The 55,947-nt window shown below is 74.0% G+C and carries 54 protein-coding genes (1 of these 54 running past the window's edge); 17 read left to right on the top strand and 37 right to left on the bottom strand.

Translation table 11 applies throughout. The features are described from left to right. Both SM577_RS16775 and SM577_RS16770 read left to right on the top strand, forming a co-directional pair. Positions 1-1,092: the 3' portion of an amylo-alpha-1,6-glucosidase gene (locus SM577_RS16775; protein ID WP_474587295.1), read on the top strand. 840 nt of this gene lie to the left of the window's left edge; only the last 1,092 of its 1,932 coding nucleotides appear in the window; the start codon falls outside the window, past its left edge; the stop codon is at positions 1,090-1,092. A gap of 137 nt (positions 1,093-1,229) precedes the next feature. After that, complete coding sequence (locus SM577_RS16770; protein WP_302920294.1) at positions 1,230-2,549, top strand: glycosyltransferase family 4 protein; 1,320 nt, start codon at positions 1,230-1,232, stop codon at positions 2,547-2,549. A gap of 22 nt (positions 2,550-2,571) precedes the next feature. Here the strand turns inward: SM577_RS16770 and SM577_RS16765 are convergent, their stop codons facing one another. Next, positions 2,572-3,417, bottom strand: coding sequence for a rod shape-determining protein (locus tag SM577_RS16765; RefSeq protein WP_474587294.1), 846 nt, complete (start codon positions 3,415-3,417; stop codon positions 2,572-2,574). Between the two features lie 169 nt (positions 3,418-3,586). Between SM577_RS16765 and SM577_RS16760 the strand changes: the two genes are divergently transcribed. The 6 genes from SM577_RS16760 to SM577_RS16735 all read left to right on the top strand — a co-directional run bounded on the left by SM577_RS16760 (position 3,587) and on the right by SM577_RS16735 (position 8,604). Next, on the top strand, positions 3,587-3,793 hold the full coding sequence (locus tag SM577_RS16760; protein ID WP_302920296.1) for a hypothetical protein: 207 nt from the start codon (positions 3,587-3,589) through the stop codon (positions 3,791-3,793). A gap of 151 nt (positions 3,794-3,944) precedes the next feature. Then, a complete protein-coding gene (locus tag SM577_RS16755; protein ID WP_474587293.1) occupies positions 3,945-4,754 on the top strand; it encodes a rod shape-determining protein in 810 nt (269 codons plus the stop codon). 26 nt (positions 4,755-4,780) lie between these two features. Beyond that, entirely contained in the window at positions 4,781-5,017 is a 237-nt protein-coding gene (locus SM577_RS16750; RefSeq protein WP_302920298.1) for a cation:proton antiporter regulatory subunit, read from the top strand. A gap of 110 nt (positions 5,018-5,127) precedes the next feature. Further along, positions 5,128-6,777, top strand: a complete 1,650-nt coding sequence (locus SM577_RS16745; protein WP_474587292.1) for a serine/threonine-protein kinase — start codon at positions 5,128-5,130, stop codon at positions 6,775-6,777. Positions 6,778-6,880: 103 nt separating this feature from the next. Continuing rightward, positions 6,881-7,690 (top strand): metal-dependent hydrolase, encoded by an 810-nt coding sequence (locus SM577_RS16740; RefSeq protein ID WP_474582602.1) that lies wholly within the window; start codon positions 6,881-6,883, stop codon positions 7,688-7,690. Further along, positions 7,687-8,604, top strand: coding sequence for an amidohydrolase family protein (locus SM577_RS16735; RefSeq protein WP_474587291.1), 918 nt, complete (start codon positions 7,687-7,689; stop codon positions 8,602-8,604). Before SM577_RS16740 ends, SM577_RS16735 begins: the two co-directional genes overlap by 4 nt. Before the next feature lie 8 nt (positions 8,605-8,612). Here the strand turns inward: SM577_RS16735 and SM577_RS16730 are convergent, their stop codons facing one another. The 12 genes from SM577_RS16730 to SM577_RS16675 form a co-directional block, all read right to left on the bottom strand. Next, positions 8,613-9,662: a phosphotransferase gene (locus tag SM577_RS16730; protein ID WP_474587290.1), complete on the bottom strand. Its 1,050-nt coding sequence runs from the start codon at positions 9,660-9,662 to the stop codon at positions 8,613-8,615. Positions 9,663-9,672: 10 nt separating this feature from the next. Continuing rightward, on the bottom strand, positions 9,673-10,176 hold the full coding sequence (locus SM577_RS16725) for a hypothetical protein (protein WP_474587289.1): 504 nt from the start codon (positions 10,174-10,176) through the stop codon (positions 9,673-9,675). A 108-nt stretch (positions 10,177-10,284) separates the two neighbouring features. Continuing rightward, the gene (locus tag SM577_RS16720) at positions 10,285-10,431 is read right to left on the bottom strand and encodes a hypothetical protein (RefSeq protein ID WP_474587288.1); all 147 of its coding nucleotides are present in this window, start codon (positions 10,429-10,431) and stop codon (positions 10,285-10,287) included. A gap of 60 nt (positions 10,432-10,491) precedes the next feature. Beyond that, entirely contained in the window at positions 10,492-12,117 is a 1,626-nt protein-coding gene (locus tag SM577_RS16715) for a hypothetical protein (protein WP_474587287.1), read from the bottom strand. Next, on the bottom strand, positions 12,114-12,839 hold the full coding sequence (locus tag SM577_RS16710; protein WP_474587437.1) for an ABC transporter ATP-binding protein: 726 nt from the start codon (positions 12,837-12,839) through the stop codon (positions 12,114-12,116). The genes SM577_RS16715 and SM577_RS16710 overlap by 4 nt, the downstream gene beginning before the upstream one ends. A 313-nt stretch (positions 12,840-13,152) precedes the next feature. After that, positions 13,153-13,746: a nucleotidyltransferase family protein gene (locus SM577_RS16705; RefSeq protein WP_088992997.1), complete on the bottom strand. Its 594-nt coding sequence runs from the start codon at positions 13,744-13,746 to the stop codon at positions 13,153-13,155. A gap of 244 nt (positions 13,747-13,990) precedes the next feature. Continuing rightward, positions 13,991-15,664, bottom strand: a complete 1,674-nt coding sequence (locus SM577_RS16700) for a bifunctional 3'-5' exonuclease/DNA polymerase (RefSeq protein ID WP_474582597.1) — start codon at positions 15,662-15,664, stop codon at positions 13,991-13,993. A gap of 125 nt (positions 15,665-15,789) precedes the next feature. Further along, a complete protein-coding gene (locus SM577_RS16695; protein WP_302920309.1) occupies positions 15,790-16,725 on the bottom strand; it encodes a carbohydrate ABC transporter permease in 936 nt (311 codons plus the stop codon). 13 nt (positions 16,726-16,738) lie between these two features. Continuing rightward, positions 16,739-17,650 (bottom strand): carbohydrate ABC transporter permease, encoded by a 912-nt coding sequence (locus SM577_RS16690; protein WP_302920310.1) that lies wholly within the window; start codon positions 17,648-17,650, stop codon positions 16,739-16,741. A gap of 32 nt (positions 17,651-17,682) precedes the next feature. Beyond that, a complete protein-coding gene (gene ngcE, locus SM577_RS16685; RefSeq protein ID WP_302920311.1) occupies positions 17,683-19,116 on the bottom strand; it encodes an N-acetylglucosamine/diacetylchitobiose ABC transporter substrate-binding protein in 1,434 nt (477 codons plus the stop codon). Positions 19,117-19,142: 26 nt separating this feature from the next. Beyond that, positions 19,143-19,892, bottom strand: a complete 750-nt coding sequence (locus tag SM577_RS16680) for a sugar isomerase domain-containing protein (RefSeq protein WP_302920312.1) — start codon at positions 19,890-19,892, stop codon at positions 19,143-19,145. Continuing rightward, a complete protein-coding gene (locus tag SM577_RS16675; protein ID WP_302920313.1) occupies positions 19,889-20,845 on the bottom strand; it encodes a MurR/RpiR family transcriptional regulator in 957 nt (318 codons plus the stop codon). The genes SM577_RS16680 and SM577_RS16675 overlap by 4 nt, the downstream gene beginning before the upstream one ends. Positions 20,846-21,043: 198 nt before the next feature. On the opposite strand from SM577_RS16675, the gene SM577_RS16670 reads away from it, so the two are divergent. After that, complete coding sequence (locus tag SM577_RS16670) at positions 21,044-22,033, top strand: N-acetylglucosamine kinase (RefSeq protein ID WP_474587286.1); 990 nt, start codon at positions 21,044-21,046, stop codon at positions 22,031-22,033. Between the two features lie 126 nt (positions 22,034-22,159). Here SM577_RS16670 and SM577_RS16665 read toward each other — a convergent pair whose 3' ends face one another. The 6 genes from SM577_RS16665 to ngcE (SM577_RS16640) form a co-directional block, all read right to left on the bottom strand. Further along, complete coding sequence (locus SM577_RS16665; protein WP_474587285.1) at positions 22,160-22,582, bottom strand: SRPBCC family protein; 423 nt, start codon at positions 22,580-22,582, stop codon at positions 22,160-22,162. After that, complete coding sequence (locus tag SM577_RS16660; RefSeq protein WP_302920316.1) at positions 22,575-22,895, bottom strand: ArsR/SmtB family transcription factor; 321 nt, start codon at positions 22,893-22,895, stop codon at positions 22,575-22,577. Before SM577_RS16660 ends, SM577_RS16665 begins: the two co-directional genes overlap by 8 nt. Beyond that, complete coding sequence (locus SM577_RS16655) at positions 22,888-23,262, bottom strand: VOC family protein (protein WP_474582596.1); 375 nt, start codon at positions 23,260-23,262, stop codon at positions 22,888-22,890. The genes SM577_RS16660 and SM577_RS16655 overlap by 8 nt, the downstream gene beginning before the upstream one ends. Before the next feature lie 77 nt (positions 23,263-23,339). Further along, on the bottom strand, positions 23,340-24,248 hold the full coding sequence (locus tag SM577_RS16650) for a carbohydrate ABC transporter permease (RefSeq protein ID WP_302920318.1): 909 nt from the start codon (positions 24,246-24,248) through the stop codon (positions 23,340-23,342). After that, complete coding sequence (locus SM577_RS16645; protein ID WP_302920319.1) at positions 24,245-25,153, bottom strand: carbohydrate ABC transporter permease; 909 nt, start codon at positions 25,151-25,153, stop codon at positions 24,245-24,247. The genes SM577_RS16650 and SM577_RS16645 overlap by 4 nt, the downstream gene beginning before the upstream one ends. A gap of 64 nt (positions 25,154-25,217) precedes the next feature. Continuing rightward, positions 25,218-26,633, bottom strand: coding sequence for an N-acetylglucosamine/diacetylchitobiose ABC transporter substrate-binding protein (ngcE, locus tag SM577_RS16640; protein WP_302920320.1), 1,416 nt, complete (start codon positions 26,631-26,633; stop codon positions 25,218-25,220). A 209-nt stretch (positions 26,634-26,842) separates the two neighbouring features. Between ngcE (SM577_RS16640) and SM577_RS16635 the strand changes: the two genes are divergently transcribed. Beyond that, positions 26,843-28,315, top strand: a complete 1,473-nt coding sequence (locus SM577_RS16635) for an acyltransferase family protein (protein WP_474587284.1) — start codon at positions 26,843-26,845, stop codon at positions 28,313-28,315. Here the strand turns inward: SM577_RS16635 and SM577_RS16630 are convergent. From SM577_RS16630 to SM577_RS16615, 4 genes are all read right to left on the bottom strand, one after another. Beyond that, a complete protein-coding gene (locus tag SM577_RS16630) occupies positions 28,287-29,786 on the bottom strand; it encodes a CoA-acylating methylmalonate-semialdehyde dehydrogenase (RefSeq protein ID WP_302920322.1) in 1,500 nt (499 codons plus the stop codon). The genes SM577_RS16635 and SM577_RS16630 overlap by 29 nt on opposite strands. Further along, positions 29,783-31,090: an aspartate aminotransferase family protein gene (locus SM577_RS16625; RefSeq protein ID WP_302920324.1), complete on the bottom strand. Its 1,308-nt coding sequence runs from the start codon at positions 31,088-31,090 to the stop codon at positions 29,783-29,785. Before SM577_RS16625 ends, SM577_RS16630 begins: the two co-directional genes overlap by 4 nt. A 113-nt stretch (positions 31,091-31,203) precedes the next feature. Continuing rightward, entirely contained in the window at positions 31,204-32,001 is a 798-nt protein-coding gene (locus SM577_RS16620; RefSeq protein WP_474587283.1) for a hypothetical protein, read from the bottom strand. A 6-nt stretch (positions 32,002-32,007) separates the two neighbouring features. Further along, positions 32,008-32,877 carry a hypothetical protein gene (locus SM577_RS16615; protein ID WP_302920326.1) on the bottom strand — a complete coding sequence of 290 codons (870 nt, stop codon included), beginning with the start codon at positions 32,875-32,877 and terminating at the stop codon, positions 32,008-32,010. 288 nt (positions 32,878-33,165) lie between these two features. On the opposite strand from SM577_RS16615, the gene SM577_RS16610 reads away from it, so the two are divergent. Continuing rightward, complete coding sequence (locus SM577_RS16610; RefSeq protein WP_302920328.1) at positions 33,166-34,203, top strand: hypothetical protein; 1,038 nt, start codon at positions 33,166-33,168, stop codon at positions 34,201-34,203. 64 nt (positions 34,204-34,267) lie between these two features. Here SM577_RS16610 and murD read toward each other — a convergent pair whose 3' ends face one another. Next, positions 34,268-35,614: a UDP-N-acetylmuramoyl-L-alanine--D-glutamate ligase gene (gene murD / locus SM577_RS16605; protein WP_474582589.1), complete on the bottom strand. Its 1,347-nt coding sequence runs from the start codon at positions 35,612-35,614 to the stop codon at positions 34,268-34,270. 88 nt (positions 35,615-35,702) lie between these two features. On the opposite strand from murD, the gene SM577_RS16600 reads away from it, so the two are divergent. Next, complete coding sequence (locus tag SM577_RS16600) at positions 35,703-37,052, top strand: MurL-like N-terminal domain-containing (RefSeq protein ID WP_474587282.1); 1,350 nt, start codon at positions 35,703-35,705, stop codon at positions 37,050-37,052. Between the two features lie 118 nt (positions 37,053-37,170). Here the strand turns inward: SM577_RS16600 and SM577_RS16595 are convergent, their stop codons facing one another. Further along, a complete protein-coding gene (locus SM577_RS16595) occupies positions 37,171-39,021 on the bottom strand; it encodes a PucR family transcriptional regulator (protein WP_474587281.1) in 1,851 nt (616 codons plus the stop codon). Between the two features lie 19 nt (positions 39,022-39,040). Between SM577_RS16595 and SM577_RS16590 the strand changes: the two genes are divergently transcribed. Next, complete coding sequence (locus SM577_RS16590; RefSeq protein WP_474587280.1) at positions 39,041-39,217, top strand: hypothetical protein; 177 nt, start codon at positions 39,041-39,043, stop codon at positions 39,215-39,217. An 18-nt stretch (positions 39,218-39,235) separates the two neighbouring features. Here SM577_RS16590 and SM577_RS16585 read toward each other — a convergent pair whose 3' ends face one another. After that, positions 39,236-40,129, bottom strand: coding sequence for a TrmH family RNA methyltransferase (locus SM577_RS16585; RefSeq protein ID WP_474587436.1), 894 nt, complete (start codon positions 40,127-40,129; stop codon positions 39,236-39,238). Positions 40,130-40,217: 88 nt separating this feature from the next. Here SM577_RS16585 and SM577_RS16580 point away from each other — a divergent pair, with 88 nt between their 5' ends. Beyond that, positions 40,218-42,041: a thiamine pyrophosphate-requiring protein gene (locus SM577_RS16580; protein ID WP_474587435.1), complete on the top strand. Its 1,824-nt coding sequence runs from the start codon at positions 40,218-40,220 to the stop codon at positions 42,039-42,041. A gap of 87 nt (positions 42,042-42,128) precedes the next feature. Here the strand turns inward: SM577_RS16580 and SM577_RS16575 are convergent, their stop codons facing one another. The 4 genes from SM577_RS16575 to SM577_RS16560 all read right to left on the bottom strand — a co-directional run bounded on the left by SM577_RS16575 (position 42,129) and on the right by SM577_RS16560 (position 44,453). Next, entirely contained in the window at positions 42,129-42,518 is a 390-nt protein-coding gene (locus SM577_RS16575) for a DMT family transporter (protein ID WP_302920334.1), read from the bottom strand. A gap of 65 nt (positions 42,519-42,583) precedes the next feature. Continuing rightward, positions 42,584-42,904 carry a DMT family transporter gene (locus SM577_RS16570; protein WP_302920335.1) on the bottom strand — a complete coding sequence of 107 codons (321 nt, stop codon included), beginning with the start codon at positions 42,902-42,904 and terminating at the stop codon, positions 42,584-42,586. A gap of 175 nt (positions 42,905-43,079) precedes the next feature. Further along, complete coding sequence (locus SM577_RS16565; protein ID WP_474587279.1) at positions 43,080-43,487, bottom strand: MarR family winged helix-turn-helix transcriptional regulator; 408 nt, start codon at positions 43,485-43,487, stop codon at positions 43,080-43,082. A gap of 534 nt (positions 43,488-44,021) precedes the next feature. Next, entirely contained in the window at positions 44,022-44,453 is a 432-nt protein-coding gene (locus tag SM577_RS16560) for a MarR family winged helix-turn-helix transcriptional regulator (protein ID WP_474582364.1), read from the bottom strand. 156 nt (positions 44,454-44,609) lie between these two features. Here SM577_RS16560 and SM577_RS16555 point away from each other — a divergent pair, with 156 nt between their 5' ends. Further along, the gene (locus SM577_RS16555; protein WP_474587278.1) at positions 44,610-45,098 is read left to right on the top strand and encodes a GNAT family N-acetyltransferase; all 489 of its coding nucleotides are present in this window, start codon (positions 44,610-44,612) and stop codon (positions 45,096-45,098) included. Between the two features lie 23 nt (positions 45,099-45,121). Here the strand turns inward: SM577_RS16555 and SM577_RS16550 are convergent, their stop codons facing one another. The 4 genes from SM577_RS16550 to SM577_RS16535 form a co-directional block, all read right to left on the bottom strand. Continuing rightward, on the bottom strand, positions 45,122-47,332 hold the full coding sequence (locus SM577_RS16550; protein ID WP_474587277.1) for a transglycosylase domain-containing protein: 2,211 nt from the start codon (positions 47,330-47,332) through the stop codon (positions 45,122-45,124). 246 nt (positions 47,333-47,578) lie between these two features. Beyond that, on the bottom strand, positions 47,579-48,376 hold the full coding sequence (locus SM577_RS16545; protein WP_474587276.1) for a hypothetical protein: 798 nt from the start codon (positions 48,374-48,376) through the stop codon (positions 47,579-47,581). Between the two features lie 246 nt (positions 48,377-48,622). Beyond that, positions 48,623-49,729, bottom strand: coding sequence for an SPFH domain-containing protein (locus tag SM577_RS16540; protein ID WP_474582366.1), 1,107 nt, complete (start codon positions 49,727-49,729; stop codon positions 48,623-48,625). A 4-nt stretch (positions 49,730-49,733) separates the two neighbouring features. Continuing rightward, positions 49,734-50,207, bottom strand: coding sequence for an NfeD family protein (locus tag SM577_RS16535; protein ID WP_474582367.1), 474 nt, complete (start codon positions 50,205-50,207; stop codon positions 49,734-49,736). A gap of 94 nt (positions 50,208-50,301) precedes the next feature. On the opposite strand from SM577_RS16535, the gene SM577_RS16530 reads away from it, so the two are divergent. Then, complete coding sequence (locus SM577_RS16530) at positions 50,302-51,618, top strand: serine hydrolase domain-containing protein (RefSeq protein WP_474582368.1); 1,317 nt, start codon at positions 50,302-50,304, stop codon at positions 51,616-51,618. Between the two features lie 377 nt (positions 51,619-51,995). Here SM577_RS16530 and SM577_RS16525 read toward each other — a convergent pair whose 3' ends face one another. Next, entirely contained in the window at positions 51,996-52,808 is an 813-nt protein-coding gene (locus SM577_RS16525; protein WP_474587275.1) for a DUF3097 domain-containing protein, read from the bottom strand. Between the two features lie 197 nt (positions 52,809-53,005). On the opposite strand from SM577_RS16525, the gene SM577_RS16520 reads away from it, so the two are divergent. Next, on the top strand, positions 53,006-53,800 hold the full coding sequence (locus SM577_RS16520; protein WP_474582370.1) for a hypothetical protein: 795 nt from the start codon (positions 53,006-53,008) through the stop codon (positions 53,798-53,800). Positions 53,801-53,934: 134 nt separating this feature from the next. Here the strand turns inward: SM577_RS16520 and SM577_RS16515 are convergent, their stop codons facing one another. Then, positions 53,935-54,714 carry an HAD-IIA family hydrolase gene (locus SM577_RS16515; protein WP_109898943.1) on the bottom strand — a complete coding sequence of 260 codons (780 nt, stop codon included), beginning with the start codon at positions 54,712-54,714 and terminating at the stop codon, positions 53,935-53,937. A gap of 45 nt (positions 54,715-54,759) precedes the next feature. Further along, positions 54,760-55,794, bottom strand: coding sequence for a ferrochelatase (locus tag SM577_RS16510; RefSeq protein ID WP_474587274.1), 1,035 nt, complete (start codon positions 55,792-55,794; stop codon positions 54,760-54,762). Positions 55,795-55,947: the final 153 nt, after the last annotated feature.

Here is a 55,947-nt window from a genome sequence, read left to right as displayed (position 1 = left end):
GACGCGTTCGTCGTGCGCACCGGCCGGGGGCCGGACGTGGTCGCCGGCTACCCCTGGTTCGGTGCCTGGTCGCGGGACACGATGATCTCCTACGAGGGCCTGTTCCCGCGTACCGGCCGGGCCGACGAGGGGCGCGAACTGCTGCGGTCGTACGCGGCGACGCTGTCGGAGGGGATGCTCGCCAACACCGCCGACACCGGGCGGGTGGAGTACAACACGGTCGACGCCACGCTGTGGTTCCTGCACGCGGTACGCCGGCACGTCGCCGTCACCGGCGACAGCGACCTGGCCGCCGAGCTGCTGCCGGCGCTGCGCGCGGTGGTCGACGCGCACCTGACCGGCACCCGGTACGGCATCGCCGTCGACCCGACCGACGGGCTGCTCACCTCCGGCGCCCCGGGCGCCGCGCTGACCTGGATGGACGCCCGGGTGCACGGGGTGCCGGTCACGCCGCGGGCGGGCAAGCCGGTGGAGGTCAACGCGCTCTGGATCAACGGGCTGGCCGGCCTGGCCGAGCTGACCGAGCTGGCCGGCCGGGACGCCGGCGAGCTGCGCCGGTTGCACGAGCGGGCGGCCGACGCGTTCCGGGCCCGCTTCCCGGCTCCGACCGGCTGGCTGTACGACGTGGTCGACGCGCCCGCGCCGGCGTACCCGCTGGGCGCGGCGGAGCGGCACGACGACGACCTGCTCCGCCCCAACCAGCTGCTCGCCTGGTCGCTGCCGGACGCGCCGCTGGAGCCGGACGCGGCGGCGCTGCGCCGGGTGGCCGCCGGGCTGCTCACCCCGCTCGGCCCGCGCAGCCTCGCCCCGGGCTCCCCCGGGTTCGTCGAGCGGCACCGGGGCGGGCCGGCGGAGCGGGACGGGGCGTACCACCAGGGCACCGTGTGGCCGTGGCTGCTCGGCCCGTACGCCGACGCCTGCCGGCGCGCGGGCCTGCCGGTCGACGACCTGTTCGTCGGCGTCGAAGCCCACCTGACCGAGTACGGGCTGGGTTCGGTGAGCGAGACGGCCGACGCCCTCGCCCCGCACCGGGCCACCGGCTGCCCGTTCCAGGCCTGGTCGGTGGCCGAGGTGCTGCGCGTTCGCCGGTAGCGGTTTACACCTCTGCAACGACGGCGTCTCCGCTGGTTAGCCGGCTGCCCGCAGGATTGGTGGCGATCCAGCCGCGACGACGGGCACCGCGCGGGTGCCGGCCGGCGCGCGCCCGGGGACAACTCCAAGGGGGCCGCATGTCACCTGACGCCGACGTGATCGACATCCACCCCGCCCGGCACCAGCGGGTGCTGATGCTCTCCTGGGAGTACCCGCCGGTGCTCGTCGGCGGCCTCGGCCGCCACGTCCACGCCCTCTCCGTCGCCCTCGCCGCCGCCGGCCACCAGGTCACCGTCGTCACCCGCCACGCCGACGGCGCGCCCCTTGAGGAATACGCCGACGGCGTCCGCGTCATCCGCGCCGCCGAAGACCCCGTCACCTTCCCCCTGGCCACCAACAGCCTGCTGGCCTGGACCATGGCCTTCAACCACACCCTCACCCGCGCCGCCCTGCGCGCCACCGACACCGCCGACCACGACGTCATCCACGCCCACGACTGGCTCGTCGCACACACCGCTGTCACCCTCGCCGAGCACCTCGACCTGCCCCTGGTGACCACCATGCACGCCACCGAGGCGGGCCGGCACCAGGGCTGGCTGCCGGAGGAGATGAACCGCACCATCCACGGCGTCGAGCACTGGCTCAGCAACGCCTCGACCCGGGTGATCGCCTGCTCCGGCTACATGCGCGACCAGGTCACCACGCTCTTCGAGGTGCCGGCCGGGCAGGTCGACGTGGTGCCCAACGGGGTCGACGACCGGGCCTGGCGGGCCCGTCCCCGCGCGGTGGCGTCGGCCCGGGCCCGGTTCGCCGGGGACGGGCCGCTGGTCGGGTACGCCGGCCGGCTGGTCTACGAGAAGGGCGTGCAGCACCTGGTGCACGCGGTGCCGTACCTGCGCCAGCGGCACCCCGGGCTGCGGGTGGTGATCGCCGGGGACGGGCCGTACCGGGCCGAACTGGAGGAGGAGGCGCGCCGGCTCACGCTCGGGCCGACCGTACGCTTCACCGGCTTCCTGGACACCACCCAGTTGCCGGCGATGCTGGGGGCCACCGACGCGACGGTGGTGCCCAGCCTCTACGAGCCGTTCGGGATGGTGGCGCTGGAGGCGGCGGCGGCCGGCGCGCCGCTCGCGGTGGCCCGTACCGGCGGGCTCGCCGAGATCGTCGAGCCGGGCGTCACCGGGGTGACCTTCCCGCACAGCGATCCGGATGCCCTGGCCGGCGCGGTCGACCAGCTCCTCGGCGACGAGGTGTTCGCCCGCCGGGTCGCCCGGCGGGCCCGCACCATGGTCGGCCGGCGCTACGGCTGGGCGAGCATCGCCGACCGGACCGCCGGCACGTACGCGACCGCCCGGCGGGAGCAGGGCGCGTGGCGGGCCCGGCGCGCGGCCCGGCCGGCCGGCGGTCAGCGGATCGTCATCCCGGAGGGGAACCTGCTCGGCCACGCCGCCTGCTGAGCCCGGCCGAAACGCCGAGGAGTCACGGCGCGCCGGTCGGCGTCGCGGCCAGCGGGGCGGCGCGGCCGTCGCGCGGGTGGCGGGCGGCGGCCATCGCGGCCAGACCGGCGCCGGTGAGCGCGGCGGTGTACGGCGCGGCGGCCGGCTGCACCGCGATCCGCAGGGTCTGGGACAGGGCGGCGATCAGGTCCGGTCGGGCCGCGCCGTCACCGGCCAGCACCATGCCCCGGGCCAGGGCCGCCAGGGCGGTCGGCCGGACGGCCGGCTGCTGGTAGATCTCGCGGACCAGCCGGGCGGCGACGGTGGCCAGCACGTGTACGGCGGCGCCGTCGGTGATGTCGCGGGTGCCGAAGTCGGTGCGGCGGGCGGCGACCAGCTGCCCGTCGTCGAGGAGACCGATCTCGGTGACCTGCGCGCCGATGTCGGCGAGCAGCAGGGCGCCGGCGGCCGCGCCGGCGCCGATGGCGGCGGCGCGGAGGGTGTCGATGAACAGCAGCCGCCGCGGCGCGAGCGCGGCGGTGAGCACCTCCCGCATGGCGTACTCGTCGGCCGGCGTCGCGGACACCGGGCGGCAGGCCACCACGAACGGCTCCGCCTCGACCGGGGGACGGAACCGGTGCAGCAGTTGGCGCAGCGCGCTGGTGCAGGCCGGGGCGTCGACGAGGCGTCCGCGCCGCACCAGGGGCGCCCCCTGGCCGGGGCCGCCTCCGGTGGAGACGCTGACGGTGCCCCGGCCCAGGCCCCACAGCCGCAGGTGGGAACTGCCGGCGTCGACCGCCAGCAGCGCGGGGCCCGTACCGCGGTCGGCGGTGACCGGGCCGCGGCGGGCTCCCGGCTGCGGTCGGTCGACGGTGGTCCTGGCCGGCATGCCGCCCTCACTTTCCGCGAAACGACCTCCAGCTTGGGCCGGCGGCCCGGCGGCGACAGCGGAGCCGACGGGCCAACAACCGCGCCGCAGCTTGCCGGCCACCGGCAAGGCGGCGGGCGCGGCGGCGACGGTTGGCCGGTCCGCGTGCGGCGCGGCTATGGTGTGCCGCATGCGAGTCCCCCAGCAGCGACGCACCGTCGAGCAGCCCGCCGGGCTGCCGATGCTGGTCGTCGCCGCCGTACTCGCGGTGATCTTCTCGCCCGGTCGCGCGGTGGGGCTGTGCATCGTCTACCGGCTGGCGAAGCGGGCGGTTCCGGGTTGCGTCCCGGCGTGGTCGGCGGACCGGGCTCCGCCGGCCCGGCTCGGCATCGCCTGACGTCCACCACCGCCACGGCCCGCCCGGCCGTCGGTCCTCCTCCGCTGTCCCGAGCCGTCCCCGTCCGCGTACCGGCCCGTTCGGGCAGCGCCCCGCCGCCGGTCGCGACCAGCTCCGGCCGGCGGCACGACCCGCCCGGAAGGGTGCTGACATGCTCAACCCCGGCGCCTACGCCCGTGACGGGCTGCGGCAGATACTCACCATCGACCTGGGCACGGCCCACGTACGGATCTGGTCGCCCGCCCTCGGCCGGGTGGTCGAGGAACCGACGGTCGTCGCCTGGGGACCGCCCGGTTCCCGGTGCGCCGTCGGCCGGGCCGCCGTCGAGCTGGCCGACCGCACCGGCGCTCCGCTGGTGTGGCCGCTGCGGCACGGCGTGGTGGACCACTTCGCCGCCTGTGTGCACCTGCTGCGGGTGCTGACCGTCGCCCACGCCGGCTCCGGCGCGCCGCACACCCCCGTCCTGGTCGGGGTGCCCGCCACCGCCACCCTGCGCCAGCAGCAGCGGCTCACCGCCGCCGTACGGCGGGCGACCGGTGGCCGGGTCAGCACCGTGGAGGAGCCGCTCGCCGCGGCGCTGGCCTGCCGGGCCGGCCTGGACACCGAGGACCTGATGGTGGTCGACATCGGACAGGGCCGCACCGAGGTCGCCCGGATCACCGACGGCACGGTCACCGCCGCGGCCCGGGCCGACGGCTCGAACGACGTCGACCAGGTGCCCGCCATCGCCGCGGCGGTCCGGCGACTCGGCGAGCACACCCACCGGCCCGGCCCGCGACGGCTCCTGGTGACCGGCGGCGGGGCGGCCACCATCGGCGTCGCCGCCCGGCTCGCCGCGCTCACCAGCCGCGCCGTCACCATGCCACCCGACGTCCGGCTCGCCACCATCCAGGGGCTCGCCCTGCTGGCCCAGGCCCGGCCGCCGCACGCCGACGGCCGTCCGGGCCAGCCCGGCACCTGACCCAGCGAGAGGAGCGGGAACACGCCATGCAGATCGAGGTCGTGCCGCTGCCCGGGATCGGGCTGCGCCACACGTTCACCACCGAGCAGGGGCGCCGGGTCGGGGTGGTCACCCACCACGCCGGCGGGCTGCGCCGCCTGGTCCACGACGATCCCACCGATCCGGACCGCAGCTGCGACCTGCGGTTGACCCGGACCGAGGCGCTCGCCCTCGCCAACCTGCTCGGCATCCTCGACGTCGTGCAGCCCGACGCCACCGGCTGACCGCGGTGGCCGCGTCCGCCGTCGGATCGACCCTCCGGCCGGCGGTGGATGAGAAACCCCGCTGCGCTGACTATCGTGTGACCCAGGGTGACCGGGAGGGATCGCGGACCGTGCGGCAGCGGCTGATCGCGGGGCGGTACCGGCTGCTGGACCTGGTCGGGACCGGGGGGATGGGCCGGGTCTGGCTGGCCCGGGACGAGATGCTGCACCGGGATGTCGCGGTCAAGGAGATCCGGCCGCCGGCCTGGCTGACCGAGTCCGAACGGGACGAGGTGCGGCTGCGGACGCTGCGCGAGGCGCGCACCGCGGCCCGGCTCAACCACCCGAACGTGGTCCGGATCTACGACGTGGTGCACGACGGGGACAGCCCGTGGATCGTGATGGAGTACGTGCGCTCCCGCTCGGTGCACCAGATCCTCGCCGCCGACGGGCCGCTGAGCCCGCGACGTACCGCCCGGATCGGGCTGGCGGTGCTCGCCGCGTTGCGCGCCGCGCACGCCGCCGGCGTGCTGCACCGCGACGTGAAGCCGCACAACGTACTGGTCGCCGACGACGGCCGGGTGGTGCTGACCGACTTCGGCCTGGCCACCTTCGACGGCGGGGACGGCGCGATGACCGGGCCGGGCATGGTGCTCGGCTCGCCGCAGTTCGTCGCCCCGGAACGGGCCCGGGACGGGATCTCCGATCCGCGCACCGACCTGTGGTCGCTCGGCGCGACCCTCTACGCGGCCGTCGAGGGGCGGGCCCCGTACGCCCGGCCCAGCGCGATGGCGACGCTGAGCGCGCTGGCCACCGAGCCGCCGGATCCGATGCGCCGGGCCGGCGTGCTCCGGCCGGTCCTCACCGGACTGCTGCAACGCGACCCGTGGCGGCGGCTGACCGCCCTCGAGGCCGAACCGCTGCTGCGCGCCGCCGCCGACCCGGACCGGCCGGCCGCCGCCCGGCCACCGACGGCGGAGCCGGCGCCACCCCCGGCGGCCGGCCCGACCCGGCCGCGGCCCGCTGCCGGCGCGACCGGCCCGGTCCCCGACGGCACGCCGCCACCGTCGCGGGCGGAGCCGGCCGGGCGTGCGGTGCGGCGCGCGCGGTCGACGCGGCTGCGGCGCCTCGTGGCGGCGGGCCTGGCCGCCACCCTGCTCGCCTCGGTCGGGGTCGCGCTCAGCCTCGCCGGACGGACCGGCGAGCCGCTGACCGCCCCGTCCGGCTCCGGTGCCGGTGCCACCGACCGGCCCCGGCCCGCCGCGTTCGCCTGTGCGGCGACGCCGCCGCCCGGTGCCGCACCGGTGCCGTCGGTGCCCGCGCCGGCGGGCGCGTTCCGGCTGGTGGACAACTGGACCTGGCACGTGGACCCGGCCGGCTACCGGATCGCCGCCCCGGTGGCCTGGCTGCGCTGGACCGACGGCGCGGCGACCTGCTTCCGGGAGCCGGACGGGGCCCGCGTGCTGAGCGTGGAGGCCGGTCCCCGGCGGGCCGACCCGGTCGCCTGGTGGCGGGCCGAGGAGCGGCGGCTCACCGGGGGCGGTGCGCTCCCCGGCTACCAGCGCTACGACCTCGCGGCGCTGGACATGTTCCGGGGCGCCGCGATCTGGGAGTGCGCCTGGATCAGTGCGGCCGGGGACCGGGTGCACACCGGCCGGCTGCTGGCGAACGTCTCCGCCGACCGGGCGTACACCGTCTCATGGCTGACAAAAGAGTTCGACTGGCAGGTCAACACGGCATACTTCGCGATGATCCGGCAGAGCTTCACCCCCCTGCCCTGACACCGTCCCCTGTGGAGCCGTCCGGGCGATGCCCGCGCGGCACGGCTCTGAACTACAGTGGCGTAGTTTTGGCGCTCAAGATCCCTGGGGAGGGTGAGCCGAGATGATGGGACCGTCCCACGCGCTGTCCGGCGCTGCGGTGTGGCTGGCCGGGTCGTGGGCGCTGGACCACTTCGCCGACTACCACCAGTCCCCGCTCGCGCTCGCCGTCGGCACGGCGGTCTGCGCGGGCGGCGCGCTCTTCCCCGACCTCGACCTGTCCGGCAAGGTCACCCGCAACCAGGGCGGTGCCACGGTGGCCCGCACCTTCGGGGTGTTCTCGCTGTTCATCGCCGAGGTGATGGAGAAGATCTCGCTCGGCGTCTACTACGCCACCAAACTCAGCCGCGACCCGCGCCGCAGCAACGGGCACCGCACCCTGACCCACACCATCCCGTTCACCCTGCTGGTCGGCTGGGGCACCACCGCGCTCTGCGCCGCGTACGGCAAGTGGGCGGTGATCGGCATCCTGTTCTTCATGATCGGGCTGGCGCTGCGCGGGCTGTTCGACGAGTGGGCCGAGCGGGCCGGCTGGGTGATCGTGACCCTGGTGTCCGCCGGCGCGGCCTGGTTCGTCGCCGCCAACCTGCCCGGCGGCCGGGGCTATCCGCTGATCGGCACCGCCGTCGGCGTGGGCTGCTTCGTGCACATCCTCGGCGACATGATCACCAAGGCCGGGGTGCCGATCCTCTGGCCGATCCCGATCAAGCGTCGAATGTGGACGATGATCGGCCTGCCGAACAGCATCGCGCTGCGGGCCGGCAGCAAGACCGAGGTGGTCGTGGTGCGCGCCGCGCTGACCGTGATCGCGGTGCTGGCCGCCGCCGGGCTGGTCGCCCCGTCGGTGCTGCAACGCTTCAACATTCAGGTATGACCGACCGGCCCGCCCCCGCGGCACCGCTGTCCGGGGCCGACGACGCCGAGGTGCCGGCGTTCTGGCGCGGGCTCGGCCTGCCCGGGCTGGCCGACGTGCACGTGCACTTCCTGCCGCCCCGGCTGCTGCGCCGGGTGTGGGCGTACTTCGACGCGGCCGGACCGCTGGTCGGCACCGAGTGGCCGATCCGCTACCGGTGGAGCGACGCGGAACGGGTGGCGCACCTGCGCCGGCTCGGCGTCCGGGCGTTCAGCGCGCTGGCGTACGCCCACAAGCCCGGCATGGCCGCGGAGCTGAACCGGTGGACGCTCGACTTCGCCCGGTCCACCCCGGGCTGCCTCCCCTCGGCCACCTTCTTCCCGGAGCCGACGGCCGCCCGGTACGTCGCCGACGCGCTGGCCGCCGGCGCCCGGGTGTTCAAGGTGCACGTGCAGGTCGGCGGGTTCGCACCGACCGATCCCGCGCTGGACCCGGTCTGGGGGCTGCTGGCCGAGGCCGGGGTGCCGGTCGTGGTGCACGCGGGGCACGCCCCGGTCGGCACCGCGCACACCGGGCCGGAGCCGTTCGCCGCGGTGCTCGCCCGCCACCCGCGGCTGCCCGCGGTGGTGGCCCACCTGGGCGCGCCGGACTACCGGGCCTTCCTGGACCTGGCGGAGGCGTACGAGCGGGTCCGGCTGGACACCACGATGGCCTTCACCTCGTTCTTCGACCGGTTCGTGCCCTTCCCCACCGACGAGCTGCCCCGGCTGCGGGCCCTCGGGCTGGCCGGCAAGGTGCTGCTGGGCAGCGACTTCCCGAACCTCCCCTACCCGTACGCCGAGCAGGTGGCCGGGCTGGCCCGGCTCGACCTCGGCGACGACTGGCTGCGCGCGGTCTGCTGGCACAACGCGGCCGCCCTGTTCCGGTTGGACTGACCTGCCACTCAGTCCAGCGCCGTCGCCGCCCAGCCGACCAGCAGTTCCAGCACCGGGCGGCGGCCGGCCATGATCTCGGCCTCGTCGCGCCGGTCGTACGTCTGCCCGGTCGGGCCGCCCAGCCGGGTGAGCATCAACGGGGCCAGCCAGACGTACTTGGCCGCCCCGGTGAGCCGGACCGCGCGGGTGACCGTCGCCGGGTCGACCGCGCGGCCGAGGCCGGCCCGGTACCCGTCGAGCACGGTGGCCGCCACCTCGTCGAGCAGCGCGACGTCGACCAGCCCGTCCAGGAAGGTGTCCAGCACCAGGTTGGCCGCGTCCTCGCCGACCGGGCCCGGCCCCACGCCGGACCAGTCCAGCAGCACCGGACCGGCGTCGGCGAAGACCAGGTTCATCGGCCACACATCGTGGTGGCACAGGGTGCGCGGCAGCCGGTCGGTGGCGGCCACCACGTCGTGCCGCCGCTCCCAGAGCCGGCGCAGGGCCGCCCGCAGCGGCGCCGGCCAGGCGGCGACGGCCACCGGGTGCTCCCAGGGCACCGCCTCGGGCACCGGCCGGCTCAGGGTGTAGTCGCGCAGCCAGTCCCGGGCCAGCCAGTCCGGCGCCCGGTCCGGCCCGGGCCGGGCCCGGCCGGGCGGGTCGGCGAGCCAGCGGGCGTGCCCGGCGCCGAGCCGGCCGGCCACCTCGCCGAGGTCGGCGGCCGAGCAGGCGGTGCCGGGCCGGCCGGGCGCGTCGGTCAGCCAGAGCGCCACCGTCCCGTCCGGGCGGTCCTCGACCGCGAGCGGCGCCGGTGCGGCCAGTCCGGGGTACGCGGTGGTGGCCAGGCCGCTGCGGTATGCCTCGACCTCGCGTCGCCAGTAGTTCCAGTGACCCGGGTCGGCGCTGCCCGCCCAGTGCGTCGGGCCGGGCCGGCCGGGCGGGGCGAGCAGCTTCAGCACGGCCGGCCGCCCGTCGCGGCGGGTACGCCAGATGCCGCCGGTCACCCCGTTGAGGGTGTTGTGCGTCAGCGACTCGGCCGGCGCGTCGGCGGGCACCAGGTCGACCGGGGGACGTGCCATCGCGCCCGGTCTAGGAGGTCGCGCCCGTGCGGTGGACCGGCGCGGACGCCGGGAACCGGGCCGGCCGGCGGCGGAGCGACCGTTCGGCCCACCGGCCGCCCTGGACGGTCAGCGCGTAGGCCGACACCGGGGCCACCACGGCGAGCGCGGCGAGCACGCCGGCCAGCCCGACGCCGGCCGGAGACCCGCCGGTGGCCAGCCCGACGGCGGCGGCGTACAGGGCCGCCAGCACCATCGCCGCCGTGGTGCCGGCCAGCGTCCGGGCCAGCGGGCCGCGCCGCCGGCCGGCCGCCTCGCCGAGCAGCACCGCCGGGGCGAAGAGCAACGGCACCAGGACGGCCCCGAGCAGGGCGGCGATCAGCAGCAGTAGCGGCCCGGCCAGCGGACCGCCGGCGTCGGCGCCGGTGGCCAGCCCGTACCCGAGCAGGGCGAGACAGCCGAGCAGGCCCTCGGCGGTGAACACCAGCCAGGCGGCCACCGCCCCGGCGACGTGCCGGCCCATCGCGACGAACATCGGACCCCCCGTGTGCGGCACGGACGCCGCCTGGGGAGACGATATCCCGCCCGACGACTCGTTGCCGGGCACCCGCTCCGCGACGAGCAGCCAGCCGGCGCCGACCACCTACCCGTCGATCTCGGTGACGAACGGCAGGTGCGTCTCCGCGTGGGCGGCCACCCAGCCGGCATACGCCCCGAGCCTGTCCCCGCCGATGCCGCGCAGTTCCGCGAGCACCGCCACATCCGCCGCGCTGGCCCTCCGCACGATCACTCGGCGGAGTCTGGGCGGGTCGGTCCCCGGCGGCGCCCGCACCGGCCCGGCTGGTGGTCGCTACCGGGCTGGCACGTCAGCCTTCGTTCCGGCGGACGGGCGTAGTGCGGCGGCGTCACGGGAGGCCATCGCCCCGAGCAGGCGCGTACCGCGCTGGTGGAGCAGGCGCACGACGAGACCGGGGACCGTGGACAGGATGCCGGTGGCCAGGATGAGGGCGGAGAGTCCGGTCGCCCACCACCGGCCCGCGACGACCGCGCCGATGACGCCCGGGACGACGGACGCCAGCACGACGAGCGGGAAGATCGTCATCTGCCCGCCGGTCGGATCGCCAGCTCGCTGGCCAGGGTAGACGCGATCGCGAGCGTCGGCACCCACGGCAGGCATCATGACCGCGAGGAGCGGTGCCACGGTGCAACCGACAGCGGCCGCGACGACGGCGCCGCCGACCGCGACCCCACCCACGGGCGAGGCGGTCAGTGCCCACAACACGGCCGCCAACGCGACGGATGGCGCGCCGAACAGCAGTGCCCACGCCAGCATCCGCCCGTGCACGTCGGCCTTGACGGCACCTGGCGTGGTGAGGACCTGCCACAGCGCCGTGCCGTCCAGGGCATAGGTGTTGATCGCCACCATCGCGCCGAACACCGCTACCGCCGGACCGACGAACGGCAACGCCCAGTTCCAGCCGGCGACCGCGATGATCGGGGCCATGAGCAACGGGGTCAACCAGGCACTGCGCAACTCCACGCCGCGCGCCGGATCACGTAGCCAGGTGGCCAACTCTCGGGCAGCGACCGCCCTCACCTGCGGCGCCACACCCGACCCGGGCAGTCCGCGTCCGGGCGCGGCGGGCCGGTTCGGGGTCGCCCGGCGAGGCGGCCGACGCAGGGCGTGCGCCGTCAACGCGATCCAGCCCAGCTGCAGTAGGACGCCCACGGCCAGCAGGACGGCCAGCGGCATCACCACCCCGCCCCACCCGGCGCCGTCGCGGGCGCTGATCGCCGCGCGGTATCCCCACCCGGTGGGCAGCAGCGTGAGCAGGTCGACCAGGGAAGCCGGCAGCTGCCCCGGGGTGAGGGCGGTCAGGGCGATGTCACCGTCGCGGAGACGCGGCAGCAGCCACGCCGCGACCGGTACCCATCCGGCGAACGACAGCGCCAGCATGATCGCGGTCTGGACGGCGGCCAGTGTCATTCCGGCCCGGGTCTGCAGCAGCCAGGCCGCCAGCGCCGCCACCGTCTTGCCCGACCAGACCAGCAGATACAGCTGGGTCAGCGCGGCTGCCCCGGCGGTCGCGACCGCCGCAGGGCCGGCCGGCGCGGCCAGGACCAACAGAGACAACAGGCACGCCAGGGTGATCAGCGGGCCGACCCCCAGCAACTCGGTCCACGACAGGGCTCGCGCCAGCCGCCACGACGGGACAGGGTAGCCGCGTAGCCACTCCCGCGAGAGGACCGACGGTTCGTGGCGAGGCTGGGCCAGCGGCCCGAGCACCCACATGCCACCCCACCCGGTCAGCGCCGCCGCGATCCAGCCCTCGTGCAGCACGCCGCGGGCGACCCCCGAAGCGCCCGCGACCACCAGTGCCGCCAGGACCAGCCCGGCGACCAGACCGAACCCGCGCTCGTCGTGCGGGCCGTTGCGGAACAGCCGCAGCTTGAGCGCGAACAGCGTCCGGGTCACGCCAACCACTCCAGCGGGCGCACCGGGTCGGCGCCCACCAGCGCGACGAACCGCTCATTGAGCGTCGAGCCGGCGGCCACCTCCTCCACCGGACCCTCGACGAGTACCCGCCCACCGGCCACGACCGCCACCCGGCGGCAGTTGCGCTCGACGAAGTCCATGATGTGGCTCGACAGCAGCACGGTGCCGCCGGCGTCGACGTACTGCTTGAGTACCTGCTCGATGGAGCGGGCGGAGACCGGGTCGATCGCCTCGAACGGCTCGTCCAGCACGAGCACCCGCGGACGGTGCAGCATCGCCAGCGCGAGGTTCATCTTCTTCCGCATGCCCGTGGAGTACTCCACGATCAGCGTGCGCGGAACCGCGTCCAGGCCGAGGATCTCCAGCAGGTCACCCGCCCGCGTCTGCCAGCCGTCATCCAGGCCACGCAGGCCGGCGCTGTAGCGCAGCAGCTCCGTGGCGGTCAACCGCTCGGGCAGCGACAGCCCGTCCATCATGATGCCCAGTTGGGTGAGTGCCGCGTCCCGAGCGGTACGCAGGTCGTGACCGGCGATCCTGATCGTCCCCGAGGTCGGCTCCCGTAGCCCGCAAACGGCCGTGAGGGTGGTCGTCTTACCTGCCCCGTTGGGCCCGACAATGCCGTAGAACATCCCCGACGGGACGCTCAGGCTCAGCCTGTCGACAGCAAGTACGTCGCCGAAACGTTGGGTGAGATCTACCACTTCGATGGCGGGGCTGGCTGGATCAGGCACGATGCGGCGACGTCCTCACCTGAGTCGGAGCTGGTTACCGACAGCCTTCCGCGCCGCGCCGCCGGAGATCAACGGCACGTTTTGCTCCGCGCCATTACCCCGGACTTATAGATCGGCAGATACGAATGGAGTGGCGCACTGGAACATCGTGCGCGGCTACCGCCGCGCCGCCCGCACATTGACCCACACCGCTTCCGGCATCGCCCACCCGCACGACATCACCCTGGCTCGGTGAGCACCAACCGGCCACGGGCAACGCCTTCACCGAGTTACGAGACGTCCCTCAGACGCCGACCCGCTGGGGCGGGACGGTGAGACCGTAGAGCGCCATCAGCTCCGGGGTGTCCACCCGGCTGCCGTCGGCCACCGAGTCGCACGAGATGTCGACGATCTGGTCCTTGTGCGCCAGCAGGTACGGCCGGGCGCCGACGTCGGCGCTGGCCAGGGTGGCGATGCCGGACCAGTGCCGGCGGCCGAACAGCATCGGGTAGCCGCGCAGCCCGCCGTAGGTGGCGCAGACCAGCACGTCCGGGTACGGCAGGGCGACCACCCGGCGCACCGCGGCGGCGGTCAGGCCGGGCATGTCGACCGGCACCACCACTACCGCCTCGATCGCCTCGTCGTCCAGCGCGGCCAGGCCGGCCCGGATGGACGAACCGACGCCGGTCCCCCAGGCCCGGTTGACCACCACGGTCGCCCCGGTCAGGTCCGCCGTCTCGCGGACCTGGTCGGCCGCGGCGCCCAGCACGACCACGAGCGGTGCGCAGCCCGCCTCGGCCATCGTGTCGATCATCCGGCTGACCAGCGGCTTCTCCCCCTGGTGCAGCAGGGCCTCCGGGCCGCCGATACGGCGGCCGCCGCCCGCGGCGATGATCATTCCTGCGATCCGGTTCAGCTGCGCCCCCTCCACCGTGGAGCGGACCGCGCCGCGAAGGCACGATCCACCCCGTCGTACGGACATCGGGAGCAACGAGGAGGGGGCGGATCGGGTAGCGGGGCGAAAAGGGAAAATAGTGCAACCGTTATTCACCGGACCGATCGCCAGGAGCTGAGCCGACGGTCAGACCGGACGCGACCGGCCGGCGTGCGCCGCGAGGGGTCCGGCCGGCGCCGGCCGACCGTCAGGCCGCGTCGGCGTAGCAGTCGACGATGGACAGGTCGAGCGGGAACCGCACCGGCGTCGCGCCGAACAGCAGCGCGGTGGCCCGCTCGCCGGCCCGGCGCACCGCCTCGGCCACCGCGCCGGCCAGCTCCGCCGGGCAGTGCACGATCACCTCGTCGTGCTGGAAGAAGACCAGCTCCGCGTCGCTGCCGGCCAGCTCGCCGCGGAGGGTGGCCAGCAGCGTGGCGGCCCACTCGGCGGCGGTGGCCTGGATGACGAAGTTGCGGGTGAAGCGGCCCCGGGACCGCGCCGCCCGAGCGCGCGACGACTGCGGGTCGGCCCCGGCGTCCGGGTCGCCCTCCTCGCCGTCGGCGAACCCGGCCGTCCCCGGTGGGCAGGTGCGCCCGAGCCAGGAGCGGACCAGCCCACCGGCCTCGCCGGTGCGGGCGGCCGCCTCGACGTAGCCGAACGCCGTCGGGTAGCTGCGGCGCAGCACCGCCAGCGCCGGCACCGCGGCGCCGCCGGTCTGCCCGTACATCGCGCCGAGCAGGGCCACCTTGGCCCGGGCCCGGTCGCCACCGAACGCGTCCTGGGCGAGCGCGGCGTAGAGGTCGCCGGCCCCGCCGGCCGCGGCGAGCCGGGCGTCGCCGGAGACCGCGGCGAGCACCCGGGGCTCCAACTGGCCGGCGTCGGCGACCACGAACCGCCAGCCCGGATCGGCCACCACCGCCCGCCGGATCACCTTCGGGATCTGCAACGCGCCGCCGCCCCGGGTGGCCCACCGGCCGGAGACCACGCCGCCGGGCACGTACTCCGGCTGGAACCGGCCGTCGCGCACCCAGGCGTCGCGCCAGGCCCAGCCGTGCGCCGTCCAGATCCGGTAGAGCTCCTTGTATTCCAGGACCAGCGGCACCGCCGGGTGGTCCACCCCGCGCAGCACCCAGGCCCGGGTGTTGGGCAGCTCCACGCCGGCCCGGGCGAAGGCCCGCAACAGCTCCGCCGGGGAGTCGGCGTGCAGTTGCCGTACGCCGAACGCGTCGGCGATCCGGGCGGCCAGCTCGGCCAGCCGGCGGGGTGGGCCGCCGACCGGGGACGGCTCCCCGAGCAGCTCGGCGAGGATCTCGTCGTGCACCTCGACCCGCCAGGGCAGGCCGGCGGCGCCCATCTCCACCGCGATCAGCGCGCCGGCCGACTCGGCGGCGACCAGCAGCCGGAACCGGCCGGGGTGCTCGGTGGCGGCGATCCGGGCGAGCTGGTCGGCGTACACCTCGATCAGGGCGTCGAGGCCGGGCCCCGGCGGGCCGGGCAGGGTGTCGAAGAGCGCGTCCTGGCCGTGGCCGGGTGGCGCGGCCGGGCGCGGCGGCGGGTCGGCCGGCACCGGGGCGCCGGTGCGCCGGGCCCAGGCGGCGGCCAGCGACCGCGGCTCGCCCCAGCGGCCGGCGTGGCCGAGCAGCAGCGCCTCGGTCAGCTCGACGTCATGGCAGCGCTCGACCCGCACCCCGGCGCGCAGCAGGGCCGGGTAGACCGCCGCGCCGGACGCCCAGACCCACCGGGGGTGCTCGGCGCGCTCCCGGGCGGCCACCGCGGCCGCCAGGTCGGCGGCCGGCTCGACCGGGCCGGCCGGGCGGCCGGCCGCGTCGAGCGGGCACAGCGCTCCCCCACCCCGCTCGTCGGACACCACGGCCACCAGCACGGACGCGATTCTGCCCCGGCCCTCCGACACTCCCCGCCCCGCACCCGTCACCCGCTGCCCGGAACCGGAACGAGTGGCCGATCCCCGTGGAATGGCCACTCGTTCCGGGACGCGCGGGGGTGGGGCTACTTCACGGCGCCGGAGGTGAGGCCCGACTGGATCTGGCGCTGGAAGATGGCGTACACGATGATCATCGGCAGGATGGAGAGAGTGAGTGCGGCGAACAGGGCCGCCCAGTCCGCCTCGTAACCGGCCGAGGTAGAGATGCTGGCGATGCCCTGGGTGAGCACCCACTTCTGGTCGGCGCCCTGGCCCTGCATGAGCGCCACCGGCAGCAGGTACTGGTTCCACTGGCCGATGATGTTGAAGATCGCGATGCTGACCAGGCCCGGACGGGCCATCGGCATCATGATCCGGAAGAACAGCCGGGTGTGCGACGCGCCGTCGATCATCGCCGCCTCCGCCACCGACTGCGGCAGCGTCTTGAAGAACGCGGCCAGGAAGAACACGGTGAACGGCAGCGAGTACGCGATGTAGACCAGGATCAGGCCGGTGTAGGTGTTCAGCAGGCCCAGGTTGTTGACCACCAGGAAGAGCGGCACCAGGGCGAGGAAGACCGGGAACGCCAGCCCGGAGACGAACAGGTAGTAGATCACCCGGTTGCCCGGGAACGGGTAGCGGGCCAGCACGTACGCGGCCATCGACCCGAACAACATGGTCCCGGTGGTGCTCAGCGTCACCACGAGGACGCTGTTGAGGAAGTACCGCCCGACGTTCGCCTCGCTCCACGCCCGGGCGTAGCTGCTGAAGTTGAAGACCTCCGGCAGCGCGAACGGGTTGCCGAGGAAGATCTCGGTGTTGCTCTTGAACGAGGCGAGGATGGTCCAGATCAGCGGCGCGACCACGAGGATCGCCCAGACCAGCAGTGCGATGTGCCCGAGGCCGCTGAGCAGACCGACCTCGGCGCGCTGCCCGCGCCGGCCGAGTCGGCCCCGCCGGGGGTCGGGGGTGCCCGGGCCCGCCGGGGCGGCCGGGGCGCTCGGTGCAATTTCCGTCGTCATCGAGAACCCCGCCTTACAGCTCGATCGTGTCACGCCGGCTGACGCGCAGGGTGAGCGCCGCGAACGTGATCGTCAGGAAGAACAGCGCCACGCCCATCGCCGAGGCGTAGCCGAACTGGGAGTAGCTGAACGCGTTGCGGTAGATCTCCATGCCGAGCACCGTGGTGGCCCCGTCCGGGCCGCCCTGGTCGACCGAGAGCACCTGCACGATGGCGAACGCGTCGAAGGCGGCGATGCCGAGGTAGACCCAGGCGACCTGGAGGGTGTCCCAGAGCAGCGGCAGGGTGATCCGGAAGAACATCGCCGACCGGCCGGCCCCGTCGATGGTCGCCGCCTCGTAGATGTCCTTCGGCACCGACGCCATGCCGGCGGAGAAGAGCACCACGTAGAAGCCGACCGCCTGCCAGACCAGCACGCCGATGATCGACCAGAGCGCGATGTCCGGGTTGGCCATGAACAGCACCGGGTCCAGCCCGAACAGCCCGAGCGCACCGTTGAGCAGTCCGCTGTCGTCCGGGGCGTACACCCGGCTGAAGATCACGCCGACGATGACCACGGCCAGGACCTGGGGGAAGAAGAACACCACCCGGTAGAACCTCGACCCCCAGACCCCGGTCATCACGCCGCCCCGGCTCCCCCCGCCCACGTTGAGCATGAAGGCGAAGAAGAGCGCGAGGACGATCGTGAGCAGCGGCATGGCAAGCAGCAGGACACCGTGGTGCCGGACCGCTTTCCAGAAGATGTCGTCGGACAGCAGCCGCTCGAAGTTCTCCAGACCGATGAACTTCGGGTTGGCGCTCACCCCCCGCCAGTTGGTGGTGGCGAGATAGAACGCCTGGGCGTACGGCCCGATGACGAAGGTCACGTAGATCGCGACCGGCACCGCCAGGAAGCCGACGATGAACGGGTACCTGCCATGCCGCATGGTTGTCGTCTCCGCTCGTTCCTACGCCCGGCTCAGCGCTTGAACTTCTCGATCGAGGAGTCCTTCTTCACCGCGTCCGCCACCTTCTGCATCCGCTCGCAGAACTTGTCGGCGGTGCCACCGTTGAACATCAGCTCGTTGGTGGCCGCCCGCGCCTCGTCGTCGAGCTTCTTGTACCAGGTGTCGAAGCGGTAGGCGAAGTAGTCGCTGCCGGCCGCCGACAGCATGGCGTTGCCGCTGGTGAGGCCGGGCGAGATCTCCAGGCCGTCGACAGCGCCCTTGACCACGGTGAGCACCTTGGTCAGCTCGGTGAAGCCCTTCGCGCCCTCCTTGGAGAGCATGTGCCGCAGGTACTCCATGCCGCCGCGCGGGTTCTTGCCCTTCGAGGCGACGAAGTACATCTCGCCGGCCGCGGCGTAGATGGCGGTCTGCGGCAGCTTGTCGGAGGTGGTCACGCTGGGCACCGGCATGACGGCGTACTTGAAGCCGGGCGGGGTGTCCTTGGCCTGCTCGTTCTCCAGCCAGGAGCCGCTCGGGTAGAACGCCACCTTGCCCTGGTTCTGCTGGAGCTGGACCTCGGTGTGCTTGAGGCCCAGGTGCGCCTTGTTGCCGTACTTGGCGCCGATCTCGGCCCAGGCCGCGGCGGCCTGCTTGACCGGCTCGGCCTGCCAGGCGCCGTCCTCCAGGTTGTCGATGTTCTTCAGCACGTCCGGTCCGCCGATCTTGGCGGCGCTGGTCAGGATGACCAGGTACTGGTAGTACGCGGCGTTCGCCCCGGCGTACGAGTACGGGGTGATGCCGGCCGCCTTGATCTTGTCGCAGAGCGCGGTGAAGTCGGCCCAGGTCTTCGGCGCGGTCCAGCCGTTCTTCTCGAACAGCGCGCTGTCGTACCAGAGGCCGAAGACCGTGAAGGCGTAGTTGAGCACGTACGGCTTGCCGTTGAAGGTGCCCTGCTCGACGGTGCCGGGGATCAGGGTGTCCTTGACCTTCGTGCCCGGGTTGTCCAGCGACGGGGCGTCGAACAGCTCGGTGAGGTCCTGCACCTGGCCGGCCTGCACCAGCGCGCCCTGGTCCATCAGCTTCGAGCCGGCGTTGTTGACCATGTCCGGCGGGGTGTTGCTGGTGAACCGCGGCTGCAGGACGGTGGCGATCTCCTCCGCCTGGGAGAACTTCACCTCCGCCTTCGGGAACTTCTTCTTGTACGACGGGACGTGCACGTCGGTGGCGTACTTGGTGCCCAGGCCACCGTTGAAGATGACCACCTCCAGGGGGGCGTCCTCCTTGACGCCCAGCGGGTTCTCCGCGGACTTCTCGCCGGCGGCCTGCTCGGTCGGCTCGTCATCGCCGCCGGAGACGCAGCCGCTCAGCAGGCCGGCGGCCGGGGTGGCCAGCAGGCCGACCGCGGCGGCCCGGCGCAGCACGGTCCGGCGGCTCAGGTCGGCCGGGTTCTCGGGGGTAATCGACATCGTCGTCTCTCCTTGAGGTGTTCGGGTCAGGCGGTCCGCCGGAGGCGCCCGGCGTACCGCGACTCGAGGGCGAGGTTGTGCTCGTCCCCGCCGGGGACGTTGGCGGAGAGGTAGATAGGGGGTACCTCTCCGGCCTGGTGGAACCGTCGTACGACCTCGGCGGTCAACAGCTGCGCCAGCAGCGCCGCGGTGACCGAGGAGACCGCACAGACCGCGCCGCCGCCCTCGAGCGGCAGCAGTGCGTCGCCGTACGGCGCGCCGTTGTCCAGCACGACGTCGGCGAGGTCGGCGAGCCGCCGGCCGGACGGGTGCCGCGGGGCGACCCGTGCCGTGTGCTCGACCGAGGTGACCGCGATCAACGGGTGACCGCGCCCGGTGACCAGCGCCGCCAGCTCGACCACCGAGCCGTTGATGCCGGACTGGGACGCCACCACGAACACGTCCTGCGGCTGCGGGGCCGCCAGGGCGTAGATCTGGTGGGCGATGGTGGGGTCGCGCTCCAGCTTCGGATCGGCCAGCACGTCGCGCGGGGCGTCGCCGTGCAGCACCAGGTCGTGGATGGAGAGCCGGTTGGTGGGGACCAGGCCGCCGGCCCGGGCGACCAGTTCGGCGGCGAACGCCTCGGAGTGCCCAGCCCCGAACGCCTGGAGCACGCCGCCCGCGCGCAGGCTCGCGGCGATCAGGTCGGCCGCCCTGGCGATCCCGTCCGCGCTGCTGTCGACCAGCCGGTCGAGCACCGGACGGACCGCTTCCGCGTACCCCTGGGCGCTGATCATGCGCGGGCCTCCCTCGCGGCCTTGTGCCCGTCGACGGCCTGGGCGGTACGCCGGAAGGCCGCGTGGGCGCGGTCGTGGGTGCGCTGGGCCACCGCGATGTAGAGCAGGTCGAGCACGACCAGCTGCGGGTGCCGGGCGGAGAGCGCGTCCGGGCGGAAGGTGGTCGCCTGGCTGGCGGTGACCAGCACGAGGTCGGCCAGCTCGGCCAGCGGCGAGCGGGGGAAGCCGGTGAGCGCGACGGTGGTGGCGCCGCGGCTGCCCGACTCGGCGAGCACCTCGATGGTCTCCCGGGTCTGCCCGGTGTGCGAGATGCCGAGCGCCACGTCGCCGGGGCGCAGCAGCGCCGCCGAGGCCAGCCCGGAGTGCACGTCGTTCCAGGCCCACGCGGCCACGCCGATGCGGTGCAGGCTGAACTGCATCTCCTCGCCGACCAGGGCGCTGCCGCTGGCGCCGAAGATGTTCACCCGGGAGGCCCCGGCGATGGCCACCGCGGCCCGCTCCACCTCGGCGAGGTCGAGCAGCGCGGCGGTGTCGTGCATCGCCCGGGTGTCGGCGGCCATGATCTGGTCGAGCACCCGCTCCAGCGGGTCGTTGGGCTGGATCTCGCGTCCGATGTCGACGGTCCAGCCCGCCGAGCGGGCCCGCCCGGTCTCGGCGGCGATGCCCAGCCGCAGGTCGGCGTAGCCCTCGAAGCCCATCGCCCGGCAGAACCGGGTGATGGTCGCCGGCGAGGTACCGCTCCGCTCGGCCAGTTCCACTATGGTCGCCCTGGCGGCCGCCTCCGGGTCGCTCAGCACGTGCTCGGCGACCCGGCGCAGCGCGCCGGTCAGCTCGTCGAGGCCGGAGCGCACCCGGGCCAGCACCCCGTCGGAGGGCAGCGCGCCCCGTCGGTCGAACGCGTCGGCGTCGACCACCGCAGTCCCCGCGGAGGTGTCCACCTCGTGATCAACCATGGGACGCCTTTCCGAAAAGACTGTTAACTGTTAGTGGTAAAAGTTCTTACTGACAGCCCCTCCGTGTCAAGGCCGTGGGCGAAGTTTTCAAACTGTTACCTGGCGCACAGCCGGCCGGCGGTCTGCGACCTTGCCTGCCGCGACCGGGCCGACCAGCATGAATGCGCCACAGCAGCGCAGCGGGAGGGGTCCGAGCCGATGTCCGACACCGTCGTGGTTGGTCTCGACGTCGGGGGTACGTCCACCCGGGCGACCGCCCTCACCCTGGACGGCCGGCGGCTGGGCGACGGCCGGGCCGGCGGCGGCAATCCGACCAGCCACGGTGCCGACCGGGCGGCCGCCGAACTCCTCGCCGCGCTGCGCGGCGCGCTCGCCGACACCGATCCCGGCCGGGTCCGCGCCGGCACCATCGGCCTCGCCGGAGCCGGCCGGCTGCTCGCCGACCCCGCCGGGCGGGCGGCCTTCGACCGGGCCTGGCACGACGCCGGCCTGCGCTGCCCGTACGCGGTGCACGGCGACGCCCTCGTCGCGTACGCCTCGGGCACCGCCGCCCCGGACGGCACGGTGCTCATCGCCGGCACCGGCGCGATCGCCGCCCAGGTCCACGACCTGCGCCTGGACCGGGTGGCCGACGGCCACGGCTGGCTGCTCGGCGACGCCGGCTCCGGATTCTGGCTCGGCCGCGAGGCGGTCCGCCGGCTGCTGGCCGACCTGGACTCCGGCCGGGCGCCCGACACCCTGGGCCGGCAGGTGCTCGGCGACCTGCTCGACACCACCGAGGTGGCGGCCCGACCCCGGGACACCGTCGACACGCTGGTCCAGGCGGTCACCCGGCGCCCGCCGGTGGAGTTGGCCCGGCTGGCCCCGCGCGTGGTCGCCGCCGCGGTGGCCGGGGAGCCGGCCGGGCGCGCGCTGATCAGCGAGGCCGCCGGTCACCTGGTGGAGAGCGTGACCCGGATCCGGCCGGCCGGCGCGCTCACCCCGATCGTGCTCGGCGGCGGGCTGCTCACCGGCGACACCCCGCTCGCCGCCGCCGTCCGCGCGGAGGCGGCCCGGCGCTGGCCGGACGCGCCGCTGCGCTCGGCCGGCGACGGCGCGGCCGCCGCGGCCTGGCTCGCCGCCCGGGACCTGCCCGAAGTGGACGACCCGACCGCTTTGCACGCCCTCCTCGTCCCGACTCCCACCTGACCCACCCCGGCGGGCCCGCGTCCCGCGTCCCGCGTCCCGCGTCAAGACCGTGCTCGATCCTTGATGTAGTGACCTCCGACGGCCCGGGAGGGGACTACATCACGGATCCAGCGCGATCTTGACGGGCTACGGGGTTCGCAGGGTCTCCCGGAGGCGGGCGAGGACGTGGGAGCGCCAGCCGCCGGCGAGCAGGTCGCGGGTGCGGCGCTGGATCGGGTCGTCGGGGTCGAAGCCGGCGTGTTCCAGGAAGAGCCGGGTGCCGCGCCCCTCGGCGACGAGCGTCCAGGTCACCACGGTGTCCAGCCGGCCGCCGCGCCAGGCCCAGCGGAGCAGGCGGGGCGGGTCGAGGTCGAGCACCTCGCAGTGCACCGTCCCGTCGAACTCCTGACCGGGCCGGGGGTCGGTACGGAAGGTGAACCGCCGCCCTACCTCGGGGACGAAGTCGTTCGGCATGAGCCAGCGGGCGAGCAGATCAGAATCGGTCAACGCCCGCCAGACCGTGGCCGGCGGGTGGGGCAGGAACTCGTCCACCGCGACGGTGTCACTCATCGGGCACCTCCGCCAGCACCTCGCGCAGCCGGGTGAGCCGGTCGCGCCAGAACCGCTCGTACGGGGTGAGCCAGTCGACCACCTCGCGCAGCGGCTCGGGTCGCAGCGAGTAGAGCCGCTGCCGGCCGACGGGCTGCTCGACGACCAGGCCGGCCTCCTTGAGCACCCGCAGGTGCTCGGAGAGGCTGGGCCGGCGCATGGCGAAGTGCTCCGCCAGCCGGTGCACCGGCTGCTCCCCCCGTTCCAGCAGCAGCCGGAGCACCGCCCGCCGGGTCGGGTTGGCCAGCGCGGCGAAGACGTCCGGCTCAGACACGGGTGGACTGGAGGACGATGCCGTTGCCGTCCGGGTCGTCGAAGGTGGCGTACCGGCCCCAGGGGGCGATCTGGATGCCGCCGTCGGCGAAGGCGACGCCGCGCTCGCGCAGCCGCGCGACGTCGCCGTCGAGGTCGTCGGTCTCCAGCACCAGTCCCTTGAGCGAGCCGGGCGGCATGGTCGGGAACCAGGTGACCAGGGTCAGCGCGGTGGCGGCGCCCTTCGGCGCCACCTGGACCCAACGGCCGCTGGGCCCCATCGGGTTGTCGAAGACGAGGTCGAAGTCGAGCACGTCGACGTAGAAGTCGCGGGCCCGGTCCTGGTCGCTCACCGGCACCGAGACCAGCTGCACATGTGTGATCGCCATGTCACCCACAATAGGTAGGAGATTTCCTACCGGTCAATCCGCCGCTCCGGCGGTCGATGATCGGTCACGGACTCGGGTTACTTCAACTGACCAGCCGTCAGGCCCGCCTGGATCTGCCGCTGGAAGGCGACGTACACCGCCAGCACCGGCAGCGTGGCGATGGTCAGCCCGGCGAAGAGCCCGCTGTAGTCGCCCTGGTAGCCCTGGCTGACCGCGAGCGCGGCGAGCCCCTGGGCCAGCACCCACTTGGAGTCGTCGCCCTGCATCAGCACCTGCGGCAGGATGAACTGGTTCCAGTGGCTGAGGAAGTTGAAGATGGCGATGCTGATCAGACCCGGTCGGGCCATCGGCAGCATCACCCGGAAGAAGAGCCGGAAGTGACCGCACCCGTCGATCAGCGCCGCCTCGGCCACCGCGGTCGGCAGGGTCCGGAAGAAGGCGGTCAGGAAGAACACCGTGAACGGCAGCGAGTAGGCCGCGTAGACCAGCATCAGCCCGGTCCAGGTGCCGAAGAGGCCGGCGTTGCGCACCACGAAGAAGAGCGGCACGAGGGCCAGGAAGACCGGGAACATCATCCCGCCGACGAACAGGTAGTAGAAGACCTGCCGGCCGGGGAACTCGTACCGGGCGAAGACGTACGCCGCCGTCGCGCCCATCAGCATGGTCAGGGTGAGCGATCCGGTGACCACGATCGCGCTGTTCAGGAAGTACTGGCCGATGTGCGCCTCGGTCCAGGCGCGCGCCCAGTTCTCGAACCGCAGCGCGCCGGGCACGCCCCACGGGTCGGACAGGATCTCCCCGTCGCTCTTGAACGAGCTGAGGAACATCCAGAGCAGCGGCAGTACCGTCAGCGCGCCCCAGAACAGCAGGAACCCGTGCGAGAAGAGGTTGGCCACCCCGATCTCGCCGCGCGGCTTGCGGCCCTGGGGCGCCGGCCGGCCCGCCGCGGCCGTGCCGTCGGTGGCGGGCTTGTCGACAATGGTCACGAGAACTCGATCCGATCACGCCGGGCGGCCCGCAGGGCCAGCACCGCCACCGACAGGGTCAGGAAGAACAGCACCACGCCGATGGCCGAGGCGTAGCCGAACCTGTTCTCGCTGCCGAACGCGGTCTCGTACATCCGCAGACCGATGACGTCGGAGGAGAAGTTCGGGCCGCCGTTGGTCATCTGCTGGATCAGGATGAACCCGTCCAGCGCCGCGATGGCCAGGTAGATCCAGGCGACCTGCACGGTGTCCCAGAGCAGCGGGATGGTGACCTTGCGCAGCGTGGTCCAGCGGGACGCGCCGTCGAGCATCACCGCCTCGTAGATGTCGCGCGGGATGGCCGACATGGCCGCGCCGAAGAGCACCACGTAGAAGCCCACGTTGCTCCAGATCATCACCGCCAGCACGCACCAGAAGGCCGTACGGGGGTCGCCGAGCCAGGTCGGGGTGGGCAGCCCCAGCGCGCCCAGGGCGCCGTTGAGCAGGCCGCTGTTGGGGTGGTAGACCTCCCGCCAGAGCAGGGCGATGATGACCACCGAGAGCACCTGCGGAAAGAAGTAGACCATCCGGTAGAACGAGGTGCCGCGCACGCCGGTCACCCCGGCCCGGCCCTTGCGACCGCCCATGGCGAGCATGCTGGCGAAGAAGAGGCCCAACGCGATGGTCACCACCGGCACCACGGCCAGCAGCCACGCGTTGTTCTTGAGCGCGTTCCACACCCGCTCGTCGTCGAGCAGCCGCTCGAAGTTGGCCAGCCCCACCGGGTTGGCCTCGGCCGAGTAGCCGAGCCAGTCGGTGGTCGAGATCTGGAACGCCTGCAGGTACGGCGAGATCACGAAGATGCCGTAGAGCAGCAGCGGTGGCACCAGGAACGTGACGATCAGCGGGTACTTGCCATGTTTCACGAGGACCTACTCCCGGAAGCGGTGGACCGGCGGGGACGGGCGCGCCGCCCCCGCCGGCCGGATGTCACGCGGCCCGCTTGTACTTCTTGATCGAGCTGTCCTGGGCGATCGAGTCGGCGCCCTTCTGGCACTGCTCGAGGAACTCGGCCGGGCCGATCCGGCCGCTGAAGAACTCGCCGCACGCGGCGTCGACGAGCTCCCGCTCCAGCTTGCGGTAGTAGTTGTTGTAGACCCAGTTGAAGCCGTTGCTGCCGGAGGCGTCCAGCGCCTTGGTCACGGTGCTGAGGCCGAACGGCAGCTCGACGCCCTCGGTCGACCCGGCCACCACGGTGAGGCTGGAGACCTTCTTGGTGAAGTCCTGGGCGCCCTTCTTGGAGAGCATGATCCGGAAGTACTCCAGGCCGCCGGCCAGGTTCTTGGCCTTGGCCGGCACCATGAACGGCTCGCCGGCGGTGCCGCGGATCGCCTCGAACGGCAGCTTGTCGCCGGCGCCGAGGCTCGGCGTCGGCTGGATCGTCATGTTGAAGCCCTCGGGGGTGACCTTCTTCTGCTCGCTCTCCAGCCACGAGCCGCAGGAGATGAAGGCGGCCTTGCCCTGGCACCACGCGGTCTGCGACTGCACGTGGTCCAGGCCCGGCGAGCCGTCCAGGATGTACTTGTCCTTGACGATCTGGTGCCACGCGTCGGCGGCGGCCTTCATCGCGTCGGACTTCCAGGCGTTCGGCTCCAGGTTGTCGATCGCGGTGGCCACGGAGGGACCGCCGAACTTGATGGCCGTGGCGATCAGCGGCCAGCTCATGTACCGGGGGTGCTTGCCGGCGTACGTCCAGGGCGCGATGCCGGCCGCCTTGATCTGCTTGCAGAGCGCGATGTGGTCGTCCCAGGTCTTGGCGTACTCCCAGTTGCGCTCGGTGAAGAGCTTGGTGGAGTGCCAGATGCCGTACGCGGTGTAGGTGTAGTTCAGCACCAGGAACTTGCCGTCGTACGAGCCGACCTCGACCGCGCCGGGCAGCAGGGTGTCCTTGACCGTCTTGCCGGGGATGTCGAGGCTGGGCGCGGCGAGCAGCTCACCGAGGTCGGCGATGGCGTTCTGCGACACCAGGCCGTTGAAGTCGATCTGGCCGGCGCCGGAGTTGTTCACCACGTCGGGCGGGGTGCCGTCGACGAAGCGCGGCTGGAGGGTCTTGTTGATCTCCTGCGTCGCCGAGTGGTTGATCTTCGCCTTCGGGTACTTCTCGGTGTACATGGCCTCGTGGGCCTTGGCGTACTCCTCGCCGAAGCCGCCGTTGAAGATCACCACCTCGAGCGGCGCGTCCTCCTTCACCCCGAGCGGGTTCTGCTCGCTCTTGGTGCCCTTGTAGGTGCCGGAGTCGTCCTTGTCGCCGCCACCGCCGGTGGCGCAGCCGGCCAGCAGACCGGCGGCGGGGGTGGCCAGCAGGCCGGCAGCGGCGGTACGCCGCAGGATGTCACGCCTGTTCATGGTCTTCTCCTCGGATCGGGTCCTGGCGGTCGCCGGTCGTGTCTGGGGGTGGCGTCCCGCCGTTTTCGAGGCACGGGGGATTCGTTGCTTGTCTTCAATTCACAGAATGTTGCTGAAGAATTTCTACGGCAGCCGGGCCCGGACTTCAAGACCCGACGACCGAACCGTTATCAGCACCGGCCAGCACGCCGTTCGCCTAGCCTCGAACCATGCGCCGACTGCGCGAACTCGCCGCGCGGACCCCGGCTGGCCGGGAGCGCTACGTCGACCTGCTCCGGGCGCTCGCCATCATCCTGGTGGTTCTCGGCCACTGGGCGGTAGCCGCGATCACCTACGACGCGGCCGGGAACCCGACCGGGCGTTCCGCGCTGCCCGAACTGCCCTGGGCCTACCCGCTGACCTGGGTGGTCCAGGTGATGCCGGTGTTCTTCGTCGTCGGCGGCTTCGCCAACGCCGCCTCGCTGACCGCGCACCGGCAGCGGGGCGGCGACGCCACCGGCTGGCTACTCGGCCGCAGCGCCCGGTTGCTGCGGCCCACCACCGCGCTGCTGGTGGTGCTCGCGGCCGGGGCGCTCGTCGCCCGGCTGGTCGGAGCCGAGGCGCCGCTGATCCGCACAGTCGTCTGGTTCGCCACCATCCCGCTCTGGTTCCTCGCCGCGTATCTCGTGGTGGTGCCGCTCACCCCGGTGACGTACGCGCTGCACCGACGGTTCGGGCTGGCCGTGCCGGTGGCGCTGGCCGCCCTGGTCGCCGCCGGCGACCTGGGTCGGGCCCTGGGCCCGGCGGAACTCGCCCTGCCCAACTACCTGTTCGGCTGGCTGGCCGTCCATCAGCTCGGTTTCGCCTGGCAGGAGGCCCGGTCCGGCACCCCCGCGGCCGGCGCGCCGGGCGCGAGCACCGGCGGCGGGACGGCCGGCACGGACCGGGACCGCACCGCCGGACCGGGGGGCATCCGGTCCCGCCGGCTGCCGATGTCCCGCCGGGCCGGCGCGGCGATGCTGCTCGGCGGGCTCGTCGTGGCCGCGCTGCTGACCGGACCCGGCCCGTACCCGGTCAGCATGATCAACATCCCGGGGGAACCGCTGGACAACGCCGCGCCGCCGAGCGTGGCGCTGCTCGCCGTCACCACCGCCCAGCTGGGCCTGATCCTGCTGCTGCGCGACGCGGCGGAACGCTGGCTGCGCCGCTCCCGCCCCTGGCAGGCGGTGATCGCGGTGAACGCGGTGGTGCTCACCGTCTTCCTCTGGCACCTGAGTGCGGTGATCCTGCTCGTCGGCGCGCTGGACGCGGCGGGCGTGCTGCCGACGCCGCCGCCCGGCTCGGCGGCCTGGCTGGCCTGGCGGCTGCCGTGGGTGCTGATGCTGACCGTGGTGCTGGCCGTCCTGATCGCCGTCTTCGGTCCCGTCGAGGGCCGCACCCGCCGGCCCGCGGCGGCGCGGCCGCCCACCGACGCCCCGGCGGGCGGCGGGCGGCCAGCGTGGGGGGACCGCCGGCGGGCGACCGCCCGCACCGCGCTCACCGCCGCCGCCTTCGCCGCCGTGGTGTACGCGCTGGTCGCCAACAGCACCGCGCCGAAGGAGGCCGCCGAGCCGCTGGGCGTACCCGTCCCCGCCCTGGTGGCGTACCTGGGCGGGGCGGGCGTCCTGCGGGTGCTCAGGTCTGGGTGGGGAAGCCGAGGTTGACCCCGCCGTGCCGGGGGTCCAGCCAGCGGCTGGTGACCACCTTGCCCCGGGTGAAGAAGCGCACCCCGTCCTCGCCGTGCGCGTGCAGGTCGCCGAAGAGCGAGGACTTCCAGCCGCCGAAGGAGTAGTAGGCCATCGGGACCGGGATCGGCACGTTGACGCCGACCATGCCGACCTCCACCTCGTGCTGGTAGCGCCGGGCCGCGCCGCCGTCGTTGGTGAAGATCGCCGTGCCGTTGCCGTACGGGTTGGCGTTGACCAGCTCGACCGCCTCGTCGTACGAGCCGACCCGGACCACGCTCAGCACCGGGCCGAAGATCTCGTCGGTGTAGACGGACATCTCCGGGGTGACCCGGTCGAACAGCGTCGGGCCGAGCCAGAACCCGGCCGGGTCGCCGTCCGGCTCGACGTCGCGCCCGTCCACCACCGGCACCGCGCCGGCGGCCACCCCGGCCTCGACGTACGACCGGACCTTCTCGGCGTGCGCGGCGGTGACCAGCGGCCCCATGTCGCAGCCCCGCCGGCCGTCGCCGGTGCGTAGCCGGGCCATCCGCTCGGCGATCCGGGCGACCAGGTCGTCGCCGACCGGCTCCACGGCGACCAGGGCGGAGATGGCCATGCACCGCTCCCCCGCCGAGCCGAACCCGGCGTTGACCGCCGCGTCGGCGGCCAGGTCGAGGTCGGCGTCCGGGAGCACCACCATGTGGTTCTTCGCCCCGCCGAGCGCCTGCACCCGCTTGCCGGCCATCGTGCCGCGCTGGTAGACGTACCGGGCGATCGGGGTGGAGCCGACGAAGGAGACCGCCCGCACGCCGGGGTGGTCGAGCAGCGCGTCGACCGCCTCCTTGTCGCCGTTGACCACGTTGAGCACCCCGTCGGGCAGGCCCGCCTCGGCGAACCACTCGGCGAGCAGCAGCGCCGCGCTCGGGTCCTTCTCGCTGGGCTTGAGCACCACCGCGTTGCCGCAGGCCACCGCCACCGGCACGAACCACAGCGGCACCATCACCGGGAAGTTGAACGGGGAGATCACCGCCACCACGCCGAGCGGCTGGCGCAGGCTGTACGAGTCGACCTCGGTGGAGACGTTCTCGCTGAACCCGCCGCGCAGCGCCGAGGGGATGCCGCAGGCGTACTCGATCACCTCCAGGCCGCGCTGCACCTCGCCGGCGGCGTCGGCGAGCACCTTGCCGTGCTCGGCGGTGATCACCTCGGCCAGCCGGTCCCGGCGGGCGTGCACCAGCTCGCGGAAGGCGAAGAGCACCGCCGTCCGCCTGGCCAGCGAGGCGTCCCGCCAGGACCGGGCCGCCCGCTCGGCGGCCTGCACCGCCGCCGCGACGTCGGCCGCGCCGGCCAGCTCCACCTCGCCGGTACGCCGCCCGGTGGCCGGGTCGAAGACGTCGCCGCGCCGGCCGGACGTCCCGGTGAACCGCTTGCCGTCGACGAAGTGCCCGATGGTGGTGGGGGTGCTCACGCCGCCACCTCCGCCGCCGCGCTGGACCGGATGGCGTCGACCAGGATGGCCAGCCCCTCGCGCGCCTCGTCCTCGGTGAGGGTCAGCGGCGGGCCCATCCGCAGCACGTTGCCGTAGAGGCCGCCCTTGCCGACCAGCAGTCCGCCGGCCTTGCACGCCTCCAGGACGCGGACGGTCAGCGCCGGGTCCGGCTCGGTGGTGCCCGGGCGGACGAACTCGACGCCGAGCATCAGCCCCTTGCCGCGTACCTCGGCGACGCGGTCGAGACCGCCCACGGCGGCGCGCAGGCCGTCGGCGAGGATCGCGCCGGTGCGGGCCGCGTTGCCCTGCAGATCGTGGTCGAGCAGGTAGTCCAGCACCGCGTTGCCGGCGGCGGTGGAGACCGGGTTGCCGCCGAAGGTGCAGAAGCTGATCGCCGGCACCGACTCCAGCACCTCGGCCCGGCCGACCACGCCGGCCAGGGCGAAGCCGTTGCCGATGCCCTTGGCGAAGGTGAGCAGGTCCGGCGTGACGCCGTGCGCCTGGTAGCCCCAGAAGTGCTCGCCGGTGCGGCCCCACCCGGTCTGCACCTCGTCCGAGACGAACAGGATGCCGTGCTCGTCGAGCACCTTCTTCCAGGCGGCGAAGAGCCCGTCCGGCGGGTGCACGAAGCCGCCGACACCCTGGATCGGCTCGGCGATCAGGCAGGCCACGTCGCCGGCGGTCTGGGTGGCGAGCACCTCGCGCAGGTCCTCCACCGCGGCGTCGACCCGCTCGGACTCGCTCAGCCGGGCCAGCAGGCCGCGCAGCCGCTCACCGGAGTGCAGCCAGGCCACCTGGAGCGGGTTGAGCGCGCTGGCCGACCAGCCGCGGTTGCCGGTCACGCCCATCGTGGCGTACGACCGGCCGTGGTAGCTGTTGCGCACGGCGAGGATCTGCGCCGAGCGGCGGTGGTTGGTGGCGAACAGCAGCGCCGCCTCGTTCGCCTCGGTGCCGGAGTTGGCGAAGAACACCCGGGCGTCCGGGATGCCGGAGACCCGGGCCACCTTCTCGGCCAGCTCGACCTGCTGGCGGATGAGGTAGAGCGTCGAGCTGTGCACGATGCCGGTGCGCAACTGCCGCTCGACGGCATCGCGGATCTCCGGGATGTCGTAGCCGACCATCGAGGTCAGCACGCCGCCGAAGAAGTCCAGGTAGGTGCGGCCCTGGGCGTCGGTGACCCGGCGGCCGGAACCGGAGACCAGCTCGATCGGCTCGGAGTAGTACAGCGGCATCCAGGACGGGAGCACGGCCCGGTGCCGGGCCAGCAGGTCGTCGGAGGTCATGGTCGCCTGTCACCCTTCAGCGGCGGTACGCGGATACCGCACGCTTTCACCACCGGGCCCCGCCCGACAAGTGCCAGCCTGTAGCGCGCGGACCCCGGTCGGTTGACAGACCGTCAAGCTTCGACACCACGCATTCCGTCGCGGTTGCGGCTCCGGGGCACGTTTCCGGTGGCGTCGACGCGTTCTCGCCGACGCTTTTCGTGCCACGGCGGCAGGTGCAGCGCGGCGGCGGTCAGCGCGAAGCCGGTCCAGCCGGCGGCCAGTCCCGCCGCGGCCGAGAGATCCTGGGCCAGCCAGTGGCCGGTCAGGAAGCCGACCAGCGCCAGGCTGTTGCGGGCGAAGTGCCGGCAGAAGGCGGGCAGCTCGCGCCGAACCTCGACCGCCACCAGCACCCCGGCGTACGGGAAGGTGACCACCAGCCCGCGCAGCAACTGCCCGAGCAGCCCGGTCAGCACCGTCCCGCCGAGGATCAGCGCCAACTTCGCCAGCGCCGGCAGCCGCTCCCCCGGCGCCCCGTCGCTGACCCGCTCCGTGGTGGGAGGCGCCGGGTGGCGGTGCAGCAGCAGCGCGGCGAGCAGCCAGAGCAGCACCGCGCCGGCCAGCGCCGGCACGAACGGCACGGAGACGGTGAGCAGGGCGGCGCCGAGCGCCACGTAGCCGGCGACGCCGGCCAGGTCGGCGAGGAGGATCGGCCAGCGCAGCCGGTGGTGCGCCACGGTCACCAGGACGAAGAACAGGTTCAGGCCGACCACGCCGATCAGGTGCGACCCGTCCACCCGGTGCCCGGTGGTCAGCAGGGCCAGCGTCATCGGCAGCGGCAGGCTGTAGACGAACGCCCGCAGCCGGACCGAGCGGAGCAGGCTCACCGCCCAGACCACGGCGGTGACCAGCAGTACGCCGGAGACGGTCACGGCCGGTCAGTCCAGGAAGGTGGCGAGGTTGGCGCACGCCTGGAACGTCTCACCGGCCCGCGCCACGTCGGCCGGGTTCACCGAGTACCGGTTCTCGCTGATCTCGCCGTGCGCGCTCATCCCCGCCGTCCAGCAGGCCGTACCGTCCCAGCGCACCAGGTTGACGTGCAGCGCCGGGTCGACCGCGCCGGCCGGCAGCAGGCCGACCCGTACGCCGGCCTTGCGCTGCGTCTCCAGCAGTTCCTCCAGCTCGTCGGAGAGCGTCGCGTAGGCGAAGATCCGGGTGATCCGCACGCCCCGGGCCAGCGCCCGCACGTTGACCGTCCAGTGGTGCCGGCCGATGTCGCTGTGCCACCAGCTGAGTTCGCCGCTGGCCCGGGGCATCACGTTGGTCAGCGCCTGCATCTCCCGGACGCAGTCCCGGGTGGCGCCGAGCAGGTCCTGGTAGTCGTGGCCGGGCCGGACGATCCGCCCGTGACGCAACTGCTCGGTCTCCGCCCGGAACCGCTCGAACGAGCGCCGCGCCTCGTCGGCCACCCGGGTGCCCGGATGGCGTTCCACCGCCTCCCGGGTGCCGGTGACCACCTCCGGTACGGCGGTCAGCAGCCACGGCGGACCGTCCAGCAGCGTCCGCAGGTGGAACCGGCGTTCGGCCCGGGCCAGCGAGTCCACCAGCAGCGAGATGGTGATGCCCATCAGCCCGGCGAGCAGGGACTCCACTCCGGACGCGGCACCGGTCAGGTCGAGGGTGACCGAGAGCGAGATCGACAGGGCGATCCCGATCAGCGCGACCGGATCGGTGTGCGCCACCAGCCGGGCGAACCCGGCGGCGGTGCCGAGCCGGCCGGAGCGCGGTCGGCGGAGCAGATCAACCATCGACGACCTCCCGGGTGCCGGCTGCCGCCAGGGTACGACGCCGGCACCATCGCCCGGCCGCCCCGCCGGCGCGCCGATCAGGACCGGCACCCCCGGCCACCAGCGCACCGACCTGGATGCGTCCGTCCGACCCGGTCGGACCAGCCGGTCGCGGCCGGGGTACGTCCCGGGTCGGCTCCCGGTCCGGCCGGGTCGCCAACCGGTCGCGGCCCGGGCGGGTGCCCCCCGGTCGGCTCCGGTCCGGCCCGGTCGCCGGGACGGGAGGGCCCCGGCCGGTAGCATCCGAGCGTGCCCGAGCGTTCCGTACCGCCGTCGCCGGGCGTCACCCGCGCGCCGGGGTCCACCGTGGTCGCCACCGCACCGCCCGCCGGCCCGCCGCTCCCCGGTGGCGCGGACACCGCCGCGATCACCGCGGGCATCGCCGGCTGGGTCGGTGCCGCGCCGCTGCGCGGGCTGGTCGCGCACTTCGGCGGCGACTGGCCCGGCGGCGACCTCGCGGCGGTGCTCGCCGGGCTGGACGACTTCTCCGCGCGGCACTGGGACTTCCGGGGCGGCCGGGAGCGGCCCGAGGCCCGGGAACCGGCCTTCGACCCGGCCACCGCCGCCCGGGTGCTCGCCGCGGCGGCCGCGCTCGGCCTGGTCCGGCCCCGGCCACCGGCCCGGCCCGGCTACGCCCACCTGGTCGTGCTCGGTGGGCTGGCCCACGCCTGCCTGCGCCGGGTGGCCTACGCCGCCCACCTGCTGCGCGCCGGCACCCGGGTCACCGGCGAGGTGGCGGTGCTGGGCAGCTTCCGCCCGCTCTCCCCCACCGAGCACGCCATGCTCGCCGCGGCCGGGGTGGCCGGCTGCGACACCGAGGTGGCCGCGCTGGACGCGGCGGTGCGGCTGGCGTTCGGCGTGACCGGCCTGGCCGAGCAGGACGGCGTGGACGCCGGGCATCCGCACCACTCGTGGTCGTCGCGGACGTACCGGCCGGTCGGGACGCCGCCGGTGCGGGTGCTGGCCGCCCCGTCCAGCGAGCCGGACCGGCGCCGTGCGCACACCGCCGACACCCAGCGCTTCTGGGCCGAGCACGTCCGGCTCGCCCCCGGCGATCCGGTGCTGCTGGTGACCGCGCCGATCTACGTCCCGTTCCAGCACTGCGACGCGCTGCGCACGCTGGCCGTGCCGTACGGCTGCCGGATCGAGACGGTCGGCGTGGACCCGGCCCTGCCCGACCTGGCCACCCTGCCCGAGCCGACGCTCAGCCCGGGCCGCTACCTCCAGGAGATCCGCTCCGCCATCCGCTCGATGCGTGCCCTGCACGCCACCCTGCGGCCCGCCTGAGCGCCGCGCCACGGCGGTGCGCCGGGCGGCGTCGGTGACCGCCGGGCTCCGCGCGCCCGTGGTGTCAGCCGGCGGTGTCGCGTACCGCCTGGGCGAAGACCTCGGAGCGGTGCTCGAAGTTGCGGAACCGGCCGTAGCTGGGCGCGGCCGGCGAGAGCAGCACCACCCCGCCGGCCGGGGTCAGCTCGCGGGCCAGCCGGACCGCGTCCACCAGCTCGTCGACCACCTCGGTACGCACCTTGGGCAGCCCGGCGAGCGCGTCGACGATCCGGGAGCCGCTGTCCGGGATGCCGATCACCGTCAGCTCGCGCTCGGCGAGGTGCTCGCGCAGCGGGCTGTAGTCCAGCCCCCGGTCGGTACCGCCGACGATCACCGTCAACGGCCGTCCCTCGTACGCGTCGATCGCGTGCATTGCCGCGTACGGGCTGGTGGCGAGGGTGTCGTCGACGAAGGTCAGCCCGGACGGGTCGACGATCTCGGTGAGCCGGTGGGCCAGCCCCTGGAAGCCGGCGACGGCCACCGCGAGGGTGTCCTTGCGGGCGACCACGTCGACGCCGAGCGCGTCCAGCACGGCCAGCGCCACGCAGAGGTTGCTCTCGTTGTGCCGGCCGACCAGCGGCAGCACCGCACGCGGGAAGAGCGGCTGGTCGGCCAGGTGGAACCAGGGGGCGCCGTCCGGGCCGGCGGCCACGTGGGCGGTGTCCGGCCGGCCGGCGCGCACGGCCGCCCGGTCGCCCAGTTCGAGGGCGAGCCGCGGGTCGGTGCCGTTGACCACCACGGTGCGCGGCCCGTAGGCGATCAGGTTGAGCTTGTCCCGGTAGTACTCGGCCTCGCCGCCGTGCGCGTCCAGGTGCTCCGGGAAGAGCGCGGTGACCACCGCCACCCGGGGCGAGTCGGTCAGGTCGCTGCACTGGTAGCTGGAGAGCTCCAGCACGTACAGCTCGGCCTCGGGCAGGTCGAGGGTGGGCACCCCGATGTTGCCACCGAAGACGTTCGGCCGGTCCACCGCCGCGAGCAGGTGGCTGATCAGGCTGGACGTGGTGCTCTTGCCCTTGCTGCCGGTGACCCCGATGGTGCGATCGGCGTGGTCGGCCATCCAGAGCGCGGTGCCCTGGGTGACGGTGACCCCGCGCCGGCGCAGCTCGACCAGCCACGGGTGGGTCTGCGGCACGCCGGGCGAGCGGACCACCACGTCGGCGGCGGCCAGCCGGTCGAAGCCCTCCTCGCCGACGACCAGCGGCGCCGCCTCGGCCAGCGGGCCGTCCCAGGGCAGCGAGAGGAAGTTGGCGCTGTCGTCGACGGCGACCAGCCCGGCCGGGCCGTGCGCGGCGATCGCGGTGACCGCGGCCCGGCCCTCCCGGCCGGCGCCCCAGACGGCCACGGTACGTCCGCGCAGGTCAGACAAGCGCACAGGTGATCTCCTCCGGGCGGGCGGCGGGTCGGCGGCCGAGTCTGGCGCAGCCGGACGCGGACGGGTGAACCACGGCCTAGTATGGCGTGTGCTCAACGGACAGCTCCGGCGGATGGACGCCTTCACCTTCCCGTCCTACTCGATCGACCTCTCCACCGGCGAGGCCCTGTTCGACTACCGGCTGAGCGGCCCCGACGCGGAGCTGACCTTCACCGAGGTGGTCACCCTCCCGCTGCCGGCCGAGCCGCCGTCGGACGCCACGGTCGCCGCGCTCGGCCGGGTGCTGGAGCTGCTGCACGTGGTGGCCGGGGTCAGCTACTACAAGGCCGCCGCGCCCGGCCGGCTGGTGCTGCCCGCCCCGCTCGGGCCGGCCGCCGCCGCGCTGGTCACCGGCATCTACACCCACGGCCTCGCCGAGTACGCGTACCGCAACAAGCTGCCGCACGTGCTGGAGCTGGCCCCGGAGATCCCGCCGGGGTCGGTGAAGCCGGCGGCGCCGCTGGACAACTCCGAGCGGCGGCCGCTCTCGGCGGTCGGCGGCGGCAAGGACTCGATCGTCAGCCTGGAGGCGCTGCGCCGGGCCGGCCTGGACCCGGTGCCGTTCTCGGTCAACCCGAACCACGTGATCGTCTCGGTCAACGAGGCGTCCGGGCTCACCCCGCTAGCCGCCCGCCGGCGGATCGACCCGCGGCTGTTCGAGCTGAACGCCGCCGGCGCGCTGAACGGGCACATCCCGGTTACCGCGATCAACTCGCTGATCGCGGTGGCGACCGCCGTGCTGCACGGGCTGGGCCCGGTGGTGATGTCCAACGAGCGCTCCGCGTCGGATCCGAACCTGGTCTGGAACGGTCACGAGATCAACCACCAGTGGTCCAAGGGGGTCGAGGCGGAGGGGCTGATGCGGGCGGCGCTGACCGAGCACGCGGGGCTGGCCGAGCCGTACTTCTCGCTGCTGCGCTCACTGTCGGAGCTGCACATCGCCCGGCTCTTCGCCGAGATCGACCGCTACGACGACGTGGTGACCAGCTGCAACGCCGCGTTCAAGCTGCACGACCCGAGCGAGCGCTGGTGCCGCGACTGCCCGAAGTGCCGGTTCGTCTTCCTGGCCATGGCGCCGTTCATGTCCCGCGAGCGGATCACCCACATCTTCGGCGGCGACCTGCTGGCCGACTCCGCCCAGATCCCCGGCTACCGGGAACTGCTCGGCGTGGACGGGCACAAGCCGTTCGAGTGCGTCGGCGAGGTGGAGGAGTCGGTGGTGGCGTTGAGCCTGCTCGCCGAGCAGGAGCAGTGGCGCGACGCCCCGGTGGTCCGCGCCCTGGTCGACGCCGTGCCGGACACCGCCTGGTCCGCCGCCGCCACCTCCGACGTCTTCACCCCCGGCGGCCCCCACCACATCCCCCCCGCCTACGCCAAAACCCTCACCCCCCTCCCCTGACCCCGGCCCGGTCGGGGCCGACCGGAGCCCCGTTGATCATGAAGTTGGTACCGCGACACGCCGGGGCGGCCCGCAACAACTTCATGATCACCGGCGCCGGCCACGGCGGGTGGGGGGGTTAGGGGGTGCGGATGGCGTCCAGGGCCAGCAGGGCGACGTGAAGGGAGAGGCAGGCGTCGACCGAGTCGAGGTCGACGTCGAGGATCCGGCCGATCCGGGCCAGCCGCTCGTAGAACGCGGGCCGGGACAGGTGCGCCGCGGCGGCCGCCGCCGACTTGTTCCGGCCCTGCTCCAGGTACGCGCGCAGGGTGCCGAGCAGCTGCTCCCGGGGGTGCCGCGCGTCGTACGCCAGCAGGGCGCCCAGCTCGCGCTCGACGAAGGTCTGCAACCGCGGCTCGTCGCGCAACAGGTGCAGCAGGCCGGCGAGACCGACGTGCGGCAGCCGGAAGATCGGCAGGTCCCGCCGGTCGCGCCGGGCGGCCTCGGCGATCTGGCGCGCCTCGGTGAGCGACCGGCGCGCCTCGCGCAGGCTGCCCACCCCGGAACCGGCGGCGACGATCAGCCCGGCGGACCCGGCCGGGGCGCCCCGGCCACCGGACCGGGACGAGCCGCCGTCCGGCTGCCGGGGCACCACGGCGTCGAGCTGCCGGGACGCCGGGTCCGGGTGCCGGCCGTCCGGACGCACCCGGCGCAGCGCGGCGGCGAACGCGGTCAGCGCCCGCTCCTCGGCGGCGGCGTCCGGCAGGGCGAGCAGCGCGCCGACCGCGTGGTCGTCGACCGCGCTGGTCAGCGCGGTCAGCTTCGCCTCGCGCAGGGCCTGGCCGACCGCCTCGGCGAGGTCCCGTAGCCGGGCCGGGCCGGCGTCCGGGGCGGGCTCGCCGAAGGCCGTCGGCTCGCCCGCGTCGCCGGCGTGCTCGCCGGCCGGGTCGTCGGTGCGGTACCGGACCACCACGCCCACCAGGTGCCGGCGCTCCAGCACCACGCCGAGCGCCCGGGCGCGCAGCGCCACCTCGTCCACCGGCCGGGAGTGGTCGAGCAGGGCGGTGAGCAGGGTGCGGTGGATCTGCCGTTCCAGCCCCTCGGCGTCGCGGCGGATCAACCGGACCAGCGCCAGGGTGGACGCGGCCCGCTCGACCAGGATGGTCAGCCGGGTGGGTGGGTCGCCGGGCGGCGCTGACCCGCCGTCGACGCCGGCCGGGCCCGGCTCGGCGTCCGCCCCGGCACGGCCAGGCCGGGCCAGCTCGCCGGTGGCCGGCCAGCGCAGCAGCAGCCGGCCCCAGTCCTGCCCGCGGGCGCCGACAGTGGTGACCAGCCAGCCGCTGTCCGGGTCGTACGCGGTCCGCCCGGCCGGCCGGATCCGGCGGGAGTGCTGCTCCCAGCCGTCCAGCAGCAGCTCGGCGCTCTCCCCGGCCGGGTCGTAGGCGAGCACCTGCCGGGAGAGGTTCTCCAGCACCACCGGGCAGCCGGACAGCTCCGCCGCCTGCCGGATCACCTCGGCCGGGCCGGCGCCCTCGACCGAGAGGTCGGTGAACCGCTGGTGGATCTCCTCGGTGGCGCGCAACTCGGTGAGCTGGGCGTCGACGATCAGCGCGTGCACCGCCTCGGTGATCCGCACGAACGGGGTGTCCCGGCGCAGCTCGACCAGGGGCAGGCCGCGGCGCTCGGCGGCGGCGGCCATCACCCGGGGCACCTCGCTGGCGTACCGGCGGCCCAGCTCGACCAGCAGGCCGGAGACGCCGACGTCGGCCAGGTCGCCGATGAAGGCGCGCAGTCCGGCGTCGTCGGCCGGCAGCCCGATGCCGGTGGTCAGCACCAGCTCGCCGCCGCCGAGCAGGGTGGCGATGTCCGGTACCTCGGCCACGTGCACCCAGCGCACCGGCCGGTCCAGCCCGGCGTCCCCGGCGACCAGGCGCGGGGCGCCGCGGCGGACCGGGTCCAGGGCCAGGACCTCACGCACGGTAGGGAACACGGCCGACACGCTACCGTCCGTGACCCTGATTCTCGACACCCCGCCGCCGGCGTCGCGCCCGCCGGCACCGGGCGGCCCACCAACCATGATCGAGTCCGGGCTCGGCTACAGCGAGATCGACCCGCTGCTGTGGCGGGCCGCCCGCGCCGTGACCAGCTGGCCGACGCACAACTTCTGGTCCAAGTACTACGCCTGACGGCGGTGGTGGCCGCCCTCACCACGGGTCGTCGCGGCCCAGCTCCCAGCAGGCCACCGCGGTGGCGGCGGCGACGTTGAGCGAGTCGACGCCGCGGCGCATCGGGATCACCACCCGCACGTCGCTGGCGTCCATCGCGGCCCGGGTCAGCCCGGCGCCCTCCGCGCCGAGCAGCAGCGCGGCGCGGGCCCGCTGCGCGGCGTCCAGCCGCTGGATCGGCACCGCGTCCGGGGCGGGGGTCATCGCCAGCACCGTGAAGCCGGCCGCGCGGACCTGGCCGAGCGCGTCCGGCCAGGGCTCCAGCCTGGCGTACGGCACCGCGAACACCTCGCCCATGCTGACCCGGACGCTGCGCCGGTAGAGCGGGTCGGCGCAGGACGGTGAGAGCAGCACGGCGTCCACCCCGAGCGCGGCCACCGCCCGGAAGATGGCGCCCAGGTTGGTGTGGTTGTTCACGTCCTCGAGGATCACCGCCCGGCGCGCGTTCGCCAGCACCTCGGCGGCCGACGGCAGCGGCTTGCGCCGGAACGACGCCAGCACCCCGCGGTGCACGTGGAAGCCGGTGGCCCGCTGGAGCACGTCCGGGGTGGCGGCGTAGACCGGGGCGTCCCCGGTGTCCAGGTCGGCGAGCTGGTCCACCCGCTTCGCGTCCACCAGGTACGACCGGGCCGGGTAGCCGGCCCGCAGCGCCCGGCGCAGCACCAGCTCGCCCTCGGCGATGAACAGCCCGTGCGGCGGCTCCCAGCGGGTGCGCAGCTCGACGTCGGTCAGGGCGCGGTAGTCGGCGATCCGGTCGTCGTCGGGGTCGGTGATCTGGTGGACGGGCACCCGCCGATTCTGCCGGACCGGTCCGGCGGGGCCGCCGACCCGTCCGGCGAATGCCGAGCGCTGGTCGTTCTGTCCGGCAAAGATGGGAAATGCCGGGGTAGCGAGGGAACCGAGCGGAGGGACCGGGCAGGTGAGCGCAGAGCACAGCGACGGGTGGCGGGGCGACGGACGGGTGCCGGCCGAGCCGTGGCCGCTGCCCCGGGACGCCACCGTCGCCGACCACCTCGTGCAACGCCTGGCCTGCTGGGGCGTACGCCGTTACTTCGGCTACCCGGGCGACGGCATCAACGGGATGACCTCGGCGCTGCAACGCACCGCCGAGCGGGCGCAGTTCATCCAGGTCCGGCACGAGGAGACCGCCGGCTTCGCCGCGTCGGCGCACGTCAAGTACGGCGGCGGACCGCTGGGCTGCGTCCTGGTGACCAGCGGGCCCGGGGCGATCCACGCGCTCAACGGCCTGTACGACGCCAAGCTGGACCACCAGCCGGTGGTCGCCCTGGTCGGCCACACCGCCCTCACCGCCGAGGGCGGCGGCTACTACCAGGAGGTCGACCTGCTCGCCCTCTACAAGGACGTCGCGGCGGCGTTCCTGGCCCAGCTCGACCACCCCGCGCAGGTCCGTCACCTGGTCGACCGGGCCTGCCGGACGGCCCTGGCCCGCCGCACCGTGACCGCCCTGGTCCTCCCCCTCGACGTGCAGGACAAGCCGGCCGTTCCGGAACCGCCGTACGCGCACGGCTACTACCACACCAGCAGCGTGCCGAGCAGCGGGCCGACCGTGCCGCCGGAGGCCGAGGTACGCCGCGCCGCCGAGGTGCTCGGCGGCGGCGAGCGGGTGGCCATGCTGGTCGGGCAGGGCGCGCTCGGCGCCGAGAACGAGGTACGCGAGGTGGCCCACCGGCTGGGCGCGGGGGTGGCCACCGCGCTGCTGGGGTTCACCGCTGTCGACCACCGGGAGCCCTGGGTCACCGGCGCCATCGGCCTTCTCGGCACCCGGCCGAGCTGGGACATGATGCGCGACTGCGACCGGCTGCTGATCGTCGGCAGCAACATGCCGTACTCGGAGTTCTATCCGCCGCCGGGCAAGGCCCGGGCGGTGCAGATCGACCGGGACGGCACCCAACTGGGGTTGCGCTACCCGACCGAGGTGAACCTGACCGGCGACGCCGCCCCCACCCTGCGGGCGCTGCTGCGCGAACTCGGCCCCGGGCCGGCCCCGACCCGCTGGCGGGAGACGATCGCCGCGTCGACCTCGTCGTGGCGGCAGGCGCAGCGGGACCTGGCCGGGCAGTCCGCCGACCCGGTCAATCCGCAACTGCTGTTCAGCACCCTCAGCGACCGGCTGCCCGACGACGTGCTGCTCGCGGTCGACTGCGGCACCACCACCGCCTGGTACGCCCGGCACGTCCAGGTCCGCCCCGGCATGCTGGCCAGCCTCTCCGGCACGCTGCTCTCCATGGGCGGCGCCATGCCGTACGCGCTGGCGGCCAAGTTCGCCCACCCGGACCGCCCGCTGGTGGCCCTGATCGGCGACGGCGCGATGCAGATGAACGGGGTCAACGAGCTGATCACCGTGGCGAAGTACTGGCGCGGTTGGGCCGACCCGCGGTTCGTGGTGCTGGTGCTGAACAACCGGGACCTCGCCTTCGTCAGCTGGGAGCAGCGCTCCAGCGAGGGAACGCCGATGTTCCCGGACAGCCAGCAGTTGCCCGACATCGGCTACCACCGCTGGGCCGAGGTGCTGGGGCTCGGCGGCGAGCTGGTCGACTCCCCCGACCAGGTGCCGGCCGTCTGGGATCGGGTCCTCTCCGCCGACCGGCCCGTGGTGATCAACGCGCTGGTGGACCCGGCCGAGCTGATGCTCCCACCGCACTTCACCGCCGACCAGGCACGCAAGACGGCGGCGGCGATGCTGCGCGGCGACACCGACTGGGCCGGGATCGTCCGGCGCGGGCTGCCCGCCACGGTCACCGCCTTCCGCCCGCGCCGCGGCTGACCGCCGGGCAGGTCCCGTCCCGGCCGAGGACGTCGGCCCGGACGGGGCCTGCCCGCCGGCTTGAGCCAGCCCGCGCCCGGAGAGGTGTCAGAGACCCGCCGCGGTCTTCTTCACTTCGAACCTGGGGCTGTCAGCGAGCTTGAGCCAGACGACTCCTGCGATGATCACAGCCAGCCAGAACGCCCGGGGCAGCGTGAGTGACTCGTCGAAGAACACCGGGCCGAGGACGGCGGCGCCGACGGCGCCGATGCCCGCCCAGACGGCGTAGCCGATCCCGACGTCGATGTTTCGCAGGGCGACGCTGAGGCAGAAGAGCGTCAGGAGGAAGAACACGGCGGCGGAGATGGACCAGCTCAGGACGGTGAATCCCGCACTGCCTCCGACGCTGAGCGCATAGCCGACCTCGAAGGCCCCGGCCAGGAGAAGCACCAGCCAGGCACCGGCCCTGGTGTTGTGCTTCGCAACCGTCGCAGTCATGGGGTTGGTCCTTTCGTCATGGCGGGAGTGAGGGGAGATCAGGTTGGGTGTGGTCCGATGGTCGGTCACGCTGCCCCAGTCAGCTGCAGCCCGACGACGCCGGCGATGACGACGAGGATGCCGAGGAGCTTCTTCCCGTTCAGGCGCTGCCCGAGGAACAGCGCGCCGACGACGACGATCCCGACGCCGGCGACCGAGGTCCAGAGCGCATAACCGACGCCGACGTCGAACGTCAGGAGCGCCAGACTGAGGAAGAAGGTCGCGATCCCGCCACTGACCAGGGTCGCGACCGTCCACCGCGGGTGGGTGAACCCCTTCGCCTTGCTTGCCGCGAAGGCCACCGCGATCTCGAAGATCACGGCGAAACCCAGGTAGAGCCAGTTCATGGTGTTCCTTTCAGGTCCGTTGACGAGGTAGATGGCTGTGCGTGCGGTCGCGCCCGGGCGAGCGGACGCACATGGAACGGTTCCAACATCCCGGCGAGCGGCTCGGATGAAAGCTGCATGTACATGCATATAAACGAGCCCAGCTTGGGCCTGAGTCGCGCCTCCGGGGCGTTCGCTAGGGGGAGACCAGGTTGCCGATGCCGGCCAGGGCTCGGCCGACCTGGCTCGCGTCGAGCTGCGGATAGTGGGCCGCCACGGCGCCGAGGAGCTCGTGAACCCGCTCCTCGTACGAGTCGCGGACCTGCCGGACCAGGGTCTCCCCCTGCTCGGTGATGACCGCGTAGACGCCACGCCGATCGCCCGGGCAGAGGTCGCGGCGAGCCAGGTCCTTCGCTTCCAAGCGACTCACCAGTCGGGTCACGGAGCTTTGGTTCAGGCCGACCCGCTGGGCAAGGTCGTTGACGCGCAACTCCTTGTCGGCAGCCTGGGCGAGGTGCTCCAGTGCCCGATACTCCGTCAACCCGATGCTGTAGGCATCCATGAGCCACTTGCCCAGGCTCGCGTCCACTGCCGACACGAACATGGCGACCTGGGACCACGCCGAACCGAGGTGGCCCCCAGGTCCAGAACCCGAGCTAAATGAATGCCTGTGCATGCATGTAAATTACCATGATCCTCCGCGGCGTCAAGATTGCGGCCGTCACCCGCCGCGTGACGACCATCGCTCTGACGGACGGCGCGGCGACCGGGCCGGCCGGCGGGCCCGCGCGAGGTGCGCGAGCTTTCCCCGCCGGACCCGGTGTGCTTCCTAGCGGTTTCACCCGGCAGCGCCTGTTCGCCGGCGGGATCGACATCGAGGAGGTGGACGACCGCGCCATGGGACGCGGGTTACCGGACCCTGCCGGAGCTCGACGCCTTCTCCGTCGTCCCCGCCGACGGCGACCCGAGCCGAGGTTGCCGCCGTCCCGGACCGCACGGCTCACCTCGCGCCCACCCGGACCGCCCGCTGGTGGCCCTGATCGGCGACGGCGGCAGATGAACGGGGTCAACCGAACTGATCACCGTGGCCGACCACGGGCCGGCGCCCGGTCCTCCCGGCCTCGTCACACCCGCCCGGTCACGACGACCCGCCGCGCAGCCGGCCAGCGTGCCGGATCTGGTTTTCCAGCGCGTGGCGCAGGAAGCGCTCGACCAGTTCCAGTTCGGCACCGGTGAACCGGCGCAGTTCGGCCCGGGCGTCGTCCACGATCGGACCCCAGATCTCGGTGCTGAGCCGTTCGGCCTGCTCGGTCAGATGGACGAGGACGCGCCGCCGGTCCGCGGCGTCCCGGACCCGCCGAGCCAGTCCGGCGCGCTCCAGCCGGTCGATGGCCGTCGTGGTGGCGCCTCCGGTCAGCCCGGCGGCGACGGCCAGCTCGCTGGCGGTCAACGCCCCGCGCGCACTCAACCGGCTGAGACACCGCAAGTCCGTGCGGTTGATGCCGAGGCGCCGCGCCGCCAGCTCGTCGACGAGATCCGTGGCGTCCTGGAGTTCCTGCACCGCGCTCATCACGCCGCGGATCCTGGTTTCCTTTGACAATCTAATCCTTAGATTATTAAAGTATCTGCCTGTCCGTGCCTATCGACCCAGGAGGCGATCGTGCCAGACGGTCAGATCAATCGGCGCCAGGCAACGACCGACGACACCGCGGTCCTGCTGTCGCTCATGGACTCGGTCCTCGAGTGGCTGGTGGCCCGTGGCCGGCCGGAACAGTGGGGCACGATCCCCTTCTCCCGGCTTCCGGGCTTCCCCGAGCGGCTCGCCGACTGGGTGTCCCAGGGCGTGGTCACCATGGCCGAGCGCGACGGCAGGTGTGTGGGCCTCCTCGCCATGGCACCGACCGTTCCGCAGCGGATCCCCCCGGGGCTGGTTCCCGAGGGGTCGATGTTCGTGTACACCGTCCTGTCGAGTCGCGGCCCGGACGGCCGCGGCGTCGGCAGCACGCTCCTGGCGGAGGCGGAGCGCCGGGCCCGGGCCGGGCGGGCCCCCGCCCTGGCTCTCGACCACTGGGCGGGGAGTCCGGAACTGGCCCGCGTCTACGAACAGCACGGGTACGTCGCGGTGGCCGAGTACGACGACGCGCAGGGCAGCACCCGCAACATCGTCCGGGTGCGCCGCCTCTCGGCCACGGGCTCCGGCGGCCCGGCCAGCTGACCGGGCCGCCGGACGGCCCGCGGTCAGCCTCGGCGGTCGAGCCAGCGGCGCAGGTCGGCCAGCGGGTCGTCGTCGGCGGGGCGCCGCTCGTCGGACGGCTCCCGGACGACCGGGGGCCGCTCGACCGGGCGGCGCGGGTCGCCCACCAGGTCCCGGCTGGGCGCGGTGAACGCCTGCTCCGGCTTGCCGTCCACGGCGGTGGCGATCACCCGGGCGACCGCCTCGATCACCCGTGCCTGCACCGCCGAGCCCACCGAGTCGGTCGGGTCGTCCGGGTTCGCGGCGATGCCGGCGACCGCGACCTGCGGGGTGAACCCGACGAACGTCTCGGTGGCGTTCCGCTCCGAGCTACCGGTCTTCCCGGCCACCGGGCGGCCGTCGAGGATCCGGTTCACCGCGGTGGCCGTACCGCCGTTGCACTGCCCGTACGGCGACTGCTGGCCGACCGGGCAACGCGCGGCGTCGGTGGCGGCCCGGGCCACGCCGGCGTCCAGCACCCGCTTGCAGGAGGGGTCGCCGACCGGCACCCGCTCGCCGTCCGGCGCGGTCACCGAGACCACCGGCAGCGGCGCGCACCAGGTGCCCTCCGCCGCGACCGTGGCGTACGCGTTGGCCAGGTCGAGCGGGGTGGTGGCGGCCACGCCGAGGGTGAACGAACCCCAGTCCTCGGCGTGCTCGCGGGCGAGTTCGGCGTCGGCGTCGGCCCGGAAGGTGATGCCGAGCCGCTGTGCCATCTGCACCACCTTCTCCGGCCCGACCTGCTCGGCCAGCCACACGAAGTAGGTGTTCACCGAACGGCCGAAACCGTCCCACATCATCCGGTAGCCGTCCATCCACTCGGGGTTGGCGTTGGCCGGGCACCACCGGCCGTCGCAGCTCCCCTCACCCTCGGCGGCGTACCGGGTGGGCAGCCGGCTGGGCGCGTCGAAGCCGGTGGCCAGCGGCTTGCCGGCCTCCAGCGCGGCCAGCATGGTGAACAGCTTGAACGTCGAGCCGGCCTGGTAGCCGTCGACGCTGTCGCCGCCGGAGATCAGCGGGTTGACGGTGTTCGGGCGGTTGGCCTGCCCGTCCGGGTTGGCGTCGAGGCTGTAGTGCCGGTTGACCGCCATCGCCAGCACCCGGCCGGTGCCCGGCTCGACCGCGGCGATCGGCACGGCCCGCTTGTTGCCGTACCCGTAGATCCGGGTGGCCTCCCGCTGGGCGGTGGCCTGCACCCGCGGGTCCAGCGAGGTCACCACGGTGTAGCCGCCGCGGCGCAGCGCCTGCTCGCGCTCCTCGACCGTGGCGCCGAACTCGGGCTGGGCCAGCCACCACTGCCGCAGGTAGTCGCAGAAGAAGCCCCAGTCGTCGCGCCCCTGCGCGACCGCGGTGCAGCCGTTCGGCTGCGCGGTCGGGCGCAGGGTGAGCCTCTCGGCCTTGGCCTGCGCCGCCTGCTCGGCGGTGATCGCCCCGGTCTCGACCATCGAGTCGAGCACGTACGCCCGCCGCTCCAGCGCGGCCTCGGCGTCCCCGTCGATCGGGCTGTACGCCTCCGGCGACTGCACCAGGCCGGCGAGCAGGGCTGCCTCGGCGAGGGTGAGGTCGGCCGGGGACTTGGCGAAGTAGCGCTGGCTGGCCGCCGCGACGCCGTACGCCCCGGAACCGAAGTACGCGATGTTCAGGTAGCGGTTGAGGATCTCGTCCTTGCTGAGCTGCTCCTCCAGCGCGCCCGCGTACCGGATCTCCTGGAGCTTGCGCCCGACGGTCTGCTCGGTGGCCGCGGCGCGCTCCTCGGCGGTCCGGCTCGGGTCGGTCTTGAGCACGTTCCGGACGTACTGCATGGTCAGCGTGGAGCCGCCCTGCTCGGTGCCGCCGCCGGAGACGTTCGCCACCAGCGCCCGGAACAGCCCGCGCAGGTCCGCGCCGCCGTGCGAGTAGAACCGCCGGTCCTCGGCCGCCACGATCGCCTGCCGCATCACCGGAGCGATCTCGGAGAGCGGGACGTCGCTGCGGTTCACGTCGTAGAACGTGGTGATCAGCGTCTTGCCGTCGTTGGCGTAGAGGTAGGAGCGCTGCGGCGTCGCCGGGGTGCGCAGCGCCTCCGGCAGCGCGGCGTACGACCCGAGCGCCGCCTTGGCGGCGAACCCGAACAGCAGGTTCCCCGGCAGCGCGGCGACCGCGAGGACGAGACCGGCGAGCACGCCGGCGAGCAGCACGGTGAACAGCCGCGACAGCGGCGAGCGGGGCGGGGCCATGGTCCCCAGAATTACCGCGAATGCCACCAACCGACCACCCCCACTCCCCCTTTGTCAGCCACCTCACCACCCCCTCCCAACCCCCTCCCACCCCCCACCCCCCCGCCCGCACCCGGTTGATCATGAGGTTGGCGGCGAGGTGGATCTCCACGACTGCCGCCAACCTCATGATCACCGCGGCGACGGGGGTGGGTGGGTGGGTGGGGTGGGGTGGGTGGGTGGGGTGGGGTGGGTGGGTGGGGTGGGTTAGGTGGGGAGGGGGCCGGTGGGGCCGGTGGGGGTGGTGGGGGTGGCTAGGCTGGCGGTGGCGGCGTCGCGGGCGATGTCGGCGGGAATGAGGCGGCCGGAGCGGTAGCCGATGCCGATGCCGGCGATCAGCACGAAGATCGCCCCGAAGGTCTGCAACGAGCCGATCAGCGCCCCGCCGAGACCGAGCAGCGGCGCGGCGATCATCAGCATCACCCCGTCACCCATGCTGAACATCCCGGAGCGGGCCACCGACCAGCCGGTGCAGGCCCAGCCGATGCTGTAGCAGGCCGCACCGACCAGCACGAGCGTCCGGGCGGTGGTGCCGAAGACCGGGGTCTGCTCCGCCAGGCCGGCGAAGGGCAGCATGAGCACCGTGCCGGCGATGCTGACCAGCAGCCCGGTGGCGGCCACCCGACGGCTGCGGGTGGCGGCCAGCAGCCCGGTCAGCGCGAGCAGGGCGAGCAGCCCGAGCCAGACCGCGCCCACCCAGCCGAGCAGGTACAGCGGGCGGCCGTCGGCCGGGTACGGGTCGTTGCCCATCCCGCCGTCGCTGGCCATCGCCACCACGCCGTAGAGCACGGCGTACGCGGGCAGCAGCCACACCGCCGCCCGGGCGAAGCGGCGCACCGACCAGGCCCAGCTGGCGTTGGTCGCGGGGCCGGCCGGTCCGGCCTCGCCCACGAAGGGCAGCACGCCGAATCCTCCGCCGGTACGCCGGCTGCCGAGCGGCCCGGTCGGGTCGTGCGCGCCGGGGACCGGGGCCGTGGACCACACCCGCTTCGCCGGGTCCTTCATGCGTCACCTCGCTCATCCGACGAGCGGCGCGGGACGCCCCCCGGTGCCCGCTGCCTGGTCACCGCCCGTCCTCGGACCGATGGTGGCAGCGATCGGAGCCGGCATGAGCGGCTTTCGCGTTATTCCCGGGTCACGCGCGGCCGGCAACCGGCGAAACGCGCCACGGCGTGCCGGATGTCCCGAAACGGCGACGGGTCGCCAGGCGTGCCCCCGGAGGAGCACCCTGGCGACCCGTCGCCGTACCGGTCAGCCGCGCTCGCGCTGGTCGGCCGGGTCGTTGAGCAGACTCGCCGGCGAGACCGGCTCGGGCGCCGGCAGCCCCTGCGGCTTGCCGCCGCTGGCCTGCGCCTCGGCGACCCGTACCTCGTCGTGGATCTGCTGGGCCGCGGCGGCCGCCGCCTGCGCGGCCTCGGCCGCCTCGCGCTCGACCTCGCTCGCCCCGTCGGCGGCCTCCGGCGCCGGCTCGTCGCCGACCATCCGGCTCAGCCCGCCGAGCGCGCCGCCCATGCCCTCTAGGGCCTTGGTCAGCTCCGCCGGCACGATCCAGACCTTGTTCGCGCTGCCGTTGGCGATCTGCGGCAGGGCCTGGAGGTACTGGTAGGCGAGCACCTTCTGGCTCGGGTTGGCCTGGTGGATCGCGTCGAAGACGGTCCGGATCGCCTTGGCCTGGCCCTCGGCCTGGAGGATCCGGGCCTGCCGGTCACCGTCGGCGCGCAGCACCGCCGCCTGCTTCTCACCCTCGGCGGTGAGGATCTGCGACTGCTTGTGGCCCTCCGCGTTGAGGATGGCCGCGCGGCGGTCCCGCTCGGCGCGCATCTGCTTCTCCATCGAGTCGCGGATGCTCGGCGGCGGCTCGATCGCCTTGATCTCCACCCGGGTGACCTTGATGCCCCACCGGCCGGTGGTCTCGTCGAGCACACCCGACAGGTGCCGGTTGATCTCCTCACGGCTGGTCAGCGCCCGCTCCAGGTCGAGCGAGCCGATGACGTTGCGCAGCGTGGTGACGGTGAGCTGCTCGATCGCCTGGAGGAAGTTCGAGATCTCGTACGTGGCCCGGACCGAGTCGACCACCTTGAAGTAGAGGACGGTGTCGATCGAGACCACCAGGTTGTCGGAGGTGATCACCGGCTGGGGCGGGAAGCTGACCACCTGCTCGCGCATGTCGACCTTGGTACGGACCGCGTCGATGAACGGCACCAGGAGGTTGAGCCCCGGGTTGAGCGTGCGCTTGTACTTACCCAGCCGCTCCACCACGTCCTGGCGCTGCTGCGGCACGATCCGCACCGCCTTGGCCAGGGTGACCACCGCGATCAGGGCCACGGCTATCAGCAGGACTGGGAACACGAATTCCATGTACTCACCTTTTCGCGTCGGGTAGCTCGCCGGAAGAAGAAACGTCGTCCCGCCAGACCAGGGCGGTCACACCCCGGACCTGGATCACCTGCACCCGTTCACCGGGGTCGAAGACCTGGCCCGCGTCGTACGAGCGGGCGCTCCACAGCTCGCCGTCGATCTTGACGAGGCCGCTGTCGGCGTCGACCCGCTCCAGCACCAGCGCGCTGCTGCCCTCGATCGCCTCGACCCCGAACGGCTGCTCGCCGCTGGCCAGCGCGGAGCGCTGGTGCCGGCGCAGGGTCGGCCGGACGGCCAGCACGGTCAGCGCCGACACCCCGGCGAAGACGATCGCCTGCACACCCACCGGCGCGCCCAGCGCCGCGGCACCCGCCGCGGCGAAGGCGCCGGCCGCGAACATGATCAGGAAGAGCGTCGTCGTGAAGATCTCGGCGACGGCCAATACCACACCCAGCACGATCCACAGCACGGCGTCCACCCTTAGATCGTGACACGGAAATGCACGCGCGACCTCTTCGCCATGATCAGTAAGCTCGACGGCACCCGCACCGCCGGTCGTACGAGGAGACGCCGTGGCCCTGCTGCCCGAGACCGCCCGCAAGGTCGACGAACTGGTCGCCGCGGCACAGTCCGCCGGCCGCCCGCCCTCGCTGGTGATCGGGGTGGTGCGCGACGGCGCGCTGGCCCACCTCGCCGCCGCCGGCGAGCACCCCCGCCCGGACGCCGACCTGCAGTACCGGATCGGCTCGATCAGCAAGACGATGACCGCCACCCTGGTGATGCAGGAGCGCGACGCCGGCCGGCTGCGGCTGGACGACCCGCTGGCGGAGCACCTCCCCGGCACGGCGGTCGGCTCGCTCACCCTGCGCCAGCTGCTCGGGCACGCCAGCGGCCTGCAGCGCGAACCCGACGGACCGTGGTGGGAGCGCGCCGAGGGCGTCGACCTGGCCACCCTGCTGCGCGGGGTCACCGCTGACAAGATCGCCTACCCGCCGCACCGCTGGTACCACTACTCCAACCTGGCGTACGGGCTGCTCGGCGGGGTGCTGGAGCGGATCACCGGCACCCCCTGGGCCGAGCTGCTGCGGCAACGGATCCTGGAGCCGCTGGGCATGCGCCGCACCACGTACGCGGCGACCGAGCCGTTCGCCCGCGGCTACGTGGTGCACCCGTGGCACGACACGCTGCGGGAGGAGCCGCGTACCGACACCCGGGCGATGGCGCCGGCCGGGCAGCTCTGGTCCACCGTCGAGGACCTGGCCCGCTGGGCCGCCTTCCTCGCCGACCCCGATCCCCGGGTGCTGGCCGCCGAGACGCTGACCGAGATGTGCGCGCCGGTGGTGATCAGCGACCTCGACTCGTGGAGCGGCGGGCACGGCCTCGGGCTGGAGCTCTACCGGGAGGGCGAGCGGGTGTACGTCGGGCACGGCGGCTCGATGCCCGGCTACGTGGCCGCCCTGGCCGTGCACCGCCCGTCCCGCACCGCCGTGGTCGGCTTCGCCAACTCGTACGGCTTCCGCAGCGGCGGGATCGGCTCGCTCGGGCAGCGGGTGCTCACCACCGTGCTGGACGCCGAGCCGGCGCTCCCGCGGCCCTGGCAGCCGACCGCCGCCGCCCCGCCGGCCGGGGTCGCGGAGCTGACCGGCCGCTGGTGGTGGATGGGGGTCACCCTCGACCTGAGCTGGGACGCGGCCACCGGTGAGCTGGTCGCCCACGTACGCGGCGAGCGGGTGAGCCGGTTCGCCCCGGCGGGGACCGACCGCTGGCGCGGCCGTTCCGGCCCCGAGAACGGCGAGATCCTCGCCGTGCTCCGCGACGACACGGGCCGGGTGGCGGCCCTCGACATCGCCACCTTCCTCTTCACCCCCACCCCCGACCAGGAACCCTGACCCGCGCCCGGACCCAGGACCAGCACGGGGGCGCGGCCAAGATCACGCAACATCCCGGATGCAGTGCCCTCGCAAGCCACCCGATGCCACTACACCCAGGATCGAGCACGATCCTGAGCACGCAGACGGAGGGCGGGAGGCGGGAAGCCCGACCAACGGACGGCAAGGTCACCCGATAGGCAGGGGTGGCGCCGCACCGCACGGGCGGGGGCCGCAGCCGACGGGCCGGGGGCCGCCGTGCCCGGCGGAGGGATCAAGCCTGACCGCCCGGAGCCGGGCACGGCGGCCCCCGGCCCTGAGCCCAGCCACCCACCCAGGCCCGACAACCGAGACGGCGCCCCGACCCTGAACGCCCGCCATCCAGCCGGCGCGCCCGCTCAGGCGGGTTCGGTGACGAAGTCGATGAGGCGTTCCATCGCGTTGATCAGCGGCGTCTCGACGTCGGCGAAGCTGTCGACCCGGGACAGGATGTGCCGCCACATCTCCGCCGGCTCGGCCACCCCGAGCGCCGCGCAGACGCCCTCCTTCCACGGCCGCCCCGGCGGCACCACCGGCCACGCCGCGATGCCCAGCGCCTTCGGCTTCACCGCCTGCCACACGTCCACGTACGGGTGCCCGGTGACCAGCACGTGCGGGGAGGTCACCTGCGCCACGATCCGGCTCTCCTTGGAGCCGGGCACCAGGTGGTCGACCAGCACGCCGAGCCGCCGGCCGGGGCCGGGGGCGAACGCGCGCACCTCGGCGTCGAGCGCGTCGATGCCGTCCAGCGGCTCCACCACCACGCCCTCGATCCGCAGGTCGTCGCCCCAGATCCGCTCCACCAGGGCGGCGTCGTGGATGCCCTCCACCCAGATCCGGCTGGCCTTGGCGACCTGGGCGCGTACCCCGTCGACGGCGATCGACCCGGAGGCGGTGCGGCGCCGCGCGGCCGGGACCGGGGCGCGGGCGGGCCGGCGCAACGTCACCGGCTGGCCGTCGAGCAGGAAGGCGGCCGGCAGCAGCGGGAAGTTGCGCCGGCGTCCGTGCCGGTCCTCCAGCACCACGGCACCGGACTCGAAGCCGACCACCGCGCCGCAGAACCCGGATTCGGCGTCCTCGACCACCAGGTCCGGCTCCGCGTCCACCTCGGGGGTGACCTTCCGCCGCCGCCAGTCCCCCGCCAGCACGTCGTCCGCATACCGCCCAGCCATGCCGATCAAGCTAACCGCCCACCGGCGCCCCCGCACCCGACACGCCGACGGCCGGCGGCCGGCCGGGGCGGTCGCGGCGGCCGGCAAACCCGGCAGAAATCGACGTTCCGCCCACCACGATGCCATGATCGACGGCAGAAGGAACGGTCGGAGCGGCAGTCGAGACAGGGGCGGCGGAGACCACGTACCCTTTCGGCATGTCCACCCCCGCAGCGGGTGCGGCCACACTCGCGCCGCGCCGGTCGAGCCGGTTCGTCGCCTGGGTGCGCGCGTGGCGCGCCGGGCTGGTCCCCTTCGACGAGGTCGCCGACGCGATCGCCGGCGCCGAGGAACACCTCGTCGCGGACGCGCCCGGCACCTGGACCGACGTGTCGCTGCGCGACGCGCTGCCCACCCTGGCCAAGCTCTCGCCGGACGAGATCCGGCTGGTGCTGCCCGCGCCGGGCGACCCGCGCGGGCTGCCCGGGCCGGGCGACTTCGCCGGCGCGGCGCTGCTCGCCGGCGAGGCGGTGGTCGCCGGTGGCCTCGGGTTGATCCCGGAGGTGCGCACGCACACCTCCGGCTCCGGCGACACCTTCGAGACGGTGCTCTGGCGGGTCTACCCGCTGCCGGCGAACGCGCCGGCGGCCTCGCTGGCGCTGCCCGGGGCGGCCGAGGCCGAGGCGGAACTGGCCGCCGCGCTGGCCGAGACGACCGCCGCGCTGACCCGGCTCGACGTGGCGCAGTGGCGGCCCGAGCTGGCCGGGGCGCTGGAGGCGCTGCGCCGGCCGGACGGCACCACCGACCTGCCGCCCGGGTTCGACCCGCGGGCCCGCCGGCTCTTCGCCCGGGCCGCCGTGCTCGACCGGGTGCTCGCCCTGGCCGGGCACGCCGCGCCGGGCGGCGCGATCAACAACTACGAGGCGCAGCAGCGCGACGCCGCGCTGCGCCCGCTCACCGCGGCCTGCCGGCAGGCGCTGGTGGCCGCCTGCAACGCCCCGCTGCGCCCCTGACGGGAGGCACGCCGATGGTCGAGACCGCGCTCACCTGGATCCTGGCCGCGATCGAGGCGTCCTTCGCATGCTGGGTGGTCACCACGCTGCTCCGCCAGTACGGGCGGCGCGGGCGCTGACCGCCCGGCTGCCGGTCAGACCTCGTCGAGCAGGTCGGCGACGGAGTCGACGATCCGCGACGGCCGGTACGGGTAGCGCTCCGCCTCGGCGCGGGTGCTGATCCCGGTGAGCACCAGGATGGTCTCCAGCCCCGCCTCCAGGCCGCAGAGGATGTCGGTGTCCATCCGGTCGCCGATCATCGCCGTGGACTCGGAGTGCGCGTCGATGGTGTTCAGCGCGGAGCGCATCATCATCGGGTTCGGCTTGCCGACGAAGTACGGCTCCACCCCGGTCGCCTTCGAGATCATCGCGGCGACCGAGCCGGCGGCCGGCAGCGCCCCCTCCACCGACGGGCCGGTGGCGTCCGGGTTGGTGCAGATGAACCGGGCGCCGTCGTTGATCAGCCGGATCGCCTTGGTGATCGCCTCGAAGCTGTAGGTCCGGGTCTCCCCCAGCACCACGTAGTCCGGCGCGAAGTCGGAGAGCACGTAGCCGACCGCGTGCAGCGCGGTGGTCAGCCCGGCCTCCCCGATCACGTACGCGGTGCCGCCCGGCCGCTGGTCGGCCAGGAACTGCGCGGTGGCCAGGGCGGACGACCAGATCGCCTCCTCCGGCACGTCGAGCCCCATCCGGCCGAGCCGGGCCCGCAGGTCGCGCGGGGTGTAGATGGAGTTGTTGGTGAGTACCAGGAAGGGCTTGCCGGAGGCCCGGAGCTTCTTGACGAACTCCGGCGCGCCGGGCACCGGCTGCCCCTCGTGCACGAGCACGCCGTCCATGTCGGTCAGCCAGCTCTCCACGGTCCTGCGCTCATGCATGGTGTCTCGTCCCAGGGGTCGTCGGGGCGGATCGTCCGCCGGAGGTCAGGAGGGGCGGCGGGTGGGCACGCAGCACACCGTCGGGCAGGTGTCCCACATCGGCAGCTCGCCGAGGCGGCGGCGCCGGGTGATCCCGTCCGGCTCGATCCGCTCCAGGACCAGTTCGCGCACCATCGCCACGAACCGGGGATCGATGCCGGGGGTGCCGGCCCGGACGAAGTCCAGGCCGTGCTGCTTGGCCGTCTGGCGCGCCTCGGTGTCCAGGTCCCACACCACCTCCAGGTGGTCGGAGACGAAGCCGATCGGGCTGACCACCACCGCGGTGGTGTCGCCGGCGGCGGCCAGCGCGGCGAGGTGGTCGTTGACGTCCGGCTCCAGCCACGGCACCTGCGGCGGGCCGGATCGGCTCTGCCAGACCAGATCCCAGGGCAGGTCCGGGGCGGCCGCCGCGTGCACCAGCCGGGCCACCTCGTGCAGCTGTGCCTCGTACCGGCCGCCGTGCGGGCCGGCGTTGGCGGCCATCGAGGTCGGCACGGAGTGGGCGGTGAAGACCAGCCGGGTGCCGGCCCGCTCGGCCGGGTCGAGCTGGGCCAGGGCCGCCCGCACGGCGTCGACGTGCGGCTCGACGAAGCCGGGGTGGTCCCAGAACTGGCGCAGCTTGTCGATCAGCGGGGCGTCCGGGCCGACCGCGGCGCGGGCCGCGGCGATGTCGTCCTGGTACTGCCGGCAGGACGAGTAGCCGCCGAACGCGCTGGTGACGAAGGCGAGCGCCCGGGTCACCCCGTCGTCGCGCATCTGCGTGACGGTGTCCGCGAGCATCGGGTGCCAGTTGCGGTTGCCCCAGTAGACCGGCAGGTCGAGGCCGTGGGCGGCGAAGTCGGCCCGGATCGCGGCGAGCAGGTCCCGGCTCTGCTGGTTGATCGGGGAGACCCCGCCGAAGTGCTGGTAGTGCTCGGCGACCTCGGCCAGCCGCTCCGGCGGCACGCCCCGCCCCCGGGTCACGTTCTGCAGGAACGGCATCACGTCCTCCGGCCGCTCCGGGCCGCCGAAGGACACCAGCACCACCGCGTCGTACGCCATGGGCCCATTCTTCCCCGCCGCCGGAGTCGGGCCGGCGACGCCCCCGGAATGCGTGAGCCGGGCGACCCGGCGGCGGGCGGGGGCCCCCCGGGCCCCGGGCGCCCGCCGCGGCGGCAGAGGCGGCCCGGGGGGGGGGTGGCCCCGCGGCCGGGC

Source organism: Micromonospora desertarenae (genome assembly GCF_056150265.1).
Note: the sequence above shows the minus strand (reverse complement) of the source record. Positions and strands in the feature narration are given on the sequence as shown.

Excerpts from the sequence above, each read along its gene's own strand:
- SM577_RS16770 (WP_302920294.1), top strand. The coding sequence starts at position 1,230 with ATGTCACCTGACGCCGACGTGATCGACATCCACCCCGCCCGGCACCAG.
- SM577_RS16565 (WP_474587279.1), bottom strand. The coding sequence starts at position 43,487 with ATGTTCGTGTCGGCAGTGGACGCGAGCCTGGGCAAGTGGCTCATGGAT.
- SM577_RS16575 (WP_302920334.1), bottom strand. The coding sequence starts at position 42,518 with ATGACTGCGACGGTTGCGAAGCACAACACCAGGGCCGGTGCCTGGCTG.
- SM577_RS16525 (WP_474587275.1), bottom strand. The coding sequence starts at position 52,808 with ATGGCTGGGCGGTATGCGGACGACGTGCTGGCGGGGGACTGGCGGCGG.
- SM577_RS16625 (WP_302920324.1), bottom strand. The coding sequence starts at position 31,090 with ATGACCTCCGACGACCTGCTGGCCCGGCACCGGGCCGTGCTCCCGTCC.
- SM577_RS16690 (WP_302920310.1), bottom strand. The coding sequence starts at position 17,650 with ATGCGGCATGGCAGGTACCCGTTCATCGTCGGCTTCCTGGCGGTGCCG.
- SM577_RS16510 (WP_474587274.1), bottom strand. The coding sequence starts at position 55,794 with ATGGCGTACGACGCGGTGGTGCTGGTGTCCTTCGGCGGCCCGGAGCGG.
- SM577_RS16665 (WP_474587285.1), bottom strand. The coding sequence starts at position 22,582 with ATGAGTGACACCGTCGCGGTGGACGAGTTCCTGCCCCACCCGCCGGCC.
- SM577_RS16705 (WP_088992997.1), bottom strand. The coding sequence starts at position 13,746 with ATGATCATCGCCGCGGGCGGCGGCCGCCGTATCGGCGGCCCGGAGGCC.
- SM577_RS16635 (WP_474587284.1), top strand. The coding sequence starts at position 26,843 with ATGCGCCGACTGCGCGAACTCGCCGCGCGGACCCCGGCTGGCCGGGAG.
- SM577_RS16545 (WP_474587276.1), bottom strand. The coding sequence starts at position 48,376 with ATGAAGGACCCGGCGAAGCGGGTGTGGTCCACGGCCCCGGTCCCCGGC.
- SM577_RS16655 (WP_474582596.1), bottom strand. The coding sequence starts at position 23,262 with ATGGCGATCACACATGTGCAGCTGGTCTCGGTGCCGGTGAGCGACCAG.
- SM577_RS16555 (WP_474587278.1), top strand. The coding sequence starts at position 44,610 with ATGGACTCGGTCCTCGAGTGGCTGGTGGCCCGTGGCCGGCCGGAACAG.
- SM577_RS16540 (WP_474582366.1), bottom strand. The coding sequence starts at position 49,729 with ATGGAATTCGTGTTCCCAGTCCTGCTGATAGCCGTGGCCCTGATCGCG.
- SM577_RS16515 (WP_109898943.1), bottom strand. The coding sequence starts at position 54,714 with ATGCATGAGCGCAGGACCGTGGAGAGCTGGCTGACCGACATGGACGGC.
- SM577_RS16750 (WP_302920298.1), top strand. The coding sequence starts at position 4,781 with ATGCAGATCGAGGTCGTGCCGCTGCCCGGGATCGGGCTGCGCCACACG.
- SM577_RS16695 (WP_302920309.1), bottom strand. The coding sequence starts at position 16,725 with ATGACGACGGAAATTGCACCGAGCGCCCCGGCCGCCCCGGCGGGCCCG.
- SM577_RS16550 (WP_474587277.1), bottom strand. The coding sequence starts at position 47,332 with ATGGCCCCGCCCCGCTCGCCGCTGTCGCGGCTGTTCACCGTGCTGCTC.
- SM577_RS16755 (WP_474587293.1), top strand. The coding sequence starts at position 3,945 with ATGCTCAACCCCGGCGCCTACGCCCGTGACGGGCTGCGGCAGATACTC.
- SM577_RS16520 (WP_474582370.1), top strand. The coding sequence starts at position 53,006 with ATGTCCACCCCCGCAGCGGGTGCGGCCACACTCGCGCCGCGCCGGTCG.
- SM577_RS16670 (WP_474587286.1), top strand. The coding sequence starts at position 21,044 with ATGTCCGACACCGTCGTGGTTGGTCTCGACGTCGGGGGTACGTCCACC.
- ngcE (WP_302920311.1), bottom strand. The coding sequence starts at position 19,116 with ATGTCGATTACCCCCGAGAACCCGGCCGACCTGAGCCGCCGGACCGTG.
- SM577_RS16760 (WP_302920296.1), top strand. The coding sequence starts at position 3,587 with ATGCGAGTCCCCCAGCAGCGACGCACCGTCGAGCAGCCCGCCGGGCTG.
- SM577_RS16675 (WP_302920313.1), bottom strand. The coding sequence starts at position 20,845 with ATGGTTGATCACGAGGTGGACACCTCCGCGGGGACTGCGGTGGTCGAC.
- SM577_RS16615 (WP_302920326.1), bottom strand. The coding sequence starts at position 32,877 with ATGGTTGATCTGCTCCGCCGACCGCGCTCCGGCCGGCTCGGCACCGCC.
- SM577_RS16570 (WP_302920335.1), bottom strand. The coding sequence starts at position 42,904 with ATGAACTGGCTCTACCTGGGTTTCGCCGTGATCTTCGAGATCGCGGTG.
- SM577_RS16560 (WP_474582364.1), bottom strand. The coding sequence starts at position 44,453 with ATGAGCGCGGTGCAGGAACTCCAGGACGCCACGGATCTCGTCGACGAG.
- SM577_RS16740 (WP_474582602.1), top strand. The coding sequence starts at position 6,881 with ATGATGGGACCGTCCCACGCGCTGTCCGGCGCTGCGGTGTGGCTGGCC.
- SM577_RS16725 (WP_474587289.1), bottom strand. The coding sequence starts at position 10,176 with ATGTTCGTCGCGATGGGCCGGCACGTCGCCGGGGCGGTGGCCGCCTGG.
- SM577_RS16680 (WP_302920312.1), bottom strand. The coding sequence starts at position 19,892 with ATGATCAGCGCCCAGGGGTACGCGGAAGCGGTCCGTCCGGTGCTCGAC.
- SM577_RS16730 (WP_474587290.1), bottom strand. The coding sequence starts at position 9,662 with ATGGCACGTCCCCCGGTCGACCTGGTGCCCGCCGACGCGCCGGCCGAG.
- SM577_RS16765 (WP_474587294.1), bottom strand. The coding sequence starts at position 3,417 with ATGCCGGCCAGGACCACCGTCGACCGACCGCAGCCGGGAGCCCGCCGC.
- SM577_RS16735 (WP_474587291.1), top strand. The coding sequence starts at position 7,687 with ATGACCGACCGGCCCGCCCCCGCGGCACCGCTGTCCGGGGCCGACGAC.
- ngcE (WP_302920320.1), bottom strand. The coding sequence starts at position 26,633 with ATGAACAGGCGTGACATCCTGCGGCGTACCGCCGCTGCCGGCCTGCTG.